Raw genomic sequence first — 57,671 nt, forward strand, 5'->3', positions numbered from 1 at the left:
ACGGTGGTATCGACCGCCGGCTGAGTACCCGAAGAAACCGGAACGATGCCATGTACCGAAATGTGCGACATGCGGCCAACGTGCCACAGTTGCGCGAAAATTTTCCCGCCCTTGGCATGCACTGCGTCAGTTACTGGGCGCCAGCCTGCCAGGTGTTCCTCGGTATAAATCCCGGGGGTGTACAGGTAGCCACGGGCCTCGTCGGAAATCGGCAGGCCTTCGGTGATGAGCAAGCCAGCGGACGCGCGTTGTGCGTAGTACTGCGCGGTGAACGCGTTCGCGATGTTGTTCAGGGTACGGGTACGGGTCATCGGCGCCATGACCACGCGGTTTTTCAGCGCGGTACCGGACAGATCGTAAGGGGTGAACAGCTTAGTCATGATTGATCTCGACAGTGTTAAAGGTTGAAAGTCAGCGTTTACTTACGACTTATCGAACGCGTCCAGCACGTGAGTGCTGTAGACGAGTGCGGCGCCGGCATTCATGTTGATTGCCACGCTCAAGGCTTCGGCCACTTCTTCACTGGTAACGCCAAGCTTCTTGGCTTCGGCAGCGTGAAAAGCGATACAACCGTCGCAACGAGTGGTCACGGCCACGGCCAGAGAGATCAGCTCGCGGGTCTTGGCGTCCAGGTGGTTGGTCTTGCCACCGGCGGCACCGAGTGCAGCCATGCCTTTCATGGTTTCTGGAGACAGAGCGTTGAGTTCTACCAGGCGAGCGTTGATGTCTTTGCGGGTTTGGGTCCAGTCTTTCATAGGATTCTCACAAAACAAGTAGGGTGGTGGATGGCGGGCTTCTTGGAATGTGGTAACAAGCTACCATCCAGTTGGTAGGCTTGCAACGTTTATTCTGAAGATATTTACTATCCGTATAATCGAAGGTGCTGAAAACGCGCTGAAAGACAGTGTAAGGCAGTGACATGACCGAAGCGTTAACCGTTTGCCCTGAGCCGTCGAGAGCGTTTTCGGCAGGTTATTGATTTGTTTTAACCCGCAGTTTTTTGAGCAGCCGCTGGTATCACTGCACGTTTAAACCTTGAAACCGCCTACCAGTTTGTTCACGTTTATCGCCAGGCTCGATAGCTCGCTGCAAGCGATGGCCGCCTGGCTGGCTCCCGCTGCACTTTGGGTCGAAAGCATCGGTGATGCTGACCCGATTGCGGTACACCTTTCTGGCAGGCCTGCGCCACCGCAATCGAGTTTGTCGCCATGTCGGTACTCAGTTGCATCGCACTCACAGTGAGGATCGACTTGCTTTGGATCGCTTTGTCATCGCTGCGGTTTCTTCGGTCGAAAGTTGAGTGCTATGGGCAAGTGCCCTGACTTCAACGGCCGCGACTGCAAATTTGCCCATTGATCAGCCGCCGATCGCTTCTATGGTCGACTGTTTTGGTCGTGGATTTGTGGGGCCGCGCGAACTTGCCAGGCGCAGAGGGCCGGTGTTGATCCAGCCAGCCAGCCACTCCCCATCCATTTGGATTCGATCGCATGTTCAGCCTCGCGCAGTGCAGGTCTGGAGCCCAATGCTGAAGGCCGAAGTGATGAGGCTGCGGCCTATCGTCTTGGCCAAGTTTACCTGCATCATCGGCCTGTGCCGTTGATGCTGTTCGCGGGCAGGGATGGCGATCACCCTCATGGGCGGGCTTTCGTTGGGTCCACTGGTGATGTTCGGGCGGATTCCGGTGCCGTATGAAGTGCTGTTCGCAACCTTGCCTGCGCTGGTCAGGCGCAGCCAAAGAAGTGTATGAAAAACCAGCAGCCTGTCAGCTGTTTAACCTGTTGAAGCGCTCAAAGCCTTGTTCCAGGTCGGCGATAAGGTCTTCCGGGTCTTCCAGGCCAATGTGCAGTCGCACAAGATGGCCATCATGCTCCCAGGTTGTCGCGCTTCTGACTGCTTTAGGGTCTGTAAGCATCGCCAGGCTTTCATAGCCGCCCCACGAGTAACCGATTGAAAACAGCGACAAGTTGTCCAGCAGTGCATCGGCCGCTGCTTGGGTCGCGGGCTTGGTCAGAAAAGACAACAGTCCGGAGGCGCCCTTGAAATCTCTTTTCCATAGTTCATGCTGAGGGTGGGATTCGAGGGCCGGGTAGTAAACCGCCGTAACGTCGCCATGGCTTTCCAGCCAGCGGGCCACGATCATCGCGTTTTTGTAATGTCGTTCAAGTCTTACATCCAGGGTTCGCATGCCGCGAAGCGCCAGTGACACGTCGTCAGGGCTGACGAACAAGCCCATATTGAAGTGGTATTTTTTCAGGCGGTCCCAGGCTCTCTCTGAGGCCGAGACCGTTCCCAGCACCGCGTCAGAGTGGCCGACGATGTACTTTGTGGCGGCCATGATCGAAAGATCCACACCCAGTTCCAGCGCAGGATGGTAGAGCGGGGTACCCCAGGTGTTGTCTGCGATCACCAATACGTCATGTGCATGGGCGACCTTGGCGATGGCGGGGATGTCCTGTATTTCCAGGGTCAAGGACCCAGGCGACTCGAGGTAAATGGCCTTGGTGTTAGGTTTGATGAGCGCCGCGATCTCGGAGCCGATCGTCGGGTCGTAGAACGATACTTCGATGCCAAGGCGCCGCCCCACGTCATCGGCAAAAGCCCTTATCGGCGAATACACATTGTCGGCAACCAGCAGGTGATCCCCCGTACCGACCACAGACAATATGGCTGTCGTACATGCGTTGAGACCTGAAGGGCAAAGCACAGTGCCTTGCGCACCTTCAAGTTGGGTCAGGGCCTGGGTCAGCGCCTGCGTCGAGGGGTTGTTCCATCGGCCGTAGATATATTTCTGACGGCCTTCACGCATGTCCTCGCAGGTAGGAAATACGACGGTCGAACCTCGATAAACCGGCGTGTTCACGAAACCATGATGCTGGTCGGGCTCGATTGATGCGTGGGCGAGCAGCGTTTGTACGTTTTTATAAGGCTTCATACGACCGTCCAATGTTTGTCCTAGTGGGGGGGGCTGGTCGCGGCTAAGGCGACGATATCAGAGTAATTCACACGATATTTAAATGTCTACCATTTGGTTGGCAAATTATTTTTCGCCATAAAAAACAATAACATGGTCGCACATGTTAAATATTTATTGCATGGCTATCATGTGGATGGTAGTTTTTTTGTTGTCCGGCGTTTCTAGTGGTTGTTTGGCCAGGCGAGAGTCGGAGTTATACAAGAGGCGTGCGGGAGAGGCATGGCGCCTGACAAAGTGATGATGAGGAACGTTTATCTGAACTTTTTAAGGTACACAAAAAGTAGGCGTTTCGATAAATAAAAAAAGCACATTAATCGCTCGGGTGGATTATGAAAAAAAATAATACCTTTCCAAAAGACCGTGGTTTCAAAGGCAGGCCCGCGAACCGGGCAGATTGGCTGGACGCCCACGAAAGTGGCTACTCAAAAAATTTGAAAAAACGCCATGTACAGATGATGGCATTGGGCGGTGCTATTGGCACCGGTTTGTTCTTGGGCGCAGGGGCCAGGCTACAAATTGCTGGTCCGTCGCTGGCCGTTGTTTATTTGGTCTGTGGCATCTTTGCGTTCTTCATCTTGCGAGCCTTGGGCGAGTTGGTAATGCACCGCCCGAGTTGTGGCAGTTTTGTCTCATACACTCGAGAGTTCATGGGAGAAGGCGCTTCTTTCGTGGCGGGATGGATGTATTTTCTGGTGTGGGCATTAACGGGCGTCGTTGATATAACTGCCATCGCTATTTACATGAAGTACTGGAGTATATTTTCTGACGTTCCACAGTGGGTGTTTGCATTGAGTGCCCTGGGTGTGGTGACCGTGATGAATATGGTCGGAGTGAAATGGTTCGGCGAAATGGAATTCTGGTTTGCGGTCATAAAGGTTGCGGCGATCAGTGTCTTCCTGGTTATAGGTTCGTTTTTCTTTGCCACCGGCCATGCGGTGGGAGGCACTATCCCAGGCTTGCACTTGATTACCGAGAATGGCGGGATATTCCCCCATGGGCTATTGCCGGCAATTATCATCGTGCAAGGCGTGATATTTGCGTATGCGAGCATCGAACTGGTGGGTACCGCTGCAGGTGAGACGGCGGATGCACGGCGCGTAATTCCTAAGGCGATCAATGGCGTGATCTGGCGTATCGGCCTGTTTTACGTGGGCTCGGTATTTTTGCTGGTGACCGTTTTGCCGTGGACTGCCTACAGCGCTAACGTCAGCCCCTTTGTCACCTTTTTCGAGGCGCTCGGCATTCCTGGCATCGGTTCCGTCATGAACATTGTCGTGATGACTGCCGCGCTCTCAAGCCTAAACTCCGGTTTGTATGCAACAGGGCGGGTGTTGCGATCATTGGCCATGGGCGGGTCTGCGCCGAAAATGTTCAAACGCATGAGCACCCAGGGCGTTCCTTATATGGGGATTCTGGTCACCATGGTCATTAACGTCATTGGAGTGGGGTTGAACTTTCTCATGCCTGCTCAACTCTTCGAGTTGTTATTGAACTTGGTGTCGCTGGGGATATTGTCGACGTGGGCGTTTATTGTTTTGTCACAAATAAACTACCGTCGAGCAGTTAAAAGAGGGGAGGTAGAAATGGTGACTTTTAAAATGCCTGGCGCGCCATTTACGTCATGGCTGACGCTTATTTTCCTCGGTGTGGTGTTGGTGCTGTTGGGACTCGATTATCCAAACGGGACTTATACTGTCTTGTCTATTCCCTTGGTGGCGATCGCGCTGTCGTTGGGATGGTGGAAGGTGGTCCGCTCCAGAACAAACGAATCATTAGATGTCAATGCTCATCCTAATCAAGCAGGCGTATAAGAAATGAACGATAAGAGGCCGAAGTCGTGGTGGCCTCTTATCGTGATGAGTTGAACCAGTGCGCCGGCGCAGTGAGTATTATCGCACTAATAAATATAGGTAAGCGCCATGAGCACACGAACTGATCTTTTAGTTACTGCCGAGTTATTGTTACGAACAAAAGGCTATGCAGCATTCAGCTATGCCGATTTAGCCGATGAAGTTGGTATTAAAAAAGCCAGTATTCATCATCATTTTCCAACTAAAGAACATTTGGGGGCCGCGGTCATCGAGAGTTATCTTTTTAGGTTTAAAAAAAAGCTGACATTAATTAACGAAGACAGCGCTGATGTGCTGGCGCGCTTGAAAAATTTTTCTGAGTTTTTCATTGACAGCTCCAACAGTGGCGCATTACCGCTGTGTGGCGCACTTGCCGCTGAGCTGTCGGTACTGCCGGAGGCCCTTAAACAATTGACCCGACAATTTTTTGAAGTGCACCTTGCTTGGTTAAAAAACAATTTGGCGCTCGGGCAGTCGTTAAACGTCATCAAAGCAGAACTAGATCCCGAGGCGCTGGCAAGGGCGTTATTGAGCGTGCTGGAAGGCGGTAGTTTTGTTGCATGGGCGCTCAGTGAGAAGGTGACGGATCTGGTTGGGTTTAATTTGATTTTGAATAGTAGTGTCGTGCCAGGCCGGACCTGAAGGCCATCGTTAAGCATTCCCGCGATGTAGCCGCCCAGTTGCATCGCGGGGCAACGGGTTGATGAGTAAGCACCGCGTCTAGGTGTTCAACGGGCTTGCGGCTGTAGCTTTCGTTGAGCTGGCGTTGGGATTCAGTCGCGATCATGTCGAACACCAACGAGGAATGTCCTGAACCGGACACGCCGGTGACCACTGTGATGCAGTGCTTGAGGACCTTCAAAGTGAAGCTGCGCAGATTATTGTGCAGGCGCCAATGATATCCATGCCCTAGTACGGGGCAGGTTCCGGACCCGCAGCTTTGGCTCGTTGGAGCGGACCGCAGTGAAGACGATCCAGAATCGCGAGCACTCGCTTTGGCGATTGCCCGTCTGAGCGAGTGGAAGATTCGGCTCGACTCTGCGCGCACTTGTCTCCATGGAATTACGGGTAGTAGAGGCGCAGCACAAGCGATCACTGATATGAGCCGCTGCAATAGTGGGAAGCGGATGTTGCAGATATGCGCACTGAGGTTCCTCGTGCGATTTCAGATCTGACGGGGCCGCGCGACGCTTCCAAGTACCGGGATGGGAGGAGGGACTCGACCCTCAAAGTGGTCAGGGAACAAATTGACAATATTTTTTTTTGGCATAAGTATATTCACAAAAATCATAACAGCGCGGTATGTCGCTATTTAGCTCTTTCACCTAGGGCACAAATAGTTGGATCGCACTGTGAATGAGCCAATAAAAAAGGAGTCAAAAAATCGTGAGTCTTTCAACAAAATTCTGTCTCAAGACCAGCATTAGTGCCTGCGTAGTTGTGCTGGCGACCGGAGCAAACGCCGAGTCCCTAGGTCAGAAAATCTACACTCAAGGAGGCGAGTCACCTGCAGCAGTGGCTTGCGCTACCTGTCATTCTACCAATGGGATGGGCAACAACAGCGCAGGATTTCCTCGTCTTGCGGGCTTGCCGCAGGGTTATTTGGCCAAGCAACTTGAAGATTTTCGCTCTGGAAAGCGGGCCAATGCCGTGATGCAACCCATCGCATTGGCGCTTAAAAATACTGAAGGTGAGGCTGTTGCCCGCTACTTAAATGCATTAGTTGTCGATGCTCCGAGTGTCGGGTTGAATTCCACAGGTAGTCTGGGCAGTGTCGCTGAAAAACTGGTGAAGCAAGGAGACTGGAGTCGCAATATTCCTGCATGTGTGGCTTGTCACGGGGTGAGTAACACTGGCGTGGGAGAAAGCTTTCCCCCGCTTGTTGGCCAGTCCAGTGCCTACATCGCGGCGCAGCTAAATGCTTGGCGCAGTGGAACGCGAGAGAATGACCCAAATGAACTAATGAGCCATATCGCACGTTCGTTGAGCGACACCGAAGTTCAAGATTTGTCAGTCTATTTGGCCAGTTTGGGCAGTGAGGTTAAGCAATGAAATTTCCAGCGAAAATACTGCTCACTATTGCCATAGCTGTGCCACTTCTGGTTGCGAAAACGTTGTATGAAGAACGCGACATGGCTTCGACGATCAAGGATTCGGTCGGACCACAACGTGATGCGAATGCTCAAAACCACGCCATCGTGGCGGTTGATGCGGTTTCGCCTTCTGTATTTACCCCGCCGCAAGAAATGGACCTACCAGACAATGCCTTCGGGGTGCTGGTAAGGGAGGGCCGTGATATTTTTGTCAATACTCAAAAAAATGCTGCTGAATATGTTGGCAATGGTCTTAACTGCAGTAATTGTCACCTCGATCAAGGTCGTAAGGCGGAATCTGCCCCTCTGTGGGGAGCTTATGGCATGTACCCCGCCTATCGAAAAAAGAATAACAAAGTGAATACGTTTACCGAACGGATGCAGGGTTGCTTCGAATTCAGCATGAACGGCAAGGCTCCCTCCAGTGATAGTCATGTAATGAAAGCGCTCGGCACCTATGCCTATTGGCTGGCGACCAAGGCGCCGGTGGGCGAGAACCTTCCAGGGCGCCTCTATCCTGTTATCTCCGCACCTGAAAAAGGCTTTGATCTGGCTAAGGGGAAACAGATATATGTTGAACAATGTTCAATCTGCCATGGAGTGGAGGGACAGGGCCAGAAGTCCTTGGGAACGTTCGTATTTCCGCCGCTTTGGGGACGGGACTCTTACAACTGGGGGGCTGGGATGCACCGCATCAATACTGCGGCCGGTTTTATCAAGCAAAATATGCCTCTAGGTAAGGGCGGCTCTCTGACGGATGAGGAAGCTTGGCATGTGGCTGCATACATCAATAGTCATGAGCGGCCTCAGGATCCTCGTCTGGTCGATGGATCCATTGAAAAGACCCGAAAAAAGTATCACGAAGGTGACGGTGTAAATTTATATGGAGAGTCTGTTAATGGTGTGATACTGGGGCAAGGTATCAACTAGCCGGATTAGCGCTAGCCGCGGCGCCGTGGGTAAGCAAAGCCTTGTGCAATGTACCAGTCAGCAGCTTCAATTGCATACCGCAGATGCGTGCCCACAGCGCCAACGTTGAAAGAGTGTTTTTTTGGGGGGGCAGAAGATAGGGGCGATGAAAACGAAGGACAACATCACACTATGCATTTTTAACTATGCGCTTTACGATTGCAATGTCAGTAATTTGTTGATTTGTACCGACGATTATATACCTGCCCGCGTGAAATGATCTGCCAAACAAAACTGCAGAAGATGGTTTGAGGGGGGGAGTGGTTGGCATGATCTGATGTAGTCGGAAAATATTCGTCTACGTTAGAAAAACCATGGCGAGATCAAGTAACCTCATTCAGCTACTTAATCTATTGTGGGCCATGGCTAGGGGTGACTCTGTGGGAGTTTGTCTAGCGATCTTGGTGAAGTTTATATAACACTTACCAAGATCGCTGCTCCCTTATTTACATTGCCCGCTTTGGGAGGCCGGGGTTAATACCGCGCATCCACAGGCTTACCACCCTTCGGCCAATCCTTCTGTTTGTCTGGGAAATCCGGCCTTGGCTGCTGGGTAAAGTACGCCGCTACATCCACCGCCTCTTGGTCAGACAACCCTCCCTGCCCCAATGGAAATTTCTCGTGGAACCCGATCGGCATGTTGCGTTTAACAAACGCCGCGGCCGTGTATGCGCGCGCCATCCCCGCCCCAATATTGAACGACTGTTCGCCCCACAACGGTGGGTACACCAGTTCGCCGTCCGCTCGCGTTAAACCTTGGCCATTGTCGCCATGGCACACCGCACATTGCTTGGCATAAACCGGCTTGCCATTGTTCAGATCAGGCTTGATCGCCGTGTCGACCTTGCCCACCCCGCGCCCTGCCACTCTATCTTCCGGCTTAGTGTTGTTTTTCATCCAGTCGAAGTACGCCACCATCGCCTGCATATCCGCCGATTCCGGCGGCAGTGGCTTGCCATTCATCGAGCGACGGAAGCAGCCGTTGATCCGCTCCTCCAGGCTCACCACCTTGCCGGCCCGTGGCGCATAGCTCGGGAAAAACGCCGAGATACCCACAAACGGCGAACCGTCCGCCACGGTGCCGGCGTTGAGATGGCAACTGGTGCAGTTCAAGGCATTGCCAACGTTGTTCGGCAGCAGCTCCTTGGTCTGCAGGTGCAGGCGCATGCCACGCACCACTTGATCGGCATTCGGCGCGGCCAGTAACTCAGCCAGGCGCGGGGTTTCGAACGCTGACGAATCGGTGGTGACCGGGTTGAGCTGGCCGCGCATTTTCTTCACTTGGGCAGCGCTGATGGGCGTGCCTTCGTTGCCCCAGCTGCTGCGCACAAAGCTGAGGATTTCAGCGATTTCCTGATCCGCCAACCGGGCAAACCCGGGCATGGTGTAGACCCGTGGATGAGTCGCCGTTTCAGCGGTCTCCCAACCCGTGAGGGTGATGTGCAGCAGTGAAGTCGGGTTGTTGGATACCACGCCCGGGTTGCCGGCCAACTGCGGAAACAGCCCTTTCACCCCGCCGCCGTCGCTGCGGTGGCAGTCACTGCAAAACTGCATGTAGCCCAGGCCACCCCGGCTGGTGAACAGGTCCTTGGGCGGCGCAACAGGTTCGTGCGCCACGGCAGGCATCGGCAGATCATCCTTGCCCGGCGGCAGGGATTTCAAATAGGTCGCGATGGCCCTCAAGTCAGCGTCAGTGAAATGTTGGGTACTGTGATGAATCACATCGGCCATGTTGCCCGAGACCGTGGCAAAGCGGTTCTGCCCGGTCTTGAGCAATTGCACGGTGTCTTCCACTGTCCACAGGTTGCGCAGGCTTAACGCGCGCCAGTGTTCGACAGTCTCCCCGGCCAGATAATGCTGGCCGCTGCGGCCCGTATCGCTCATGGCTTTTTCCTGGAAGGCAATGCCGCGCGGGGTGTGGCAGGAGCCGCAGTGGCCAAGCCCCTGGACCAGGTAGGCGCCACGGTTAAGCACTTCATCCTTCGTCGCGTCAGGCACGAACGGCTGCTTGTCGAGAAACACGAAATTCCACAACGCCAGGCCCCAACGTTGGTTGAACGGGAAGCCCATCTCCGCTTCCAGATTGGGTTTGTTCACCGCTTCCACGCCCTGCATCAGGTAGGTGAACAAGGCGCGCATATCGCCTTCGCTCATCTTCGCGTACGACGGATAGGGCATCGCCGGGTACACGTTCTGCCCGGCCGGCGTCACGCCTTCACGCATCAACCGGTCGAACTGCTCGAATGTGTACTCGCCGATGCCAGTGTCGCGGTCAGGGGTGATGTTGCTCGAATAAATCGTGCCCATCGGAGTGCTCAGCTCTAGCCCGCCGGCCATTGGCGCGCCTTGTTTGGCGGTGTGACAGGCGATGCAGTCGCCCAGTTGGGCAACGTACTTACCCTGTTCGATCAGCGAGGGGGGAGCTTCGTTGGCGTGCAGGGGAGGAGACAGACACAGCATCCCCCCCACAAGGCAAAGACGTAACAGGGGAAAAATCATCGCACTATTCCTTTAATAACCCGGCCTGGGGCGGTCCCCTCGGCGCAGGTCTGCAATCGTTTTTATTGGGTCATCAGGCAGACAACCGGGGCGTGGTCAGCCCCAGTATCGTTGTAGCGAATTTTTTGCGGGCGTCCCTTGATGTGGGTCAGCGTCAGCCACTTACATCAAGGGATTTTATTAAGTGACTCGGACTTCGGCACTGACAACGCGATTTGAAAAAAGCGGTCGACGCAGTGCCCGCCGGTGACACCCACTACACCCACACCCTCAGCCGACCAAAGCTGGGGGCAAGTCACAAGCTATAGGCGAGGCTTGGGCAGTCCTGGAAGTGGAGGGCTCATGTACATCACTAAATTGCCTTCACCAGCAAAGCCACCGAAACCGCCATAGAAACAGCGGCGAACCCTTTTTGTAGGTGTGGACCTGCTAGCCGGGCCGCGATCAGGCTCCCGCAGGCCATTCCAAACAATGCACCTATGGAGAACGGCAGGGCAATCGCCCACTGCAGATGCCCGGCCGCAGAGCTGGCGGCAACGCCGGACATCGACACCAGTGCAATCACCGCCAGCGAAGTTGCCAGCACCGACTGTGCTGTCAAATTGGTGTATCGCTGCAGCGCCGGCACCATCACAAAGCCGCCGCCCACGCCGAGCAAACCCGAAAGCCCGCCCGCAACCACGCCCGACACCGTGAGCGCCCAGGCGCACGGCGCCGTCCAGTTCAGCTTGCCTCGTTGGGCGTCCAATACGCAGGGCGGCGGTTTGGTCGCGACAGCAGCCTTTGACGCCGGGGACGGCGGCAACGACCGTTTGAATACCCGGAACGCCACATACATCAGCACGCAGGCAAATATGATCGTCAATGGACGATTCGGCGTGCGCTGCGCCAACCAAAGGCCCAGGGGCGAACAAATGATCCCGGCGGCGGCAATTAACAGCGCTGCCTTGTAGCGGACGGTGCCGTTTTTCAGGCCCATCACGGCGCCCAGGGCCGCGGCCAGGCCGACGGCCAGCAAGCCAATGGGCCCGGCCTCGGCCATGCTCAGGCCCGCTCCGAACACCAGCAACGGCACCGCGAGTATTCCACCGCCGGCGCCGGTCAGCGCCAGAATCACGCCCACTGTCAGTCCGAGCAGTAAGACCATGATCATTTCAGTCTCCTTGCGTTCAGCCCTGATTTCATTGGTCGGTCAACTCGGGTTTCGCCAGCCATTCGCGGCCCTTGAGCATGCCCTTCCAATACAGCGGTGGAAGAATCCGCTCTTTGAGCAGCCAGGCCAGCCGGGAGGGGCGGGTGCCGTCGATCAGCCATGACGGGAAGCTGGGGGCGACCTTGCCGCCATAGGTGAACTCCGCCAGGACGATCTTGCCGCGTTCCACCGTCAGCGGGCAGGAGCCGTAACCGTCGTACTGCGCGCAACCGTTCGCCTTACCCATGGCCGCCAACACGTTATGGGCCACCACCGGCGCCTGCTTGCGGGCGGCGGCAGCGGTCTTGGCGTTGCTCGAATTGGCCGCGTCGCCCAGCGCATGAATGTTTGCCCAGGTTTTATGCCGCAGCGTGGCGGGGTCGACATCAATCCAGCCGGCCGCGTCAGCCAGCGGGCTGACCCGAATGAAATCCGGCGCGACCTGCGGTGGCACCACATGCAGCAAATCAAACTCGCGGGTCACCACACGGGGGCTGCCATCCGGATTCACGCCGCTGAACGTGGCCGTCCGTGCCGGGCCATCGACGCGGGTGAGGGTGTTGCCGAAATTCAGGTCAATACCGTAAGCCGTGACGTATTCCATCAGCGCCGGCACATAGTCGGGAACCCCGAACAGCACCGCACCGGCGCTGTAGAACTCGATCTCGATGGCATCCAGTACGCCGCTGCGTTTCCAATGATCGGCCGATAGGTACATGGCTTTTTGAGGCGCCCCGGCACATTTGATCGGCATCGGCGGCTGCGTGAAAATCGCCCGGCCACCCCGCAGTTGCTGCACCCTTTCCCAGGTATAAGGCGCCAGGTGATACAGGTAATTGGAGGTCACGCCGTTGCGGCCCAGGGTCTCCGACAACCCCTCGATGGCATGCCAATCGAGCTTCAGGCCGGGGCACACGATCAGTTGCTCGTATTTGACGACCCGGCAGCCATCCAGAATAACCGCATTTCGCTCGGGCTCGAAAGCCGCCACCGCCGCCTTGATCCAATGCACGCCGCGGGGCAGGGTGGTGCCCATCGTGTGAGCCGTTTGGCGCGCGTCGAACACACCGCCGCCCACCAGCGTCCAGCCAGGCTGGTAGTAATGCACATCGGCCGGGTCGACGATCGCAATGTCGAGCCCCGGCGCGCGGGCCAGCAGGCTGGAGGCGGTGGCGATACCCGCCGCGCCGGCGCCAATGATGACTACGGTGTGCTGCGCCTCAGCCACTTCGACCGGCGTGCGACCCTGGTTCGCAATTCGCCGAATCACGCCCTTCATATCGAACCCGGCTTTTTTGGCGCTCTCGACGATGTGCGGCAGGTCGCGTTGACCCGCTTGTGACAGCGCCCACATCGTTGTCGAGCGCATACCGGAGCGGCAATAGGCCAATACCGGCTTGGGCAGCGTTTCCAACAGCTTGCCGAAGGCAGCCCCTTGCTCGTCGGTGACTTTGCCCGATTCGGCGGGAAGGTAGTGCGCCTCGATGCCGACTGTGTCGGCGGCGCGTTTGATTTCGGCAAACAACGGTTGGTCGCTGCCTTCGCCATCGGGGCGGTTACAGATGATGGCACGAAAGCCGGCGGCTTTCAGTTCAGCCAATTGGCTGGGGAGAATCTGTTCTGATACCGATAAAGCAGGTGCAAGGCGGCGGATATCCATAAGTGTCTCCGTTATGGGTATTTTTTCTTATATGTTTTTTGGGGGTGGGTGAGTGTCAGGCGACGTTGAGCGGGATTTTCAGATAGCGGGTCCCGTTCGATTCAGGCTCGGGCAAATGTCCGGCTCGCATGTTGACCTGGACCGAGGGCAGGATCAGTGTCGGCATGTCCATCGAGGCATCCCGCTTGGTACGCATCGCCACGAACTCCTCCTCACTGATGCCATTGCGCACATGCACGTTGTGCTCGCGCTGTTCGGCAACGGTGCTGACGAACTGCACTTCACGGCCCCCCGGTTGGTAGTCGTGGCACATATACAGCAACGTTTCTGCGGGCAGACTCAACACTTTGTTGATTGACTGGAACAGCGTGCGTGCGTCTCCGCCGGGGAAGTCACAGCGGGCAGTGCCGTAGTCGGGCATGAACAAGGTGTCGCCGACGAAGGCTGCCGTTTCGCCGCCGTTGCGGATCACATAAGTCATACAGGCTGGCGTATGGCCGGGTGTGTGCAGTGCGGTGCAGTGCAGCGTGCCGATGCTGAACGACTCGTCGCCGACGAACAGGTGATCGAACTGACTGCCGTCGCGGGGCATATCGCTACCGGTATTGAACAGCGTGCCGAAGACCTTCTGCACCGTCGAAATCTGACTGCCGATGCCTATTTTTCCGCCGACTTTCTCTTTCAGGTAGGGCGCGGCGGTCAGGTGGTCGGCGTGGACGTGGGTCTCCAGAATCCACTCGACCTGCGCATTCAGCTCGTTCACCCGGGCTATCAGGCGGTCGGCGGATGTGGTGGCGGTGTGGCCTGATTTGGGGTCGTAATTCAAAACGCTGTCGATGATCGCGCAGTGGCTGCTGGCTTCATCCAGTACCAGATAGCTGACAGTGTTGGTGGCAGAGTCGAAGAAGCCTTCGACGTGAAGATTGACGCGCATGAACGGTCTCCTTGAGGGGGCTTTTTTTACCGAGCCACTTAGACTAAGGACTGACATTGCAATAAGTTTGCCAGGCGATGGCACTCACCAAATATTTCTAATATCTAATTGATTTTATTTGTTTTTTTGTTGTTGTATGCGCGTGTTAGGGCCTCTGTCGGGTGGGTTTTTCTGCCATTGGCAGTGCCTGTTGACAGAGGTGGCAGTGCCACAACAGGATAGAAGAATGGATTCCAGGAGCCATGATGAAGACTTTTCAGCCGACCCCCACCAACGCCGTCCCCCCTCCGGATCAAGTGCAGTCGCTTGTTTCGTTTTTGGAACACGAACCCAACCCCATGATCGTGCTTGATCCGGACTACAACATCCTGGCGGCCAACACGGCCTATCAGCGTCAGTTCGGCAGGGCTGACAAGCCCTTCATCGGGCATAAGTGCTATCAGATCTCCCACCATTACGACGTCCCTTGTGATCAGGCGGGTGAGAATTGCCCGATGAAAAAAGCCCAGGAAATGCGTGGGTCGGATCGTGTCTTGCACATCCACCACACGCCTCGGGGGCCGGAGCATGTCGACGTGGAATTGCGCCCGATCCTCGACGAGCACGGGGTGATTACCGCCTATGTGGAGCGCCTGACACTGGTACGCAGCGCCTCGGCGCGCCCCAGCGACGAAGGGTTGGTCGGCTGTTCAGCGGCTTTCAACCTCGCCCTGTCGGAGTTGCAACGGGTGGCGCCCTCCATGCTGCCGGTGCTGCTGCTGGGGGAATCGGGCACCGGTAAAGAGCTGTTCGCGCGCGCCGTCCATGAAACCAGCGAGCGGGCCGCCGGGCCGTTTGTCGTGGTGGATTGCTCGGGCTTGACCGAAACGTTGTTCGAGAGCGAGTTGTTCGGCCATGAAAAAGGCGCCTTTACCGGCGCCATCACGCGCAAGCCCGGCTTGGTCGAAACCGCCCAGGGCGGCACATTATTCCTGGATGAAATTGGCGATGTGCCGTTGGCCATGCAGGTGAAACTGTTGCGCCTGATCGAATCCTCGACTTATCGCCGGGTCGGCAGTGTCGAGACCTGTCACGCCAATTTCAGATTGATTGCCGCCACCCACAAACCGCTGGAAAAGATGATGGAAACAGGCGAGTTCAGGCAGGACCTGTACTATCGCATCAGCGCCTTCCCGATTCACTTGCCACCCTTGCGTAACCGGGTCGAAGACATCGGCTTGCTGGCCAATTCCTTTCTACAGCGTGGCGGTGCCGGCAAGCGCCGCCTGACCCTCGACCCTGAAGCCTTGGCAAGGCTCCAGCAATACCCCTGGCCTGGCAATATCCGTGAGTTACGCAATGCTCTGGAAAGAGCCAGCCTGTTCGCTGACGACGGCGTCATCCGTGCCGTCCATTTACCCCAGGCATGCGCGGCACTGCCGCCTCAGGCTGTGGCTTCGACGCCGTTAGACAGCAACACGCTGGCGCAGGTGTTGGCGACATTCAAAGGCACCCGCAGCGAGTTGGCCAAGCACCTGGGGATCAGCGACAGGACCTTGTACCGACGCCTGAAAGAACAGGGCCTGGCCTAGGCAGTCTACGACTGCCAATGACTGCCAACCTGGCAGATTGGCGTGCTGGCCTGCCAATTCCCGCTGAATTCAACCCGATAACATCGTAACTGTCTGTTTTGTAACGATATAAATACGGACTCTGGCCTTGGCATGCCCTGTGCTAATTGCCTGGCATGACCATTTCCGACAAACGACTGCTGCGCCATCTTGCTCACCGCGGTGCTGATCAAGCTCGTGCTGCTGAGCGTGCTGTGGTGGCTGTTCGTCCGGGATTCGCACGTCACTGTCGACCCGAACACTGTCGGCAACCGATTCGGTGTACCCACCTCGACTCAAGGGGCAAGCAAGTGATCTCAGAACAACTGGTGGATTTGTCACGGCTGCAGTTCGCAGCTACTGCGCTATACCACTTTCTTTTCGTACCGCTGACGGTGGGCATGGTGTGGCTGCTGGTCATCATGGAGAGCGTCTATGTGATGACCGGAAATGTCATCTGGAAAGATATGACGCGCTTTTGGGGCAAGTTATTCGGCATCAACTTCGCATTGGGGGTGACCACCGGCATCACCTTGGAATTTCAGTTCGGCACTAACTGGGCGTACTACTCGCACTACGTGGGCGACATCTTCGGCGCCCCGCTGGCGATTGAGGGGTTGATGGCGTTTTTTCTCGAATCGACCATGATCGGGCTGTTCTTTTTTGGCTGGGATCGCCTGAAGAAAGAGCACCACTTGCTGGTCACGCTGCTGATGGCCATCGGTACCAACCTGTCGGCGCTGTGGATTCTGATCGCCAATGGCTGGATGCAGAACCCGGTGGGCTCGGAATTCAGCTACATCACCATGCGCATGGAGATGGTGGATTTCTGGGCGGTGGTGTTCAACCCGGTCGCACAGGCCAAGTTTGTGCACACGGTGTCGGCCGGTTATGTCACCGGTTCGATGTTCGTGTTGTCAATCTCCAGTTGGTACTTGCTCAAGAATCGAGATGTCGAGTTCGCCAAGCGCAGTTTTCGGGTAGCGGCCGCCTTCGGCCTGGCCTCGGTGTTGAGCGTCATCGTGCTGGGGGATGAGTCGGGTTACACGGTGGGCGAGGCGCAGCAAACCAAGCTCGCGGCCATGGAGGCTATGTGGGAAACCAAGCCGGCGCCGGCGGGGCTAACCTTGCTGGCCAGCATCAATGAAGCCGAATCCCGGAACAACTGGGAAGTCGACGTGCCGTGGGTGATGGGCTTGATCGGCACGCGCTCGGTCAGCAAGCAGATCCCGGGCATTCATGATATCAAAGCGAAAAACCGCGTGCGCATTTTGCGTGGCATTACCGCCGTCAATGCGCTTGAAGCCCTGCGGGCCGATCGTACCGATAAGGCGGCGTTCGATACCTTTGAAGAGTACAAAGCGGACCTCGGCTTTGGCCTACTGCTTAAAAAGTACGTTGAGGATGTGAACCAGGCCACGCCGGCCATCATCGACAAGGCGATGAACGATACCGTACCGCACGTGACCCCGATGTTCTGGGCGTTCCGGCTCATGGTCGCGCTGGGTTTCGCCATGCTGTTGCTGTTCGGGCTGGCCTTCTGGAGCACCTTGAAGTCGGTCTGCACACGCCGCCGCTGGTTGCTGCGTTGGGCGCTCTGCATGCTGCCTGCACCCTGGTTGGCCTGCGAGCTGGGCTGGTTCGTCGCTGAATATGGCCGTCAGCCCTGGACCATCTACGGCGTGCTGCCCACCCACATGAGCGTATCGACCCTCAGCATCAATAACCTCTATGGCTCGCTGGCAGGCTTCTTGGCGTTTTACACCGTGCTGCTGGTGGTTGAAATGTTCCTGATGGTCAAGTTTGCCCGCCAAGGGCCCGGCAGTCTCGGAACCGGTCGTTACGCTTACGATGCCAACCTGAAGGAACTCCACCATGCTTGATTACTTCACCCTGAAACTTATCTGGTGGGCACTGGTCGGCGTACTGCTGATCGGCTTCGCCATCATGGACGGCCACGACATGGGGGTCGGCACCTTGCTGCCCTTTGTGGGCCGCACGGACCTGGAACGCCGCGTCGCAATCAACACCGTCGGGCCGCACTGGGACGGCAACCAGGTGTGGTTCATCACGGCGGGTGGCGCACTGTTCGCGGCGTGGCCGGTGGTGTATGCCACCGCGTTCAGCGGGTTTTACTGGGCGATGATTCTGGTCCTATGGGCGCTGTTCTTCCGCCCGGTGGGGTTTGACTATCGCAGCAAGATTCACAACGCCAAATGGCGCAGCACCTGGGACTGGGGGCTGTTTGTCGGCGGGGCCGTGCCGCCGCTGGTGTTCGGCATCGCGTTCGGCAACCTGTTGCAAGGCGTACCGTTCCACTTCAATAACATGCTGGTATCGACTTACACCGGGAGTTTCTGGCAACTGCTGAACCCCTTCGCGCTGCTGACCGGCGTGGTGAGCAGTGCAATGATCACCCTGCAAGGCGGTACCTATCTGGCGCACCGCACTGAAGGCGTGATCCAGGCCCGTGCCATCAAGAGCGGGGTTGGCGCGGCGCTGGTGCTGCTGTGTACATTCGTCATTGCCGGTGTGTGGTTGCAATCGATCGACGGCTATCGCATTACCTCGGTAGTGGATACCGCCGGGCTGCCGGACATTCTCAACAAGACCGTGGTACGCGAAGCGGGGGCCTGGATGACCAACTATGGCCATTATCCTGTGTTGTGGCTGCTGCCCGCGCTGGGCTTGGGTGGCGCAGCCGGTGCCGCATTGTTGATGATGATGCGCCGCACACTGGCCGCGTTTGTCGCCTCGTCACTCGCGGTGATCGGGGTGATCAGCACGGCCGGCGTGTCGATGTTCCCCTTCGTCATGCCGTCGTCGACCGTGCCTGCGGCGAGCCTGACCGTGTGGGACAGCGTGTCCAGTTATCTCAGCCTGTCCATCATGTTCTGGGCTACGTTGATCTTCATGCCGCTGATCGTGATTTATACCTCGTGGGCCTATCGCGTCATGCGCGGCAAGGTCACCGTGGCACAGATCGAAGCCAACGAACATTCGGCCTACTAACGCCATCAGAGGAGTAAAGACTATGTGGTATTTCGCCTGGATGCTGGGAGTCGGTTTTGCCTTGCTGCTGGCCATATTGAATGCGATGTGGGGCGAGAACGAAGCCGGTCGCGCCCTGAGCGACCGTGAGGAGCCGCGGCCATGATGCCGCGTGTCGCCGACGCCCCGGCACCCTCACGCCTTCACCCGCTAAGCTTGCTTATCGCAGTAGCGATCATGCTCGTGTGTACGCTCTATCCGCCCCTGATGGCCGCCCCGGACGGCAAAGCTGATCATGGGCTGGCAATGGCCTTGTTCACGGCGATGAGTGTGGCCTTTGTGCGGGGCGTGGGGTTTGTGCCACGCGCGCGCGCGCGGCGCTGGCTGTTCTCGGGCTGGACTTGCTTTGCGTCACTTGCAGTTGCTGGCTGGGTCAAGTTTCTACATTGAGCACTGACAACACGATTGACCTCTTGAGTGCTCGACCTAGTGAAATGTGCCAGTATTTTTCTTTGGTCCAGTAGAACGTTAGACATCTGCAAACTCGTCGGCGGCTTTAATACCTGATTTAGACGTTATTTGAAACGCGAGTGGTGCGCCTGTAGGATTCAAGGAATGCACCACTGAAACCCTGAAGTGTCTGCGCGGCGAGGCAGTTCAGTTGAATAAACTCTAGTTCCCGCTCATTGAGTGCTGCTGCCGTGCTCGTCTAAATTTATTCTCACCGTCGTATATGCAAGCGTCATACAGGTGCCCAAACGGTGAGCAACCTACATCGGTCTTGGAACCAGCGATTTCAGCAGCAACCGAATCAATAGTCTCCAGCAGGAAGCGCTGACGGTTTTCAACGGAGCCACTGTATTGGTCCGTTCGAATGTTCGGCGTGCTGCTTAGGAACTAATCGAACAGAAAGTCATTGGCAGCCATGATTTCGATATCACCCAAACCTGCGTCCATTACCATCCGCGCAGATTTCACAGAGTCTGCGATGCCCGGTATTCCATCCTCATTTTCCACACCACATGGGACACTTGGTTGAACCGGGCCTGATTTGTAGGGCGACCAAAGCTATGCCATGCCCTTCACGTCTCGGGGTGGCAGGCTACTCACCTGCGCCAAGCAAGCATTGAGGGCTTCACGAGTTTGCTTACCGTCTTGCATAGCATCCTACGTGGAATTAACAGCCCGGATGCTCACCGGCAAGGGGTTTGAATATTGTTATATGCCGCCACCTAATTGGTTGACTATTAACGGTGGATTAAATATTCGATTTTATCATGTCGCTTTGAACGCGTCGGCGGTTGACCGTCGTCTGCCACACGACGGTGTTGGGGGAGGGGGAATCTGGTGTTGATGACCTACCTATTGACTGGTAGTGTTCCTGCTAAGGGTATTTTTTTACGCTTGGAACTCTCCTTCAATAGTGTGGCCAGCCTCCATTCAGCTACTAGGAATCACTATGAACTACCTTGCACACCTCCACTTAGGCGGACAGGAGCCGCAACAGCTGCTGGGGAGTCTTTATGGAGATTTTGTGAAGGGTGCGCTTTTAGGAAAATTTTCTACTCAGACTGAGGAGGCAATCAGGCTGCATCGTCGAATTGATGCCTTCACGGATTCCCATCCACTGGTTAGAAGGGCGCTTGATCGATTCCCGGCAACAAGACGTCGCTATGCAGGAATCGCGCTCGACATGTTTTTTGATCACTGCTTAGCGCGAGATTGGGAGCGATACGCCGATCTACCCCTGGACGTTTTCTCTCAAAAAATCTATCGACTTTTAGAGGGTGAGCCCGCGTTGCCGGAACGATTGGCTCAAATCGCGCCGTTGATCATCACGGAAGATTGGCTTGGAGCGTATAGGGATTTTTCGATGATCGGCCATGGGCTGGAAGTCATCTCCCTACGCCTATCCCAACCAGACGGCTTGCTTGGTGCATACGAAGAGCTGACTGCGCTGTATGAGCCGCTGAGTGCGGATTTCTTAGAGTTCTATCCATTGCTGTGGCAATACGCCCAACCCGGTTCGGAATTCGGAAAAACATTGCCAATTTCGATGGTTAGCGTTTAGACCAGGCAGCTCGTCTGGATACAACGAGCTGCCTCAGAAGCCGATTTAATCTGGAATAAAATCAAGCGGTACTTCGCTTGTCGACTTGATTTCTTCCATTGCAAACATGGAAGTCATATTCGCAACCGGTAGCTGACTAATGATCTTTTTATAGAGTGCATCGTACGCTTGGATATCAGGCAGGAAAGCCCGAATTAAATAGTCAACCTCACCGCTCATCCGATAAATGTCGACAATTTCGGTCATGTCACGGGTGGCTTTATGGAAGCGATCTATCCATTCAATGGAGTGTTCCCTTGTTTTGATCATTATGAACACTGTCACTTTTGCGTTCAGCGTCGTTCTGTCAAGGATGGCGACACGTTTCTTGATGAAACCTTGTTGTTCCAGGCGCTGAATTCTGCGCCAGCAGGGAGTCATGGAGAGCCCGACTTGCTCGGCGAGCTCGGTGACGGGCTGAGTAGAGTCTCGCTGGAGACCTGCCAGTATTCGACGATCAATACGGTCTAGGCGGGATGAGCGATCCGGCAGCTTTGAAGAAGTGGACATTTACACAGCCTCGAAAAAATATTGCACAGATACAGAAAACATTGGAAGTTGCTTCTGTGTCAAGAGGTTGAGGTGTGGAAATTTTGCAATAGTTTACCTATTGTCAAATGGTAGTCTTTTTTCATCAGCTAAACGGATCGAGCAAAGTGCTTCATCAGGGAGAAAAAAAGAGGTGCGTTCTAGCCCCAAAGCGGGCGCGCTGAAAATAACAAGAGGCTCAGAGGGCCATCCCCTCGAATCTGCGCTTGGCCGGCGCATCACTGGGAGATACCGATATGATTTTCAAACGTATGGGCATGCGTCTGTTACCGGCATTGGTTCTAGTAGGAGTGGTTTCCGGATCGACAGGCGTTTACGCCGAGGGTGAGGGGGATGGCGTATGGGCTACTGCTCAGAAATCTGGTTCTATTCGATGTGGCACGGCTGAGGCTCCGCCCTACATCATGAAAGACCCGGCCACTGGAGAGTATTCGGGTTTCTTCGTGGATGCATGCCGAGAATTTGCTGAGATCTTAAAGGTCAAGCCGGTATTTGTGGATACCAGTTGGGATAACATGATTGCTGGCTTGCAATCCAGAAAATGGGATTTGGCCCCGGCGCTTACGGCTACGCCACAACGTGCTCTCTCTATCGTTTTCTCAAAAAATCTCTCAGCTACTGAATCGACCTTTATCTACAACCAGAAAAACCCAAAGACGAATCAGCCAAAAAGCCTTGCTGATATTGACCAGCCTGGCGTGACTATCGCTGTCTCGTCTGGGACTGCTCAAGATAAGTCACTGACGGCCATCATCAAAAACGCATCTATTATGCGGTTGCCCGGCCCGGACGAAATCCGTTTGGCTGTAATGTCTAAACGAGCTGATGTGATTTTTGATACGTCAGCAGCTAACGACTTATTCGCTGCTTCGCATACCGACTGGGCCGTGGTACTTAAGCCCGTACCGGCAATCGATAAAAAAGGCGTTTCGTTCGGCTTACGACGTGATACCTCATACGCAGATCTTCAAGTATTAGACCTTTATATCAATGACGCTGTTACGACCGGTCATATGGATGAGCTAATTAAAAAAGCAATCGCACACGAGACTAAGTGATTTGTCTTGGTAGGTGTTAGAGGTTGTCTGAACTTGGAGTAGAAGCTAATGGCAAATGCAAACTATCTCGTGGAAATGAAGGGGCTGCACAAGAGCTATGCTGGCGGCGTAAAGCCTGTGCTGCAAGGCTTGGATATTAGCATGTGTCCTGGTGATCGTGTCGTCGTGATTGGGCCGAGTGGTGGTGGGAAAAGTACGTTGCTACGAGTGTTGATGGGCCTAGAGGATATTGATAAAGGCCAATTACTGTTTCAAGGTAAAAATTATATTACGACTGATAAGTATGGAAGGACGGTAATTGATAAGGAGATTCGTCGTAACATTGGTATGGTTTTCCAGCATTACACATTGTTCCCACATCTCAATATTCTTCAGAATTTGACACTCGCACCGATCAAAGTGAGAGGTGAGTCTAAGCAATCAGCAGAACTACGAGCACGCGGATTGTTGACGAGATTCGGGTTGGAGGCAAAGGAAAAAGCTTACCCTGCCCATCTTTCCGGCGGGCAGAAGCAACGCGTCGCCATCGCTAGAGCCTTGATGCTCGATCCAAAACTAATGTTGTTTGATGAAGTGACTTCTGCTCTCGATCCCGAGCTGGTGGCTGAAGTCGAGCAAGTCATCATGCATTTGGCTGAACAATCCATGCCCATGGTGATAGTGACTCACGATATGCACTTCGCCAAAAACATCGCTTCGCGTGTGATTTTCTGCGCTGGCGGCGTTGTAGTCGAAGATGGGCCTCCCGAGCAGGTACTCGGTAGGCCGAAGGAAGCTCGAACGAGAGAGTTCATACAGCGAGTCTTTCATATTGGCGAGACGGTAGGAGTCGGACGTGAACTATCAATTTGATTTGTTCTTCATCGCGAACGGTCTCTGGCCGCTGCTCAAAGGGTTAGTCGTAACCCTGGAACTCACTGTCGCAGCGAATATCATCGGATTGACTCTGGGTTTCATCATTGCACTATTGGTTATGAGCCCAAATCCGATACTCCGTTGGCCTTTTACCTTGTTCATCGAATTTTTCCGCTGTACCCCTGCGCTTGTCCAGATCGTATGGTTTTTCTACTGCATACCAATCATCTTCGATGTTTACATCGATGCAATGACGATGGGTATTTTGGCGATTGGACTCAACCTTGCTGCATTCAACGCGGAAGCGTACAGGGCCGCCATCCAGGGAGTTCAAAGCAATCAGTACGATGCAACTGTTGCTCTGGGACTTTCTCCGTTTCAACGAACGGTGTATGTGGTGCTCCCACAAGCATTCCGCTCGGCGCTACCAGTATTGGTTGCAAACGGCATTGGTGCATTCCAACAAACTGCGCTGGTTGCGATAGTCGCTTTGCAAGACCTTATGTATATGGGGAAAATACTGGCCACCGACACTTATCGACCTATCGAGGTGTTTACCGTTATTGCTCTTATATATTTTGCAATATCGTTCCCTGTATCACAGCTCGTAGAATACATAGAGCGACGCCGTAAAGCGGAAAACTCATGAGGACGCGGCCATGGAACTAGATTTTTCAGTAATCTTCGATTACAAGGCTGCGTTGCTTTTTGGCCTTTTGTTAACTCTAAAGCTCACAGCGATCTGCGTTGTGTTGGGGTGTGCTTTAGGTTTTTTGGTGGCGATTGCAAGGAGCTCAAAAAATAAGATTATCTATGGGGTCAGCACTGTCTATGTAGCGCTGTTTCGCGGTACTCCAGTGCTCATTCAGTTGTTTTGGATGTTTTTCTGCTTGCCTCTGGTCTTGGGTATGGAGCTATCGAATCTGACTTGCGGAATAATCGCGCTTACGTTGTATATGGCGGCGATTACGAGTGAGACGTTCCGTGCATCGTTCAGTTTCGTCAGTAAAGAACAGCATGATGCGGGGGTCGCTTTAGGGCTCACTTACCGTGTTCATACTTTGTACGTTCTTCTACCGCAGGCGCTACTCAGGGCGGCTCCCACGCTTCTTTCCAACTGCACCAGCTTGTTTAAAGAGAGCGCTCTCGTCTCCGCTGTGGGCATGGCTGACTTGATGTTTGTTAGTCAAAATATATCTAACCGAACGGGCCATCCGGTGGAGCTCTTGACCGCCGCTGCTGTAATTTATTTTGTGATTGCGTTCCCTATTACTCGTGCCGTCACGGCGTTGGAACGGAAAATTTTGCATACTATGGCTATTTAGTTAAGCAAAAAACCAACCCTTTGTAGCGATTGAAAACAGTTAATAAATTAAGCGCTCGTAGCGAAGTAGGATGACTATGTTTAATGGCGATAGACCTTTCATTAGCGGACAAGAATCTGGAATCGACCATTCAATGTGGTCTGCGACGGGTGGGGAAAGACCGGAAAGTGTGATTCTTGCGCAGCAAGAGTCCTGCGATGTTTTGATCATTGGCGGCGGATTCAATGGTGTGACCGCTGGGCTTCACTGTGCTGAGCGCGGTGCGAAGACTATATTGGTCGAAGCACAGGAAATTGGCTCGGGTGCAAGCGGTCGTAATGCTGGGCAAGTGAACCCTGGCCAGTTTCTATCCCCCGAACAAATCCTCCGCGCTTTGGGCCCGGATTACGGTCAGCTCTTTTTGAAGGAGTTGGGCAGCGCGCCTGACGTAGTCCGTCAACTGATACGCGATTACGGTATTGACTGTGCCGCTGACGAAAGGCCTATCATCCGCTGTTCAACGTCTCCTCAGAAAACACGAGAACTTGAAACCCAAGCTTCGGATTGGCAAGCCTTGGGAGCGAATGTTCAGATGGTCTATGGCTCTGAACTCGAAGAGATGAACGGATCAACCCGATATAAAGCTGCACTGATCGATCATCGCGGATTTACGCTTCAACCGCTTGCCTACGTGCGCGGGTTAGCGCGAGCCGCAATCGACAGAGGTCTTAGAATTTCTACCGGGTCTAAAGTGACATCCCTGGAACCTTCAGGTACCGGATGGGTTGCTACCACCGGCACTACGACAATAAAAGCCGACAAAGTCATTCTCTCAACCAACGCATACAGCAATGATCTGGTACCAGGTTTCAAAGAGGAAATAATGCCTCTTGGTGCTTTTGGTATCGCCACAGCAGACCCGTTACCTCCTGAGTGGAGAGAGCGAATTTTGCCTCACTACATAGCCATGTGGGACACCCATAAGATACCGCTGTGGTTCAGATATGACCCGGTTGGGCGTCTTCATGTTGGATCGATTGGGTTCCTTCCCATTCATTCGGAAGGGGATAACTGGGTAAATCGCGCAATGAAGTTTGTCTACCCGTTCGCGCCTACATTCAAATGGGGCTATCGGTGGTCAGGCACGCTCGGCCAAACGGTCGACAGATTGCCGCATCTCGTTGAACCGCGCCCGGGCATCTTTGCGACCATCGGATGTAACGGACGAGGCATTGCGCCGAATGCTTATTTCGGAAAAATGCTAGCTAGCATCGCACTTGGCGATGATGTAATAACTCCGTTGCCACTTAGAAATTCTACGAAATATCCAATGCGTGAGATCGCGTTAGAAGCATATGACGCTGGAATTCGCTTCTATCGCAATACGTTACTTTTTACGTAATAAAAACGAAAAAAATGCGGGTTTTGCATTGCTATTGGAGGTCTTCGTTCGCATTTTTGCTAGCCTTGGAAAAATAATTCCAAGGGTTTTGATTTTTTTAGAAGTTTATTCATTTTTGCTTGGTTTTAGCGGTGAAGATTGGAAGCAGCTTCTGATGAAGGAAGAATACACTGACTTTATCGAGCCCAATTAGCGAAATGGCAATATGAGTGGACTCTGGGCTGTTTGCGACGAGATGACCTATATTTCGGATCTCTGTAGATAGGTGAAGAAAAATGAGTGTTAAATCAACAGAATATAGTGCTCTAGATGAATTGGCGTCCAGGGTACAGGCAGATCTCCACGTCCTACGCTTTCCTCATGACCCTTGGGTACTGCCTAAGGCGCACCCTAGCGGTAACCATGTCTACGACGTTGCTATCATCGGGGGCGGCCAAGGCGGGTTGGCAGTCGCGGCAGGTCTCTTGCGCGAACGAGTTGATAACATCGTTGTTTTTGATCAGCAGCCCAAGGGACTGGAAGGCCCATGGAACAATACGGCGCGGATGCGCACTTTGCGTACCGTAAAGCATTTGCCAGGTATTGATGCGTCCTTAACCAGTCTTGCACCTCAAGCCTGGTACACAGCCAAATACGGTGAAGAGGCCTGGGAAGAGCTGATCAAGATTCCGAAAGGCGATTGGCAAGAGTATCTTACATGGTGTCGCGATACGCTGAAGATTCCAGTCGAGAATCTTACTGGTGTCTCCAACGTCATTCCAGAAGATAAACTCTTTCGACTAGAGCTGAACAGATTCGACGGTCGAGGGGGAATATCGTCTCGCGACGTTGTTTATGCTCGCAGAGTGGTTGTTGCGACGGGCGTGGATGGCAGTGGGGCGTGGCATGTACCCAAATTCATCTCATCGGCATTGCCCAGAGATCGATATGCTTCTTCAGGAGAGCATATTGATTTTTCCAAGCTTGTAGGGAAGAAGATTGCTGTTCTCGGTGCAGGCGCATCTGCATTCGATAACGCTTCGACCGCGCTTGAGGCGGGAGCGTTAGAAGCGACTGTTTGTATTCGTCGCAAGGATATCCAGCGTATTAATCCTCAGGTCTGGATGGCAAAAGCAGGGTTTCTTAATCATTACGCTGATATGGATAATTCCCTGAAGTGGAAATACATGCGGCATATGTTCAGGTACAACATTCCAGCTCCGCAGGACGCCTACAATCGATTGTCAGGTTTAGAAGGTGCGAGCGTTCGTACCAATGCGGCCTGGGAAGGGGTGAAACTCGTCATTGATGACGGAAAAGAACAAGTTGAGGTCACCCTTGCATCTGGAGACAAGCTCAAGGTCGACTACTTGATAGTTGCTGTTGGGTTTGTGAACGATTTTTCACTACGCGCAGAGCTTTCAAGTATTTCCAATGACATAGCGCTATGGCGAGACAAATATAGTCCTGCCCATGGGGAGGAAGATTCTCAAATATCCAGCCATCCCTACCTGGGTGAGAATTTTGAGTTTGTCGAAAAAAAGCCTGGGGAAGCCCCCTATATTAAGAATATATTCAACTTTACCTATAGCGCCCTTGTAAGTATGGGGCTTTCCGGTTCGGCTATCAGCGGGTTTAGATACTCGGTTCCTCGTGCGGTACGTGGTATCACCAAATCGCTTTATCTTGAGGATGCTGAAGAGATCTATAATAAATTCACCGATTATGCAGAGCTTGAGATGGTAGGCGTTGTTCCGTTCAGTAATTCAATTCAAACAAGAAAAATGTTCGCTGATTGAATTACTTATCTTTACTTGGCCCATGAAAGGTATCGGTAATAGATACCTTTGCTGACATAAAATCATAAATTGTTAATATCCATTAATAATGGGTAGGGATCCTTTTATGCGAAATATTTCAACTTTTTTAGCCCCTGCTGCCGTTGGCCCTTATTCCCAAGCAGTCTGCCATGGCGAATATCTATTTGTTTCGGGGCAGCTAGGCATTGACCCGGCCAAAGGAGAGTTGGTGGCGGACGATGCCTTGCTTCAAATGAAACAGTGCCTCAGCAATATCTCGGCGATTGCTGAAGCAGCGGGTACAGGTATTTCAAAGACTATCAAAACAACAATAATGGTCACGGATTTAAGTGATTTTGCGAAGTTGAATGACGTATATGCTACCTATTTCTCTTCTCCGTTCCCTGCTCGCGCCACATTCGAGGTTTCCGCACTACCAAAAGGCGCCCTCGTTGCAGTAGATGCCATTGTCGCGCTGGACTGAATGTTGAATCAGTAGCCAAATACAGGATATTTATGAATCTTAATCTCGGTAATCAGGATAAAGAGTGGACTCGCTGGGCGATCGGCGTGTTGCAGGGGGATGCCAATCGCTCTGCCGATACACATCTGATTCCTTTAGACTTTAACGGGCTGCCTGGGATATCGATTTATCTGAAGGATGAGTCTACTCACCCTACAGGCAGTTTGAAGCACCGCTTGGCACGATCGCTTTTCCTGTATGGCATCTGCAATGGCTGGATAAAGAAAGGTACTTTGTTAGTCGAGGCATCTTCTGGCTCAACAGCTGTCAGTGAGGCGTATTTCGCTAAGCTTCTAAATCTACCCTTTACTGCAGTCATGCAGCGTTCCACCAGTTGCCAGAAAATCGATGCAATCAATCGATTAGGGGGAACATGTCACTTTGTTGACAATCCTGGGGCTATCTATACGGTGGCCGAGCAACTTGCTCGTGAAACGGGGGGGCATTATTTAGACCAGTTTACAAATGCAGAACGCGCTACGGACTGGCGTGGCAACAATAACATCGCCGAAAGTATATTTTCACAAATGGCGATGGAGAAAGACCCTGAACCAGCTTGGGTGGTTATGAGTGCCGGCACTGGAGGAACGTCAGCTACAATCGGAAGGTATATCAAGTATAAGCATCTGAATACTCGACTTTGTGTGGTTGATGTTGAACATTCTGCTTTCTACGAATCCTACGATACTGGGGATAAGGCGAGCACTTGTGCTACTCCCTCTCGGATTGAAGGTATTGGTCGGCCTAGGGTGGAGCCTTCGTTCATCCCTGATGTCATCGATCACATGATAAAGATTCCAGATGCAGCTTCACTTGCTGCCATGCACGTGCTTTCAGAGCGGCTATCGCGTCGTGTTGGTGGTTCTACGGGAACGAATTTCTTTGGCGTTTGTTGTATCGCGGAGCAAATGCGCTCACAGAAGCAGACAGGGTCGATAGTCTCGGTAATTTGCGACTCGGGAGATCGTTATGCCTCTACATATTACGATGCTGACTGGCTTAAAGAAGCCAAAATTGACATAGGGCCTTATGAGAAATATTTGAATTTATTTCTCGATGGAGGAGCTTCAGATGTTTCACTGATCAACCTCTGTGAAAATGTACGAGGTCATTAGTCAGTCTTTACTCATAATTAATTATTAATAAGCTGACGGTTCTTATGCAAGCTTTAAATAAATCGGCACTTGGTTCTTGAAAACCAGGTGCCTTGCGGTTCGCGCCAATCAGTTTCTTGGTGATCAGCCTACTAACACATCGCTGATCTGAATGATGGGCTTGAGGTTGGTGTAATTGGCGATGTCTGCCCCGATGGCCTTGGCATGCGGCCCGAATGCTGCGGTGAATGCGTCGAGCGATTCGAAGAAGAGATGGCCTATCGCAAGGTAGGTCGGATCGCTTCCGGGCGTTGGGCCTTGAAGGCCTTTTTCAATAGTGAAGTGACTGCAGGCCCCGGCCATCTTCTGCTGAATCATCGTCATATGCTGCTCACGATAGTAATCGAAGTCGAAGGTTGCGCCAGCTTCATTCGGGTACAGAATGCTTACGTCAATCATTGGGTGTATTTCCCTAGTTTATTGATTAAACGGCGGCAACACCAACAGGGCGTTCGCCTGAGATGGTTGTTCGATGCATGAGGCGTAGGTGGCCGTCGTAGCCACCCTCTGCATTGTGAAGCGTGCAGCGGTTATCCCACAGAGTAAGCATGTTCGGCGCCCACCGATGACGGTAGACATATGTGTCCTGCACCATGTGCTGATACAAATAAGTCAGCAGCGCCGTTGATTCTCCATGAGTCAAACCCTGAATACCCTGCGTGTAGACAGGGCTCACGTAGAGAGATTTGCGACCCGTTACGGGATGTACACGTACCAGCGGGTGTGGCCAGGTTTTGTCGGCGTCTTCACTGACCACTATCTTCATTGAGCGTGCTTCAGTCTCTTTTGCGAATAGGCCATTTTTGCCATAGGGCATGCTCGCAGAATGTATCGCGACGAGATGATTCATGAGTCCTTTCATCGTCTCAGAAAGGTCATCGTAGGCACGATAGCCGTCGGCAAATAACGTATCGCCACCCACGGGCGGAGTGATCTTGGAATGTAGGATGGTTCCCGCCGGCGGCTGTTCCTGAAAGCTCCAGTCTGAGTGCCACTGGGCACCGAAGTTAACTGCCTTTTCATCAGCCTCGCGTCTGAGTTCGAGAATGTGCGGATGAGCCTCTATCGGGACGATATAAGGGTCTATTCCGAACTCACCAAACTGAAGCGTGAACGCCTCCAGTTGTGTGTGGGAGAGTGGCTGATCCGGAAAGTAAATGACTGAGTGCCTGGCCCACGCTTTCTTTACCTCTTCAAGCACAGCTGTCGCTAATGGCTGATCAATCGAAATACCAGTAACCCTAGCTCCGAAACCGTGAGCCTCGGGTTCCACATGAATATGCCTGAAGTCGCTCTCCATCATCGCAGTCCCTTCTCTCGTTTTTACTAAAAAATCACAGGATGACCGTGAAGCGATTCTCCGATGTCAGTCCGCTACTGTCGTTGCTCCCTTGCGACAGAGAATTGATCTGAGATGCCAATACCTTCGGCGGCTGTTTCCCCGCTTTTGAATTGTCGTGTCGTAACAAATCTTTGGCGTGTGGTGCCATTCACGCCGATTACCTACGTACCCACACTGAGCCGACCTGCGTAGCGACTGCGCCGCAATGATCAATAAAAATCCCGGAAAGGGTATGGAAGGGGACGAACGATGGGCGGTTACGATATGAGTTTTAAGCGTGCGTTGGCCCGTGGCGAGCTAGACGGCGGGTTCGACACGATCGTTATCGGTTCCGGTGCAGGCGGCCTAAGCACAGCCGCATTGTTGGCTCTCGAAGGACAGCGCGTTTTGGTGCTCGAACGCCACGCGGTGTTGGGCGGCTGTTTGCAGTCCTTCAAACGCCAAGGCTTCGAGTGGGACGTAGGCCTGCACTATATGGGGGAGGTACACCGCAAAACGAGTGGACTCTATCGCCTTTTCGACAAAGTCTCAGGCGGTCAGCTTGAATGGGCGCCCATGCCCGAAAACTACAATCGCATTATCGTAGGTGCCAATAGCTACGATCATATGGCCGGTGCACAAGCCTACAAGGATCGACTCAAGGACTACTTTCCGAAGGAGGCGCGCGCGATCGATCGTTACGTGGAGTTAGTGGGTGAGGCAAGCCGGGCGGCGAAATGCTTTTTCGGAGAGCGGGCGTTGCCACGTTCAGCGTCTGAGGCAGCGTTCACCAAGGCTCAGATTTCATTCATGCCACTTGCACAGCGCACAGTGCAGGATGTTTTGGACGAATTGACCGACAACGCTGACCTTAAGGCAGTCTGGTGTGGGAACTACGGCGACTACTGCAACTCCCCTGCCGAGGCCTCTTTTGCGATCCATGCCATGGTTTTCAGCCATTACATCGATGGTGCTAGCTACCCCGTTGGCGGTTCGCAACGAATAGCCACAGCAATGGCCGACACTGTTCGCGCTGCAGGAGGAGCTTGCCTGGTGGCGGCTGAGGTTGTGAGCATCGAGATGTGTGATGGTTGCGTGGTAGGTGTGCAAACCGCTGACGGAAGCCAGATTCGCGCGGACAGAGTCGTCAGCGCGATTGGTATTTCTCAGACTGTACCGCTGCTGGCTCATGCAGATCCTGAACTGGCTCAGCCATTGGGCGAGCTAACTAAGAGCATTGGTACAACTCAATGTTTTGCTGTGCTGAACCTGGGCATCGACGTCGCAAACGCTGATCTGAATATTCATCCAGCCAATCTGTGGGTGCACCCAAGCAATGATCTCCCGGCGAACCTTGCGCGGTACAAAGCTGATCCAGAGGGACAGCCCATGCCCCTGCATTTCATCGCCCACCCATCACTGCGGGATCCGAGTTGGCCTGACCGTCACCCAAAGCAGAGCACGATGGATATATGCGGCCTGACTGATTGGTCGGTGTTCGAGCGTTTCACTGACACGAAGTGGAAGCACAGAGGTGCAGAGTACGAGGACATGACGGCAAGGCTGAGCGAAGACCTCATGGCTGTGGCCTTAAAACATTACCCTCAAATCTGCGGAAGCATTGCTCATGCCGAGTTGGCTACACCTCTGACCTTCAATCACTTTCTAAACCGTAGCCACGGCAATTTCATGGGATATGAACAAACGCCGCTTCGTTTTGCACAGCGCTGGATGCGCGCGCACGGCCCTGTTAAAGGTCTATTCTTCGGTGGACAGGATGTGACCGCTGCTGGAGTCAGTGGTGCGATGGTCAGTGGGCTGGTCGCGGCGAGTGCCGTTCTCGAACGTGACCTTTTTCGTGAACTTTAGACCTTAAGTTCGCACCGGGTCGAATCGGCTTTACAAGGCGCCCTCTGGTGGTCAGAACCCTCAGTATTGTTGATTGCAAGGGCCTTTCCTCCTGCAGAGAAGCTGCTTACTAATTCAAGGCGCAGCGCACTAGGTGCTTTACCGAAATGACCTCGCACAGCATGCGAAAAAGCGCTGGGCTCTGCATAGCCCAGCCGTTCTGCCAGCATCATAAGCGGCAGATCGGGATCAGCCAGGCCTTCCAATGCTTCGCTCATACGCACCGCTTCCAGTAATTGGCGGAAGGATGAACCGCGCTCAGCCAATCGACGCTGAAGAGTACGCCTGCTGAGATCCAGCGAACTCGCAACGCTGTCGCAATTCGCTTCCGAAAATCCCTGCGCGGCAATGGCTGCTGTCACGTAATCAACGAGCGTGTCGGAGCGACCCTGGGTTTTAAGCATCGTCTCCGCGCGACCGAGTACGATGCGAAGCAGTGTTGGATCAGCAGCCTGCCAGGGTGAGTCCAGCAGTTCAGCGCCAAATACGACACGAGCGTGCTCGACTCCGAGAATGACCGGACATTCAAAATAGACTTGATAGCGGTCGGCTAAACACGCGTCAGTACCAGGTAGCTCAATTCTGGATGGCCTACGATCAGCCGCCATACAGTTATAGAGAAGGCGTATGTACGCGGCAAACAGCGAATCTATCTGGGCCGGATGCATGGCGACTGGGCTGGGTGTTACGTGGTAAACCAGCTGAACACCATTGTTGGACGCAGGTTCAATTAAAAAACGACCAGAGTTGCTGACCAATTGCTGCAGCCTGACCGTATGGGCGAGCGCCTGGCGTAAGGAGCTACTGTGCATTAACACCAGTGCTACGACGTTCATCGATTGCAGTGGCAGTGCTACGCCAACCTTCAAGCCGAGTAGCGGGTCCTGGGAGAGTTGCATCGCGCGCTGCCAAAGCCTCCTCACTTGCACGAGTTGCAGCTGACGTGTAGGCGCCACATCTTCCCACTGTTGAGTCCAGGGAGCGCCCAAACGGGAAGGCTCGATACCTTGCCGAGTCAGTTCCTCGATGACGCCTACAAGCCAAGTGGCACTGACGGTGAGAGGTCGGGTCATTCTATATCCGTTAGCCGCAGTGCATTGCTTGGTTGGAACGGGACGAGACCCAATTATGCGCTGTATTGCAAATCGTTTGCTCAGGGTCAGCGAAGTGTTACGACAAACTGTGTAGCACGTCTGATAGGGATATTCCAAGGCCTGGCCGGCAGCGTCGATTTCGCTTCGAGATACGCGTGGTGGGTTGGGAGTCAGAGAAAAGGAAGGGGGGTAAATCGTAGTTTGGAGCTGCAGCTATCGAACTCATTCATTTTGACAAGCGGGCAGTTTGGGGCTGTCCGCTATTTTGATATCACCTCAATGCAACGTCTGATCAGATTTTTACGGGTTCACCTAAAACATGCATCAGGCGGTTTGCCCAACCGAAGATGGCTGTGGCCAGCACGAGGTCGACAACCCCAAGCGTGTCAAAGCCGAGTTCTTTCAAGGCATCGGCATGCCGTGTATTCAGCACTGGGGGTGACTTGGCCAACTCAACCGCAAAGTCAAACAACGCCTGAGAGCGATCATCCAATTGTGCTTCGGTTTCGTCTGCAAAGATTTTTGCGACCAGCTCTGTACTTTTGGTCAGCTGATTGTATCGGGCGCCGTGTACTGCAGCGCAGTAGACGCATTGATTAACAATTGAAGAACCAATCGCCCCAAGTTCACGCTCAGCTGGGGGCAAGCCGGCGCGGCCATACATAATGGCGTTGAATAAAGGGGATCGCACCGCTAGCGATTCGGGGTCATGGGCGAGAGTAAGCACGTACTCCGAGATCTTTTTGCTCGATGGAGTCACTTTCATCGCATCAAGCTGCTCTTGGCTCGCACTTTCTAACTCGACAGGCTTGATGTACGGCGACCAGTGAGGCACCGATACGGTGAAATTATGCACGACCTGGCTCATTTCATTTCTCCTGCGATTTTGAATCCTGCTACGACCCGGAGTTGGTAGTTCACGAAGGCGAGGACTTCCGTGAGCCTTACGATGTCCGGTTCTGAAATCCCAGCGGCCTTTAAGGTATCGATATCTTGCTTTGTAGCTTCTCGCGGCTTTTGAGTGACCAGATCCGTGAATCGGATAATCGCCATAAAGCGTTCATCCCCGTACGCGGACTGCTGAGGATTGGCAGCAACATAAAGGCCTTCTTCGCCACCTGCTGTCTCAAGACAAGCATGGTAGTGATCAGCCAATTCTTCAGAGTTGCTCAACCGAGCGATTCGTTCAGCAAGAGCTGCACGTTCTGCATGTGACAGACCACCGGGATCTTTGGGAATGATCACGGCATCATGGCTCGATTGGCTCAGCGCCATAATTTCTGCCCGCTCAGCAATGGCCATCGCGAGCGGAGAGTTTTCGTTTGCGCCGACAAGACGCTCGATAATGTTCGGAGTAAGCATATGAGTTCCAATAGTTAGCGACACGTTATTTCCTGAATGCAGCCGTGCTCGATAGCGACTAAAAAACACGTTCGCCGAACGTTAAAGAACGCTCGCAAGCGAAACGAACTTCGTGGTCATGAAAGCATCCAGTGCGCCAGGGCCTCCTTCGGTTCCGTATCCGGAATCTTTTACGCCGCCAAACGGGTGCTCGGGTAGGGCAACGCTGTGATGGTTGATCGAGATGGCGCCAGACTCGATGCCGTTAAACAGCTTATTGGCCGAGGTAAGCGATCGCGTATAGGCGTATGCAGAAAGACCATATGGCAGTCTGTTCGCTTCTTTGATGGCTTCGTCGATGTCGTCGAATGGGTTGATTATTGCAATCGGCCCGAAGGGTTCATCAACCATGGCGAGGGCGGTCACCGGTACATTCGTGAGAACGGTGGGTTCGAAGAAATAACCCTTGTCGCCCACGCGGTTGCCGCCAATCTCCAGCTTTGCTCCATGGGATACAGCATCTGCCACGAGTTCTTCTGTTGCCTTAAGCCGGCCCAAATGAGCCATCGGGCCCATTGTTACCGTCGGATCAAGACCGTCGCCTACCTTGATTGCGCGTGCGCCTTCCACGAAACGGGAAACAAACTCGTCGAACACTTTATAGTGAACAAGAAAGCGAGTTGGGGAGACACAAACCTGGCCCGCATTTCGATATTTAGCGGCGACAGAAATCTTAACTGCGGTGGCGATGTCCGCGTCGTCCATAACGATTACCGGCGCATGGCCACCCAGCTCCATTGTGGATCGCTTCATATGCAGCCCGGCGAGGCTTGCAAGCTTTTTGCCCACTGGCGTTGACCCGGTGAAGGTCACTTTCCGGATGGAGGGATGAGCAATCAAATACTCAGAAATCTGGCTCGAGTCGCCAAACAGTAGGTTGACGGCTCCCGGAGAAACGCCCGCGTCAGCGAATGCTTTCACAAGCTCGACAGCACACGTAGGTGCCTCGGTGGCGCCTTTTAAGATGATCGAACAGCCGGCGGCCAGTGCACCAGCGACCTTTTTCACCGCTTGAATGAGCGGGAAATTCCATGGGGCAAAACCCACTACAGGCCCGATAGGCTCCATCAGAGTAAATTGATGAATCCCTAGTGCGCGGGAAGGTATAACACGCCCATACGCGCGTCTTCCTTCTTCAGCATGCCAATCGATAGTGTCAGCAGTTGCTGCGACTTCACCCATAGCCTCGGCCAGAGGTTTTCCGTGCTCAGTCGTGAGAATCAGAGCAATATTTTCTGCACGCTCACGAATTAGGTTTGCCGCTTTGTGCATAATCGTTGCGCGCTCAAGCGCAGAAACCTGCTTCCAGGCGGCAAAGCCTTTTTCCGCAGCGATCGCCGCATCTTCAATGTCAGCCAAGCTCGCTTTCGCGATGAGTCCGATCTGATCTTCTGTTGCCGGATTTATTACAGGGATCGATTCAGTGGGATGCGTGTTACGCCATACACCGCCAATAAACAATGGTATTTGTTCCATGATCACCTCTCATAGTTGCTATGGTTTTGACATCCCACGACTTGGCTAAAAACTCATTGTGGTGCTTAGCTACAAGCTATCTACGACACATGGGCTTCAATAAAATATAGGGCATTTCCCAACGGAAAATTTTCTGTTCTTTTTCAAAAAACACATCGAATTTAGAATTTTCTTCTAAAAAATATGACGCTAGTAAAAGTATTATCCAATTTGATTGCAGGGAGCAATTTTGCCTCTACTACATGGAAGTTTCTGTCCCTAGTCGAACGCAAGGATCGTTTCAACCAGCCTCAAGACCCCGCTGCTGATACGAGTCGCTTACTCTGATGAAGGGCGCGTGAGCTCTATTGGCTGTATTTGGCAAAGCAGGGATTCATTAACCCGAAAATCCTTTCCGGTGATCACTTTTGTTTTTTTGAGTTTTGGAAATTGCTCGGTGCCACCCCATGCCATCGCTTGAATGCTTGAGAGAAGCTCGATAAATCACTGAAGCCTAGTCGCTCGGCGATCTCGGTCAGGCTCAGGCGGGAGTCGTTGATCATTTCGATGGCGCTGCTGCTGCGGGCTTCTGCCAGCAGTGTTCGAAACGTGGTGCCTTCATCGCTCAGTCGGCGCTTCAGGGTGCGCGTGCTGATATGGGTCAGACGGGCAATTTCGGAAAGATCCCTTGGTGTGTTTTCGGAGCTAGTTAGGTAATGCTGCACCAGGGCAGTCATGCCCGAGCGGGCGACTCTGTTTTGCATCAACTTTGTGCACATCTGTTCGCACATGCTTACCGTGACGGTATTGGCCTGGGGCAAGGGGTGAGACAGGAACGCGCGATTGAAGGATAGGCTATTGCAGCTGGCCGAGTAGGTCGGAGTGGTGCCCAAAAGATGATCGATGCCAGGTAGCGTTGGTGCAGTAGCTCTGAGGGTAAAACGCGACAGTGCGAAGTGTTCACCAGCCAACTCGTTCAGGAGCACTGCTGCTGCAGCCATATCCCGAGCCAGCACAAAATCACGCAAGTCCGACGCTAGCCCAGGTGCTTGAAAGGTCAACACGCCGTCATTGCCTTGCGCTTCATACAAAATGACGGTGAAAGCGTAGGTGAGCGGCAAAAAGCGCAACGCCAGTGCCAAGGCATCACCTGTAGTCGCACTGCTAATCAAGCCGTAACCGAACAGGCCATAAGTGGAGAAGTGATAGCGTGTACCAACTTCAAATCCCAAGCCGGATGGATTCCCCAGAAGTGTCAGCAAATTGCTGATCACGCGTAGCTCCTGGTCGGCGGTCAACTCGACGTTCGGATCGCCCAATTGCGCCTGAGTCAGTCCAGAGCCCGCAAGAACTTTAGTGACCGACAGGCCTTTCTCACGACCGAATTCGAGCTGTAACAAGGCGCTGGCGGGGCCGCGCGTAAAATCCCGAAAGCTCATGACTCTTTGCCTATTGCAAAATATTGGCCCAAATAATAAAGCGGTTGGCCCTTTCCAGCATTGGTCTCTTCCCTGATGGGCGTCAACATCATCCGTGTTCGGCTAGCCGTTTCAACAACAATAAAGGCTGTCGCGGTGCTTGGCGCGAATCAGAAATCGCTTTTAAACGTTTCTGATTAGACGTTTGGGACCTCGCACTGCCCTGTGCGTGAGAAAACAATAATGAAAAAGACCTTCGATTACATCGTTGTGGGTGGTGGTTCCGGTGGGTGTGTGGTTGCGAGCAGGTTGACCGAAGATCTGAACGTCAGCGTTTGTGTGCTGGAGGCGGGGGGAGGTGGTCAATCAAGTCTGATAAATATCCCCGCCGCCGTGGTGTCCATGGTGCCGACTTCGGTGAACAACTGGTCGTTCGAAACCGTTCCGCAAATATCTCTAGCTGGCCGCAAAGGCTACCAGCCTCGCGGTAAGACATTGGGCGGTTCATCAGCGATCAACGCCATGATTTATGTACGGGGACATCAATGGGATTACGACCATTGGGCTTCGTTGGGTAATACCGGCTGGGCGTTCAGAGACGTGCTGCCTTACTTCCGCCTCAGCGAACACAACGAGCGAATCGATAACGAATGGCACGGTCGAGGCGGGCCTTTGTGGGTAAGCGATCTGCGTTCCGACAACCCGTTTCAGCAGCGATTCCTGGACGCGGCCCGTCAGACCGGGTTGTCGCTCAACGACGATTTCAACGGTGTCGAGCAGGAAGGCGTAGGTATTTACCAAGTGACGCAAAAGCATGGTGAGCGTTGTAGTGCAGCGCGAGCCTATCTTCTTCCTCATATCGGTGTACGCAACAATCTAACGGTGGAAACCCGGGCACAGGTTCAACGCATCCTGTTCGAAGGTACCCGCGCCGTAGGTGTGGAAGTTCTTCAACGCGGCCAGATTCACGTGTTACGGGCACATCGGGAAGTAATCCTTGCTGCCGGAGCCTTTCAGACGCCACAACTGTTGATGCTTTCTGGTGTGGGGCCGGAGGCAGAACTGGAACGCCACGGCATCAAAGTCCTGCTGAATCTTCCAGGGGTAGGCCAGAACCTGCAGGATCACCCGGATTTTGTCTTCGTTTACAAAACACCCAGCCTCGACGCAATGGGCGTCTCCATGGGCGGCGGCGTCAAGCTGCTGAAAGAGGCAGTCCGTTTTCGAAATGAACGTCGGGGTATGTTGACCTCGAACTTTGCCGAAGGCGGGGCGTTTCTTAAAACTCGCGAGGCTTTGGACAAACCGGATATTCAACTGCACTTCGTCGTTGCGCCGGTCGAGGATCATGCCCGCAAATTGCGACTCGGCCATGGACTTTCCTGCCATTTTTGCCTTCTGCGACCACGCAGTCGCGGTGCGGTGTCGCTGGCCAGTAATGACCCGCAAACGGCGCCATTGATTGATCCGGCCTTTCTTCAGGATCCACAAGATCTTGAAGACATGGTCGCGGCGTTCAAAATCACCCGTCAGTTGATGCAGGCTCCCGCTCTTGCCAGTTGGATCACTCAAGATCTGTATACCGCAGAAATCGGCACCGATGAGCAGATCCGCGCCATCCTGCAACGTCGCACCGACAGCGTTTATCACCCAGTGGGTACCTGCCGGATGGGCGTTGACGCACTTGCTGTGGTGGACTCGAAGCTGCGCGTACATGGGTTGCAGGGCTTACGGATTGTCGATGCTTCCATTATGCCAACCCTCATCGGCGGCAATACTAACGCGCCGACAATCATGATCGCTGAGAAAGCCGCTGATCTTATTAGGGGAATTCAACGGGTGAAATTGTCCGTGGAGCCGGAAGACTCGACCATTGCCAATAACAAGAATGAGGCACCTTATGTCGTTGCATGAATTTGATGTGGACCTTCAGTCCGCAATGCCTCTGACCGCGATCATCATTGGAACCGGCTTCGCTGGCATCGGCATGGCCGTTGCGTTGCAAAAGGCCGGCGTCGAGGACTTCGTCATCCTGGAAAAAAAACATGACGTAGGCGGTGTCTGGCGGGACAACACATATCCCGGCGCAGCGTGCGACGTACCTTCGCACTTATATTCGTTTTCGTTTGAGCCCAATCCGGGCTGGAGCCGAGTGTTCGCTCCGCAGGGTGAAATTCATAACTACCTGCAACGCTGTACCGACAAATATGGGTTGAGTAAATACATCCGTTTTGGCGTCGAAGTCGCCTCCGCTGAATTCGATGAAGCGACCTCGCTGTGGCAGGTCATTCAGAGGGACGGAACTGTACTGAGTGCTTCGTTGCTGATTAGCGGCACCGGACAGCTGAGCCGCCCGGCATTTCCAAAATTGGCGGGCATGGATAATTTCAAGGGCCACATCTTTCACTCGGCCACTTGGGATCACAGCTACTCGTTAGCTGGTAAGCGGGTAGCGGTAGTCGGCACCGGGGCCTCTGCGATCCAGTTTGTCCCGGCCATTGCCGGACAGGTGGAACACTTGAAGGTTTTCCAGCGCTCCCCCGCGCACGTGATGCCACGTCCCGACCGCGCTTACTCCGAACGAGAAAAAGCCCTGCTACGCAATGTTCCCTGGTTGATGAAGGCTTACCGTGCATCAATATATCTTCGGTATGAATCACGAGCTCTGGCGTTTACCCGGTTCAAGTCTTTGATGAAATGGGCGGTCGGTATTCCATTTCGCAAGCTGCTGACCGAGCAAGTGACTGATCCCGTATTACGGCAGAAACTTACTCCTGATTATCCGTTCGGCTGCAAACGCATTTTGCTGTCTAGCGAATACCTCAAGACCATGAGTCGGCCCAACGTGGAATTGGTCACCGACGGTATTGTCCGTATTACGGAGAACGGAATTGAAACCGCTGACGGCAGACAGCATGAGGTCGATGCGATCGTCTACGGTACCGGGTTTGCGGCCACTGAATTTTTGTCTCCGATGCGCATTGTCGGGCGTGACGGAATAAACCTTAATCAGGCTTGGCGCGACGGTACCCGGGCTTATCTTGGACTAGCGGTTCCGAACTTCCCCAATTTCTTCATACTCTACGGCCCAAACACCAACCTTGGCCACAACTCGATCGTGTATATGCTTGAAAGCCAGATTGCCCACATCATGCGATGCTTGCGCACTTTGAATGCAACGGAGACGAACACAGTTGAGATCGATCAAAGCGCGTATGACCGTTTCCACCAACAGACCCAGAACCGCCTGGCCAACACGGTGTGGAACGGATGCAAGAGCTGGTACGTCGATGAAGCCGGCAACAACAGCACAAATTGGCCAGGCTTCACCCTAAGCTATCGCTGGCTAACGCGATTCTCGGCTTTGCACGCCTACCGCTTTAGCCGTCAGTTCGAAGGAGGCACCACGATAGCGGAATCACCAGATTGGCTTGAGGTGATGAAAACTCGTTTTTTGCGAGGCTTCTTGCGCACCACATTTCGGTCGTTGATCGGGCCGGGATTGGGTGTCGTCGCGCAGAGAAGGGTGGTCAGGGGACTTTCCCGGCTGATGCCCGGCACCACTGGCGTGATCCGTTATTGCCAGCAGGTCAATGGTGTTCCCGTACAGGTGGTTGCTCCCAAGCAAGGTGAGAGCGGCGGTGTCATTTTGTACCTGCACGGCGGAGCGTTTTGCCTCGGCTCCCCGGACACGCACTGGAGCATCACCAGTCGCTTGGCCAAGGCATCCAGGATGTCGGTATGGGTTGCGAATTACCGATTGGCTCCAGAGCATCCCTGTCCAGCAGCACTGCAAGATGCGCTGGCATGCTATGAAGCCTTGCGCGCTCAAGGTTATGCCGCCAACCGGATTTTTCTCGCAGGCGATTCGGCGGGCGCTGCGTTGGTATTGGCCTTGGCCCTCAAGCTTCGAGATCGTTACAAGCTTTTTGCCGCTGGGCTGCTGCTGATGTCACCGGTAACCGACGAGCACTTGACCGGCGCCTCAATGATCTCGCGACTTAAGGAAGACCCCATGATTCGTCGCGGTTGGCTTGAGCAGGGATTGGGTTGGTATGCCTCCGATGAGGCGACGCCCAGTCCATTGCGAGTGGATCTGCAAGGACTGCCTCCGATGCTGGTTCAGGTTGGCGACCATGAACTGCTGTTATCCGATTCCATACGTTTGGCCGAACACGCAGTCAACAGTGGGGTGAATTGCTGGCTGGAGGTGTACGCAGCACGATGGCACGTTTTTCAGCTTCAAGCCTTTTACCTGCGCTCAGCGGCCAAAGCGCTGAACACAGTGGCTGAGTTTGCCCGTGTGCAACTTTCACAGGCAGAGCCAACAAGTTCGTGATGATGGTGAAAGCGTGCGTCTAGCTGCTGTCGTTGCGACAGGGCTAGACGCATCAGATAACCGAAGAGCGGTTAACCCGCGACCGGTGTGCGCATGGTGACGAACTCTTCAGCGGACGTCGGATGCACGGCGATGGTGTCGTCGAAATCGCGCTTGGTCGCGCCCGACTTCAGCGCAATCGCCAAACCCTGCACGATCTCGCCGGCCTCCGGGCCGACCATGTGGCAGCCCAAGACCTTGTCGGTCTTGGCGTCCACCACCAACTTCATCAAAGTGCGCTCCTGGCATTCAGTCAGCGACAATTTCATCGGCCGGAAACGGCTTTCAAAAATCACCACTTCGTGCCCGGCCTCTCGCGCCTCTTCTTCGGTCAACCCGACAGTGCCGATGTCGGGCTGGCTGAACACCGCCGTCGGGATCATCTTGTAATCCACAGGGCGATACTGCTCGGGCTTGAACAAGCGCCGCGCTACGGCCATGCCTTCTGCCAGCGCGACCGGTGTAAGTTGCACTCGACCAATCACATCGCCCAGAGCCAGGATCGACGGTTCAGCGGTTTGATACAGTTCATCGACCTCGACAAAACCTTTCTTGTCGAGTTTGACGCCAGTGTTTTCCAAGCCCAGGTTGTCGAGCATCGGACGCCGACCGGTAGCGTAGAACACGCAGTCCGCCTCAAGCTGACGACCATCCTTGAGGGTTGCTTTCAGGCTGCCATCGGCTTGCTTGTCGATGCGCTCGATGTTGGCATTGAATTGCAGGTTCATGCCGCGCTTGCTCAGCTCTTCCTGCAAATGTTTGCGCACCGTACCGTCAAAGCCGCGCAGGAACAAATCGCCGCGATACAGCAATGTGGTCTCGGCGCCCAACCCGTGGAAGATACCGGCGAATTCAACAGCGATGTAACCACCACCCACCACCAGAACACGCTTTGGCAGTTCTTTGAGGAAGAATGCCTGATTGGAACTGATCGCATGCTCATGACCCGGAATCTCCGGAGTCTGCGGCCAGCCACCGGTAGTGATCAAAATGTTCCTGGCGGTGTGACGCTCACCATTAATCTCGACCGTATGCGGGTCGACGATCTTGGCGTGGCCTTCATGCAAGGTCACGCCGCTGTTGACCAGCAGATCGCGATAGATACCGTTCAGTCGATTGATCTCGCGATCCTTGTTGGCGATCAGTGTTGCCCACTCGAACTTGGCGTCCCCTGGAGTCCATCCGAACCCTTTCGAGTGCTCGAATTCGTCGCAGAAGTGCGCTCCGTAAACCAGCAGTTTTTTCGGGACACAGCCAACGTTTACACAGGTACCACCTAAATATCGGCTCTCGGCCACCGCCACTTTGGCGCCGAAACCGGCGGAGAAGCGCGCAGCCCGAACACCTCCGGAACCTGCACCGATCACATAAAGGTCAAAATCGTAAGTCATTTTCAATTTCCTCGTAATCCAACATGGCAGCGCGCTGTTAAGGGATCGAATGTGTTCTGGGTTGGGTGGAGGTGGACTTAGGTCAGAGGTATCTGGAGCTCCAAGCAGTAATGCAGGAAGCGACATAGTCTGCATCCTGACTGTTAGTAAGGAGGTGATCTGCTGAGTCGAGCGAAATAAAGCTTTTGGGGTGCTTAGCTGCCAGATAAATTTTTTGGGCTTGTTCTATGGATACGGTGGTGTCTATTGGGGAATGAAAAACAAGCAGTGCGCGTCGAAGGTTAGCGATATTCGCATCCTGTTTTTGGGCCTCAATGTCATCCAGAAACTGTTTTTTTATCGTGAACTCTCTGCCGGCGAGCATCACGTTGTATTCGCCAATGTCTCTGATTGCCTCAACATGACCTCTGAACTGCTTCATGACATGGGCGGCTTCAGCGGGTGCACCGATTGTGACCACGCCCTTGGCCTCAGGAATGTGCTTCGCCGCCGCTATGACTGCGGCTCCACCCAAGCTATGGCCAATCAAGATGGAGGGAGCCTGGTACATTTCACGCAGATATTCCGAAGCCGCTACTAGGTCGGCAACGTTGGAGGAGAAATTGCTATTGGAAAAGTCGCCTTCACTACTGCCCAGGCCCGTGAAATCAAATCTGAGCACCGCGATATTGTTGTTGACTAACGCTTTAGCAATTCTTGCGGCAGCTTTGATATCTTTACCGCACGTGAAACAGTGGGCGAACAATGCATAGGCTTTAGGAGATTCTGGCGTCTCGAGCAAACCAGACAGGCTCATACCTTGAGGGTTTTGGAAAGTTATCTTCTTTTTGCTCATCGTGAATCTCTCTCAAATGGCTCTGCTCCTTGCCCGGTACGAACCGGATGAGTGAGCAGTGAATTTAACAAAGCTACCATCCAGAAGGTAGATTATCAAAGATTTACTAGAATACACTCGATTGTGAGCGTCTTAATTCGGTTTGGAGAGAGGAGGGGCCGGGCGTAGCCCCTCTGTTGCGAGCGATCTGCAATTCATCGTATTTGATTATTTCCTCCCTGGCGTTCTCGTGGTATCGCGCTCATCGCTGCCCCGTCCATCTTGATTCCGGGAGCGAGGCTGAACGCCACCCAGTTTCGGAGCAGATACATGAGGAGTCAACGATCGTCCGTCGGTCATGCTGTCATCTTTGTAATTGTTAAATTATGAAAGTTGGCTACATTATTCGCGGCAACGCTAACGCCTATGTCGAGCGTCCGTAGCGTCATTGCCGAGCTTAGACTAAGTGAGCGTTAGGCGAGTAAGGGGGGGCCAAGCAATGCCTTTAGATGTCTACGACGTAGGGTCATTGCGGTAGCTGCCACATCGCTTGGGCGCTCAACAAAACAGTAATTGATGAGTCTGGGTTTGGGCTGATTTTGAAATCTACGGCTGGGTCATAACTTGGTTTTGCGCCGTATCGTTGCTCGCGGTCAGTATCTCTGGTCGGTAACGGCTTCAAGGTTGCGCAACGATAGTATATCCAATTACCGGACCTGCTGCAGGTTCAACACGATATGATAAATTTCGGCTTGGCGGCACCTATCCATATCGATTACTCAAAAAGCAGCTTCAACGCCAAGCCAATCACCACGATATTGAATACCCACTCCATCCATTCATCGCCTTTGCTTAACGCAAATCGTGCCCCGGCGTTTGCGCCAAGCACTGTGCCGGCCAATAGGCATCCGCCGTATTGCCAGTTGATAATGCCGTTGATGCCGAAGACCATCAGCGATCCGATTGACAGCACCAACCCTCCGACCTTTCGAGTGCCAATGGATTCGCTGATCGTTTTGCGAAAAAAAATAATGTAGATGTACGTCGACAGTTTTGCCTGCCCGCCAAATAAACCCCCAACTGCGCCTACTGGGATGAACAGCAAATAACCTGCGAGTCGCCTTGTCCAGGAAGGGTGTGACTCTCCGGCAAGCGGCTTTTTGATTAGCGAAAGCGCTACAAGTAATAACGTCAGTGCTCCAATTATTTTGTGCAGCAGCAGAGGATCGATTTCAATCAGCAGACTCGCCCCCGCCAGCGCCCCAAGCAGACCTAGGAGCGCCGCAGGGAAAGCAGCGGCATAATCGATTTTTCCGTGCTTGTGGAAATGACGTAGTCCAGCCAGCATCGTGCCCAGTGACGCTAAGCGGGCAGTGGCTACGGCCGACTGCGGTGCAATGCCTAGCCCAATCATGACCGGTACTGTGAAAAACACGCTTCCTCCCGTATTGGTGCCGACAAAGCCGGTTACGATACCTAGAATGACCAGGCCGGCCCCTGTCAGCCACTCGCTAGCTATCATTTCGGCGTGCTTGCCGATGGTGAGTGGGCCGATCGGGTCCCAGTGATCATTACTGCACCCACTGCACGCTATCGAACACAATGCCTGGGCTTAGAAAGCCTTTCCCCGTTTTACCTGATGCCACGCCGATCTCCACTGTGTTAACGCCTACCTGCAGCGCTGTGGCCGGAACACTGACCTCGAACACGGTGTTGTTGCCGCGATAAGTGCCCCGGGTGATGCCACGGCTGTCGGGCTGCTTCGAAGCGGGTGGCACTGGCGCGGTCCAGTGCTGATTGACCCTCACTGCTGGGCGCCCTCCGGCTTGGGCCAGCGAAATAAACAGGCGTAGCCGGTAAGCGCTCAGCTCGTTGGCGGCCAATACGAACTGGATGCGCGTGGGGCTGTTAACGTCGCGCCATTGCACCGCCGGGAATTCATCAGCAGTGCTGGTGCCTACGGTGTAAGTGACGGGGCCCCATGACGCCATGCGTGAATCGCTGGGGTGTGCCGATAGCACCAAGTGCGCGTTGCGAAAGCCAGCCGGAGTGCCATCGGGCACACCGATTTGCCATTTCACCTGGCCTGGAAGCGGTTGCGCCTGCAAGCTCGCCTGGGTGGTCGTGCCGGCTTTGACATCAACCGTGCTCTGTGCCACTTCCAGTTCATTCTGATAGAGCGTCATCCGGTATTGCCCCGGGCGTACCGCAGTCAACTGGAACCTCCCGCTGCCATCGGCGCGCGCCCAATATTCGGCGTTGGCATTACTCAAACCCACCACCGCCGGCAGTGCGCTGGTCACGCCGCAAACGTGACCGGCTACCGCGCCGCGCCCAGCGCTGTCCACGAACCCGGCAAGGCCCAGGCTGCTATTGACGAAACCCACGTCGATCAAGGCAGCGTCAGGGGTACCACCGTCGGTAAACAACAGCCCGTAAACCCCATGCAAGCCGCCGCGATAGGGCTCGGTCTGGGTGTGATTGGAGAACATGTAGTTGTACAGCTCATGGGTGGTCGGCGTTTTCTGAGTGGCAATATCTTTGAAAAACGCACCTCCAGAGCTGAGTTCACGACTGCCCATCAGCATGTAAACCGCCACACCGGGGCCTTTGACCGCGTGCAGTGGGTCGTCGATCATCGGTTGTGCCGAATAGAACTTGGAGCTGGTGCGCCCGTCGGGTAGCAAAAACACATCTTTGCCTTCGATCGCTGTGCCGACGTTGGAGTCGGTACCACGGTCGGCTTTGGGCAGCTTGTTGACGTTGAGCCGCGCCACAAAGCGCAGCTCGCCCACGGGTAGCAGGGTTGGGGCGTAGGTCGCCATGTAGATAGCAGCGCGACCTTTTTTCGCCAGGTAGTAGTGGATCAACTCTCCCGCCCGCGCACTGATCACAATCACGTCACCTACCGTGTGCACGTCTACCTGTGCGCTGCCAAGGCCGGAAGCGATCTGCGAGGCTTTGGGTTCGGTGGTCTGCAACTCGCTGTCGCGATAGCGCATGGAAGTCAAATCGCCATTGCGCGTGTCCACGCTGAACAGCAAGTTTGCACCGGTGTCGACGACGATCCGGGAGTCGGTGCGGGTGAAGCCGAAGCCGGCGGCGTGTGCATGGGCCGCAAGCGTGCAAAACATGATCAGCAGGAGGCGTCGCATCAGTGGCTCCCCAGATTGACGTGACCAGCACCGGCGTCGCTGGGGACTTCAATTCGCGCCGTTTCGGCTGGCTGCGGTGCAATAAGGTATTGACGGTATTCCTTGAACGCCTCCAGCACAGGAGCATCCTGGGGACGATAGTCATCACCACTCAGGTGTTGCTGGTTGGCAACACAGGGCCTGCCTAGCGCGGACTGGCAGGTGTCGTTGGCCGACTGCGGGATTGGGGCGAAGAGGGCGAATGCCGTGCCGGGTTGCCGGGTATCGTTGAACAGCGGGTGCGATACGTCTTCGAAGTCATTGCCCTCCACCAGCAGATGGGAACTGACGGTGCGGGACATGATCGCGCCCTGGTACGTGAGATGGGCAAATACGTTATTGACCAGTTGCGCGCGAATCTCGGCGTTGCCCATTCCGCCGGCATGGGGGGCGCGCCCCGAGGTGTCATGCACGTAGTTTCTGAGCAGCGTCAGGGTGTCGTGATGGCCTAGAAACAACCATACCCAATAATGGTGACCATCGCAGGTCGCCGAGTAGGGCGTGCGGCCGTCGAACTCGTTGTTAGAGATCGTCACATGGGTCGCGCTGCCCCAACCGGTCACGATCATCTGCCGGCCGATACGCGCGAAGGTGTCATGGTCGATCCACACGCCATCTGCATCGTCCAGGGTGAGTGCATCACCGCCCCAGACCACACGGGGGTTGATGTCCGACAGGGTCAGGTTACGCACGATGACATTGTATGCGCCGCTCCCGATAAACAGCCCCATGCCCTGAATACCGGCATGAGCGCTTACTCCCACTAGCGTTTTGTTCGAGCCAATCTTCAGGCGCTGCAGCCCTGCCTTGTCGTAGGTCACTGTGGCTGGCGGTTTCGATTGGCAGAAATGGTTGGCGCCGTCGATCGCCCATTGCCCACCGCCATGGGCACAGGCGTTGGCCATGCATCCGGCCTCTGTTGCTTGGGCGCTGCCGTCGGAAACAACCGAACCGCGAAAATCGAAGGTACGGTCCAAGGCGATAACGCGTGGCGTGTCATCGGTGCAATTGCCGCGCGTGTCAAAGCGCGCGCACAAGGCATTTTTCAGTTCAGTGGGTGTGGCGGGGTGCACAGCCACAGCCTCGCCACCACCGGTCACGCCCTTGGCAAAACCTTCGGGATGGTTTGCCGCCTGGGACAACTGCGGTATCAGCACAAAGGCATATAGCACGGACGCTGACAGGCACTGCACAAATGGATTCCGGAGCGTCAACGGTGTGGTCCTGAGTATTTCATTACAGGCGGCCAAGCCTTGTTAAACAGGCTGGTCATGATCTGAATACCCATCGGTATTAATCAAACGGTTTAATCGCGATAGCGATTGTCTTCAGCTGAGGTTCAGTTGGGCGCTGGCAAATAGCCGTATTTGACCGGTTTTCGTCCGTCTCAACCCTGCTTCAAAGGCCTGCGGCCAGTTACCTTGGAGATTGGCCGATGATCCCGAGGAACGTTGAATGAACACTCCCGATGAATTCAAACCCTGCCCGCGCGACAACGTGCTGCCGTGTGAGGCTGAGGTTGCCCGGATGGCATTCACAAACGCCCGCACGGCTTTGCGCGCTCACTCTCTGCTGTCCACCAAGGAGCGCCTGGCCGAACTGTCCAAGCTTAAACAAACGATTCTGGCCCATCGCTCAATGATCATCGCGCGGGTCATGGAGGAGGTGGGCAAGTGTCGAACGGATGCACTGGTTGCGGAGATTCTCGGCACCATTGATTGGCTCAACTGGCTGGAGAAAAATGCCGAGCGGCTGCTGAAGCCTGAAAAGGTCAAAACGCCGATTACGTTGTTGGGCAAGCAGTCGTTGCTGCTGCATGAGCCCCTGGGCGTCGTCCTGATCATATGCCCCTGGAATTACCCCTTCCACAACGCAATCACCGGCATCGCGGCCGCGATCGTTACGGGCAATGCCGTGGTGTATAAACCCTCCGAACACGCTCCCTGCAAGGGATTGATCGAACAGGTCCTGGCGTGTTCATCGGTACTCCAGAGCCTGGTCCGGGTGGTGTACGGCGCCGGCAGCCTGGGTTCGGCGTTGATCGAGCAGCAGCCGGCGAAGATCTTTTTTACCGGCAGTGGCCCCACCGGCAGCAAGATCATGGCTCAGGCCAGTCGTGAATTGATTCCGGTGGAGCTGGAGCTGGGTGGCAAAGATCCGATGATCGTGTTTGCCGATGCACCCATGGCGCGCTCGGTGGCTGGCGCGCTGTGGGGCGGCTTCACCAACGCCGGGCAATCCTGCAGCGGTGTGGAGCGCCTGTTGGTAGAGCACAGCGTGCAGGATCGTTTCGTCGATAGCCTGGTCAAGGAGGCGCAAAAGCTCGTCGTGCGCGTTGGCGATAAAGGCGACGCCGACGTCGGGCGCATGACCGTCGGCTTTCAGCGTGACAAGGTCATTGAGCATGTGCAAGACGCCCTGAGTCTTGGCGCGCGCCTGAGATTCGGTGCCGTACCCAGCGCGAACTCCCTGACTGTGCAGCCGATCATTCTGGACCGTGTCACGCCGGCGATGCGGGTGTGGAACGAGGAAACCTTCGGTCCGGTATTGCCGGTCATGGCCTTCACCAGCGAAGCGCACGCCATTGAGCTGGCCAATGACACTGACTATGGCCTATGTGCCAGTGTGTTTACCGCCGACACGCAGCGCGCGTTGCGGGTGGCCGGCGCACTGGAGGTCGGCGGAGTGTCGATCAACAACGTCAACATGAGCGAAGGCAACCCAGGCTTGCCATTTGGCGGCGCGAAGAAAAGTGGCTTCGGCAAACTGCGTGGGCCGGAAGGGCTGCTTGGGTTCACCCGTAGCAAGGCCGTACTGATTGACAAGGCCGGGAGCAAGATCGAGGCCAATTGGTACCCCTACACATCACGCAAATTCAAGTTGTTCGAACGCTTCATTCAGGCGCTGTATGGGCCGCGTCGTTTACGCCTGCTGGCGATCGCATGGCATGGCTTGCGGTTGGAAGCGTTCAGTCAAAAGCCACGAAAGTGACGGCAGTCAAGCGCGCGTTTGTCGCGGGCCGTGCCCGGTCCAGCGCTTGAACGCCTTGCGGAAGTTCTGCGCGTCGCTGAAGCCCACTTCAAAAGCCACCTCATCCAGCGTCATGCGTACATTGCCCAATAAAGAAAGGGCACGCTTCTTGCGCAGATCATCCAGAATGGCTTGATAGGACATCTCGTTCTGCGCCAGACGCCGGCGCAAGGTGCGTTCGCTCATGCACAACTGAGAAGCGACCGCTGACAAACTGAGGGGTGTGCGCAGATCGCGACGCAGAATGCGCTCGACGGATTCGACGAACTCAATTTCGCCGCCCCGGCCGTCACTCATTTCCAACAACTCCATGACTTGTCGATTACTCAACGCGTTGTGGGTGCCGATGGGGGTATTGGCCCAGTGCTTGGCGCAGACAAACAGATTGTCCTTGCGGTCAAAGTGCACCGGGCATCTGAACAGGTTTTCATAATGGGCGGCGTAGGCGGGCCGTGGGTAACTCAGTTCGATCGACGACGGGCTGAACGCCGGGCCTGCCAGGGTACGCGCAACGTTCAAGAACACGCCGAAGGCTTCCTCCACCAGAAAGATCAGGATCTCGGGCTCATGAAACGGGCAGGTGACCTGGAGCGTAATATGCCCTGGGGATTCGAGGTTCTCGAAGCTCAATAGCGCGCCGGTCTGTTTCTGCATGTCGATGCCCAGGGCTATCGCGCTACCGAGGGTAGCGCTGGTCAACATGGCATAACCCACCAGGCCCATGGAGGCGATGGACTCGGTCGTGCTCATGTCCAGGCCCAGTCCTCTGTCGCGCCCCTTGGTCATGTCCAGAGCGCGCTTGATCATCAGGCAGGCCTGACGAATCGAGACGCGACTTTGCGGGTTGGCCAGGTCAGCGATGTTGAAGCCTAAACCCAGGCACAGTCGATTCGGGTCCAGGCCCAGTTGCACAATTAGATCCGCCAGACTGCGCAGCAGATTGACCGGTAAATCGGCGGTGTGCCGTGTAGCACCGAGCATGGTCGGCTCCCTGTGATGCGGTTATTTGCCCAGCATCAGGCGGGTCACCAGGCGGGTAAACCGCCCATACGGCGCCGCGACTTTGTCGGACATATTGAAGGGACTGAGTTTGAACACGCCACGGGCATGGGACAGGCGCACAAACCCTTCGTAGCCATGGTAGGCCCCCGTGCCACTTTCACCGACGCCGCCGAAGGGCAGGTCGTCCTGGGTGGCATGCAGCATGGTGCCATTGATCGTTACACCGCCTGAGCGGGTTTGCTGCACCACCTGCTCAATACAGCTCCGATCATTGGAGAAGCAATACAGCGCCAACGGTTTAGGCCGCGCATTGATAAACGCCAGCGCCTCATCAAGCGTGTCGTAGGCGACAACCGGCAACAGTGGGCCAAAAATTTCCTCGCGCATGATATCGGTGCTCAATGGCACGTCGGTCAGCAGGGTCGGTGGGACTTTGCGCTCGGTGGTCTGATCGAATTCAATGTTCTGCCACACCTTGGCGCCGGCAACGATCGCCTGATCCACGAGGTTCAGCAGACGCTCATAATGACGCCGCGAAATAATCGAGGTGTAGTCTTTATTGCCATCAATGCTGGGGTACAGCTGCTTGGCTGCCGCCAGCCATTCAGTGGCAAAGCGCTCGACCAAAGGCCGCGGCACCAGCACATAATCGGGTGCGACGCAGGTTTGGCCGGCGTTGAACAGCTTGCCGATGGCGATCATCCGCGCCGCTTTCTTCAGTGGAAAATCCGCAGCGAGCACCACCGGTGACTTGCCTCCCAACTCCAAGGTCACCGGGGTCAGGTTGCGCGCTGCGGCCGCCATCACCAGACGCCCGACCTGGGTAGAACCGGTAAATAGCAAGTGATCGAACGGCAATTCGCTGAAGCGGCTGGCCAATTGCGCGTCGCCGATGACCACGGTGACCTGGTCGGCGGGAAACGTCTTGGCCAGCAAGTATTGCAGCAACGCGGCGGTGCGCGGGGTCAGCTCCGACGGTTTGATCATCACCCGATTGCCTGCTGCCAGCGCTTCCACCAGCGGCGCCAGGGTCAGCGTCAACGGGTAGTTCCAGGGCGCCAGAATGCCCACCACGCCCAACGGTTGATAGATCACCTTGGCCGATGCGGGCTTGAAGGCGATGCCCACCTTGCGTTTGCTGGGGCGCATCCAGCCTTTGAGATGCGCGCGGATATGCTTGATGCCGTTGACGATAGGCATCAGCTCACTGAGTTGGGTCTCGGCGAACGAGCGGTTGCCGAAATCCGCGCATACTGCTTCCAGCAGTGAGTCATGATGATCGGTGACCAGGCGCAACACCGCGTTCAAGGCGGCGATGCGCTGCGCGTAGGTCGGGGCGCCCTGGGCATGCACGGCGGCTTGTTGGGCCGTGAACAGTTCATTGAGTAACGGCACAGGCTCAAGCGAATTGGGCATGCTGCTGACAGGCTGATTCATGACGGTAATCCTTGGGCAAGATGCCAGAGAGGGGATGTGAGCGTGCGCGAGTCGTCAGAAGAAATTTTTGCCCTCGCCGCGGTAAGTCGGCACGCGATCCACCACGCGCCCATTGCTGATCACCAGCAGTTCATCGAAACGCTCACACAGCTCGCCCGCCTTGGCGTGACGAAACAGCACCGGGTCGCCGAGGTTCAATGCTTGGCTCAGGGTGTGTTGCAGTGGGGTCTGGACTTCGCCGGCGGCCTCGTTGTCGATCAAGCGACAGCCGCTGGGTAGCCAGGGCTGGGGCAATCGGTCCTTGCCCGCGGGCCCAGAGGCGATGTAACCACCGCCTGAGCACACCATCACGCCGGGGGCCTGGGTGCGTGTCACGGGCAAGGCAAACCCGGCGGCAGGCTTCAGTTCAAAGGCTTGGTAGTGGTCAAACAAGGTCGGTGCGTACAGGCCGGAGCCGGCTGCCAACTCGGTGACCGAAGGATCCTGGCGGGTGCTTTCAAAACTGCCCGTGCCGCCGCCGTTTACAAACTGCAGGGTGTGGCCGGCTTTGCGCAACGCTTGCACAACCTGCTCCCGGCGTTTATTAACTTCGGCTATGGAGCGGCTTTTGAGAAACCGGATGATTCTATTCTTGACGGCTTGGCCTGGCACCGCATCCATCAGTCCGGCAATTTGCCCTTCATAACCCATCAGCCCTTTCAGCATGACGCCTTGGTTCGAGGCGATATCGGCGGCCAGTCCGAGTGCACTTGCCACGTCGTTGATCGGGGAGCGGTGTACGCCAAAGTACAGCCCAGGAAAATCAGACGACATATCCAGATCGATCGCCAACGGCATGACCACACCCTCGGTCATGGCTATCTCGTTGATCGCCAGCACCTGGGTCCGGTTGTCGACCATCAGCGTGATCGAGCGTCCTCGCCGCAATTGGCAGGCGACTTTGACCAGGCTGCGCTCATCGACCGTCGGGTAAGCCACCACGATATCGTCGAAACCCAGGCCAGCCAGCCAGGCGGCCTCTGCAGCGCTGTAGCACAGCAGGCCCTGCATGAACGACCCGGTTGCCATGATTGTGCGAATCATCTCCACCGAGCGTATGGATTTTGTCACTAGCCGCACGGGCAGGTGCCCGGCCCGTTTGCCCAGGCACTGAAGGTTGATCGTCAGTGCATCCAGGTCAATCAATGCTGCGGGTAACTGCACCCCGGCCAGTACCTGATGGTAATAGGCATAATCGCGAACAGGTGGCAGTGGGGCGGTTTCGACACGGCGCATGAAGGACCCAATGAGTTCAGCGGTAGGTAAGGAGGCGTGTGGTCTCGCTGTTAAGAGGGTAAAGCGCCCGCGGGTGTCGATGAAGGTGCGATCCGGCCGGGCAACAGGTTCTCACCGGCCATGCTCGCATTCCACTTCACACTCTCGTGACAGGGGCCAACCGATCCAGATGGCTGACAATCATCGACGCGACCATAGCGCAGACGCTCTTGGGGTCCATGGATTCGTCAAACAGCAGTTCGATCGTCGCGTGGATCATCTCCACCGCCACACGGGCAGCGGTGGCCAGTTCTTGAGGATCCGCCTGGGGAAACACGGCCGCGAGGATTTCGGCCTGTGCGCCGGAGACTTTTCGGTGTGAGTCAATCCTTACATGCTCCAGCGCCGGTACCGCGCGCAGCCCTTTGAGGATCCACATGCCGCCCAGTGTCGCCTCCGTGACCCGATAGGTCTCCAGGATCAGATCGGCGAGCGCTGACTCCAACGCCTCTGGCGGCCCGGACAACAGCTGCGGAGTGATCCAGTTATCGATCAGCCCGTTCTGTTTTTCCAGCAGGCGCTCCCCCAATACCGTCAGCAGCGCGTACTTGTTCGGAAAGTAGCGGTACAGCGCTGGCGGGGTCAGCCCGGCACATTCGCAGACCAGGTTGGTGGACAGACGTTCTATTCCCACATCACACAGGGTTTGCGCGGTCGCGACGAGAATCCGCTCGTAGGTCTCAGTGCTGCGCTGCTGTGCAGGCGGTTTCTTGTGTTCCTGTGTTTTCCCGGCGTTAGCGGCGCGGGCGCTGGCGGTGTTGGGCTTGGTCATAGGTACCTAGCAAAAAAAGGTTGAAGAATCAGCTTATCAAAATGAAAAAAAATGTTGCTGAGGTTGTTAATGGTAGTTATAACTATCGTGTAGCGATGACTATCATAACCGATGCGTCGTTAGTGTGACGGTCTCTTAAAACAAAAAATACAGGTGACGACTATGAACGCGCGGCAATGGCTGTTCCTTTCACTGGCACTGGTGTGCTGTTCCAGCGGTTATGCGGCGGCGGGCCCACAAGAGGCCAAGGGCCTGTGGCTCACGTCGGAAAAGGATGCGGTGGTCAAGGTAGACGAATGCGCCGACAAGCCCGGCGCGCTGTGTGGAAAGGTCGTCTGGGTCAAGGACGTGGCCTCCACCACCAGCGATTGCGGCGTACAGATCATGCAACTGGATCGTTTCGACCAGGAAGCGTGGCGCGATGGCTGGGTGTTTGATCCCCGCGATCATAAAAAATACAAAGGCGTCGTTCGGGTCAAAGAGGGGTACCTCAATGTCCGGGCTTTTGTCGGTACCGAGATCCTCGGTAAGACAGAGCAATTCGAGCGCATTGCCTCACTGCCTCCTACTCCGGTTTGCACTTTGTAAATCCGACCTTTCTTGTGGGAGAGCCTCATGCGTGCAACTACACACCATTATCTGATGGCTGCTTTGCTGTGGCCTGTCGTCAGCCCCTCCTTGGCGTTCGCCGACGAGATGGCCAGCTATGCAATCGATGTCACGGCCAAGGCCGTCTCCGATGTCAGGACCCGGGGCGTGTCGGATTCGTTGAATCGGCCGGGTGCCAGAGTCACCATTCAAGTCGCCCATGAATCAGGGTTGGTGGCACTGGCCGAATTCACCACCGTCAACAAAAAGCAGTTTCTTGAAGGGGATGGCCTTGGCGTCCTGCTCGCGGGCGGTTATCGCTTCGGCGATCCGGAGGCTTGGCATTACGGCGTGGGTTTGGCGGCCGAGATGTTCCCCGGTGCGCAGTTCAAGGCACCCAACAAATTTGACTTCGACACCTTCACGCCCACCGATGAGCGTACGACCAACTACAACAGCCAGTTCGCCGTGTTGGAAATCGGTTACGGCGCGCTTGAAGGTCGAGTCGCGCGGGTATTGTCCAAAACTTACCGTGGTGCCAACACCGGCGGTGTGTGCGGTGCCCAGTTGCAGTTCCGCGACGATCCCACCAAGGGCTTGGAATGCTACGCCAAGGGCGACCGCAACTCCCGTGGCAGCATGCTCTATGACCTGGACTACAAATACGCGCTTGGCATCAACACCACGCTGAAGCTGCATGCGGGTTATCAGCAAATCGTTAATTTTTCCGAAGCCAACGCGGCTGACTACGGCATTGGCCTGGTCCATCACTTGTGGGGCTTCGACTGGGGGCTCGACTGGGTGACCGCAAAGACACGGGCGCGTGAGTTGTATATGGCCGAGGACAATGGGCATGTACGCGCCACGGATGAAAACCGTTGGGTGGCCTCGATTTCGCGTACTTTCTGAGTAGACCTTTATGACTTCGCTTTTCTTATCCCGGACGCCTCAGGCGGCCACCGGTCTGGAGCAACTCGTCCTCGCGGTGGACCTCGGCACCTCCGGTTGCAAGTGCGCGCTGGTTTCACTGGAAGGCGATATTCGCGCATGGGCGTTTCACAGCGTGCCGCTGCATGTGAGCGGGTTGAGTGTCGAGCAGGAGCCGCAGGACTGGTGGGATGCCTTCCTGCGCGGCGCCAACGAACTGTTGAGCGCTGACCCGGTCAGGCGCCGCCAGGTGATCGCCGTGTGTTGTTCGACACAGAGCGAAGGCACAGTGTGCGTGGATCGGCATGGCGTGGCCATTGGACGTGCGATGTTGTGGTTGGATAAGCGCGGGGCCGGCGCCGTAAAAAAACGTATGGGAGGAGGGCGGTTCAGCCTGGCCGGGTACGGGCCGCTCAAGCTCTGGCGTTCACTGCGCCTGACCGGTGGCGTGGCCTCGTTATCCGGCATGGATTCGGCCGGGCACATGGCCTACATCCTCGATCACGAGCCGCAGCGCTACGAGCGCACGCACAAGTTTCTCAATGTGCTCGACTACATGAACCTGCGCCTGTCGGGTCGCTATTGCGCCACCAGCGACTCGATGCTGACAGCCTGGATCACCGACAACCGCGATCCCCACCGCATCCGCTACGACGACGGCCTGGTCAAGGCGCTGGGAATCGAGGCTGGCAAACTGCCTGAGCTGGTCCGCTCCACGGATGTTATCGGCACGTTACGCCCGG

General features: G+C 54.9%; 51 protein-coding genes (2 of these 51 cut by a window edge). 26 read left to right on the top strand and 25 right to left on the bottom strand.

What is annotated here, in order from left to right; genetic code table 11:
- The 3 genes from QK296_RS15425 to metC form a co-directional block, all read right to left on the bottom strand.
- On the bottom strand, positions 1-380 hold the start of the coding sequence (locus QK296_RS15425) for an alkene reductase (RefSeq protein ID WP_069787675.1). Its footprint begins 727 nt before the window's first position; the window shows 380 of its 1,107 coding nt (coding positions 1-380); it begins with the start codon at positions 378-380; the stop codon falls past the left edge of the window.
- Positions 381-422: 42 nt separating this feature from the next.
- Entirely contained in the window at positions 423-755 is a 333-nt protein-coding gene (locus QK296_RS15430; protein ID WP_069787674.1) for a carboxymuconolactone decarboxylase family protein, read from the bottom strand.
- 1,007 nt (positions 756-1,762) lie between these two features.
- Entirely contained in the window at positions 1,763-2,932 is a 1,170-nt protein-coding gene (gene metC / locus QK296_RS15435) for a cystathionine beta-lyase (protein WP_069787673.1), read from the bottom strand.
- A gap of 371 nt (positions 2,933-3,303) precedes the next feature.
- Here metC and QK296_RS15440 point away from each other — a divergent pair, with 371 nt between their 5' ends.
- The 4 genes from QK296_RS15440 (at position 3,304) to QK296_RS15455 (ending at position 7,847) form a co-directional block, all read left to right on the top strand.
- Positions 3,304-4,785 carry an amino acid permease gene (locus QK296_RS15440; protein WP_069787672.1) on the top strand — a complete coding sequence of 494 codons (1,482 nt, stop codon included), beginning with the start codon at positions 3,304-3,306 and terminating at the stop codon, positions 4,783-4,785.
- Between the two features lie 108 nt (positions 4,786-4,893).
- Positions 4,894-5,466, top strand: coding sequence for a TetR/AcrR family transcriptional regulator (locus QK296_RS15445; protein ID WP_069787671.1), 573 nt, complete (start codon positions 4,894-4,896; stop codon positions 5,464-5,466).
- A gap of 744 nt (positions 5,467-6,210) precedes the next feature.
- Complete coding sequence (locus QK296_RS15450) at positions 6,211-6,876, top strand: c-type cytochrome (RefSeq protein WP_074854418.1); 666 nt, start codon at positions 6,211-6,213, stop codon at positions 6,874-6,876.
- A complete protein-coding gene (locus QK296_RS15455) occupies positions 6,873-7,847 on the top strand; it encodes a c-type cytochrome (protein ID WP_069787670.1) in 975 nt (324 codons plus the stop codon). Before QK296_RS15450 ends, QK296_RS15455 begins: the two co-directional genes overlap by 4 nt.
- A gap of 513 nt (positions 7,848-8,360) precedes the next feature.
- On the opposite strand, the gene QK296_RS15460 is transcribed toward QK296_RS15455, so the two are convergent.
- From QK296_RS15460 to QK296_RS15475, 4 genes are all read right to left on the bottom strand, one after another.
- On the bottom strand, positions 8,361-10,385 hold the full coding sequence (locus tag QK296_RS15460) for a c-type cytochrome (RefSeq protein WP_069787669.1): 2,025 nt from the start codon (positions 10,383-10,385) through the stop codon (positions 8,361-8,363).
- Between the two features lie 352 nt (positions 10,386-10,737).
- On the bottom strand, positions 10,738-11,538 hold the full coding sequence (locus tag QK296_RS15465; RefSeq protein ID WP_069787668.1) for a sulfite exporter TauE/SafE family protein: 801 nt from the start codon (positions 11,536-11,538) through the stop codon (positions 10,738-10,740).
- Between the two features lie 28 nt (positions 11,539-11,566).
- Positions 11,567-13,237: a bifunctional protein tyrosine phosphatase family protein/NAD(P)/FAD-dependent oxidoreductase gene (locus QK296_RS15470; RefSeq protein WP_069787667.1), complete on the bottom strand. Its 1,671-nt coding sequence runs from the start codon at positions 13,235-13,237 to the stop codon at positions 11,567-11,569.
- A gap of 55 nt (positions 13,238-13,292) precedes the next feature.
- Positions 13,293-14,171, bottom strand: coding sequence for an MBL fold metallo-hydrolase (locus tag QK296_RS15475; RefSeq protein WP_150689095.1), 879 nt, complete (start codon positions 14,169-14,171; stop codon positions 13,293-13,295).
- A 245-nt stretch (positions 14,172-14,416) separates the two neighbouring features.
- On the opposite strand from QK296_RS15475, the gene QK296_RS15480 reads away from it, so the two are divergent.
- The 6 genes from QK296_RS15480 to QK296_RS15500 all read left to right on the top strand — a co-directional run bounded on the left by QK296_RS15480 (position 14,417) and on the right by QK296_RS15500 (position 19,201).
- Positions 14,417-15,742 carry a sigma 54-interacting transcriptional regulator gene (locus tag QK296_RS15480; RefSeq protein ID WP_154847271.1) on the top strand — a complete coding sequence of 442 codons (1,326 nt, stop codon included), beginning with the start codon at positions 14,417-14,419 and terminating at the stop codon, positions 15,740-15,742.
- A gap of 228 nt (positions 15,743-15,970) precedes the next feature.
- Positions 15,971-16,075: a hypothetical protein gene (locus tag QK296_RS29060; protein ID WP_348775208.1), complete on the top strand. Its 105-nt coding sequence runs from the start codon at positions 15,971-15,973 to the stop codon at positions 16,073-16,075.
- Positions 16,072-17,643: a cytochrome ubiquinol oxidase subunit I gene (locus QK296_RS15485; RefSeq protein ID WP_282391067.1), complete on the top strand. Its 1,572-nt coding sequence runs from the start codon at positions 16,072-16,074 to the stop codon at positions 17,641-17,643. Before QK296_RS29060 ends, QK296_RS15485 begins: the two co-directional genes overlap by 4 nt.
- A complete protein-coding gene (gene cydB, locus QK296_RS15490) occupies positions 17,636-18,772 on the top strand; it encodes a cytochrome d ubiquinol oxidase subunit II (protein ID WP_154847272.1) in 1,137 nt (378 codons plus the stop codon). Before QK296_RS15485 ends, cydB begins: the two co-directional genes overlap by 8 nt.
- A gap of 22 nt (positions 18,773-18,794) precedes the next feature.
- Positions 18,795-18,917, top strand: a complete 123-nt coding sequence (gene cydX / locus QK296_RS15495) for a cytochrome bd-I oxidase subunit CydX (protein WP_017847575.1) — start codon at positions 18,795-18,797, stop codon at positions 18,915-18,917.
- Entirely contained in the window at positions 18,914-19,201 is a 288-nt protein-coding gene (locus QK296_RS15500) for a cyd operon YbgE family protein (protein ID WP_154847273.1), read from the top strand. Before cydX ends, QK296_RS15500 begins: the two co-directional genes overlap by 4 nt.
- Positions 19,202-19,423: 222 nt before the next feature.
- Here the strand turns inward: QK296_RS15500 and QK296_RS15505 are convergent, their stop codons facing one another.
- The gene (locus tag QK296_RS15505) at positions 19,424-19,627 is read right to left on the bottom strand and encodes a hypothetical protein (RefSeq protein ID WP_224796979.1); all 204 of its coding nucleotides are present in this window, start codon (positions 19,625-19,627) and stop codon (positions 19,424-19,426) included.
- Positions 19,628-20,210: 583 nt separating this feature from the next.
- On the opposite strand from QK296_RS15505, the gene QK296_RS15510 reads away from it, so the two are divergent.
- The gene (locus QK296_RS15510) at positions 20,211-20,822 is read left to right on the top strand and encodes an ACP phosphodiesterase (protein WP_069787661.1); all 612 of its coding nucleotides are present in this window, start codon (positions 20,211-20,213) and stop codon (positions 20,820-20,822) included.
- A 45-nt stretch (positions 20,823-20,867) separates the two neighbouring features.
- Here QK296_RS15510 and QK296_RS15515 read toward each other — a convergent pair whose 3' ends face one another.
- Entirely contained in the window at positions 20,868-21,371 is a 504-nt protein-coding gene (locus tag QK296_RS15515; RefSeq protein WP_150689092.1) for an Lrp/AsnC family transcriptional regulator, read from the bottom strand.
- Positions 21,372-21,646: 275 nt separating this feature from the next.
- Between QK296_RS15515 and QK296_RS15520 the strand changes: the two genes are divergently transcribed.
- The 8 genes from QK296_RS15520 (at position 21,647) to QK296_RS15555 (ending at position 29,445) form a co-directional block, all read left to right on the top strand.
- Positions 21,647-22,468: a transporter substrate-binding domain-containing protein gene (locus tag QK296_RS15520; RefSeq protein WP_150689091.1), complete on the top strand. Its 822-nt coding sequence runs from the start codon at positions 21,647-21,649 to the stop codon at positions 22,466-22,468.
- A gap of 48 nt (positions 22,469-22,516) precedes the next feature.
- Positions 22,517-23,320: an amino acid ABC transporter ATP-binding protein gene (locus QK296_RS15525; protein WP_108538219.1), complete on the top strand. Its 804-nt coding sequence runs from the start codon at positions 22,517-22,519 to the stop codon at positions 23,318-23,320.
- Positions 23,304-23,972 carry an amino acid ABC transporter permease gene (locus QK296_RS15530; protein WP_069787657.1) on the top strand — a complete coding sequence of 223 codons (669 nt, stop codon included), beginning with the start codon at positions 23,304-23,306 and terminating at the stop codon, positions 23,970-23,972. The genes QK296_RS15525 and QK296_RS15530 overlap by 17 nt, the downstream gene beginning before the upstream one ends.
- A 10-nt stretch (positions 23,973-23,982) precedes the next feature.
- Positions 23,983-24,648 (top strand): amino acid ABC transporter permease, encoded by a 666-nt coding sequence (locus tag QK296_RS15535; RefSeq protein ID WP_150689090.1) that lies wholly within the window; start codon positions 23,983-23,985, stop codon positions 24,646-24,648.
- 70 nt (positions 24,649-24,718) lie between these two features.
- Positions 24,719-26,029, top strand: coding sequence for an FAD-binding oxidoreductase (locus tag QK296_RS15540; protein WP_224796972.1), 1,311 nt, complete (start codon positions 24,719-24,721; stop codon positions 26,027-26,029).
- Between the two features lie 275 nt (positions 26,030-26,304).
- Positions 26,305-27,807, top strand: coding sequence for an FAD-dependent oxidoreductase (locus QK296_RS15545; RefSeq protein WP_154847274.1), 1,503 nt, complete (start codon positions 26,305-26,307; stop codon positions 27,805-27,807).
- Between the two features lie 106 nt (positions 27,808-27,913).
- The gene (locus QK296_RS15550; RefSeq protein WP_150689086.1) at positions 27,914-28,291 is read left to right on the top strand and encodes a Rid family detoxifying hydrolase; all 378 of its coding nucleotides are present in this window, start codon (positions 27,914-27,916) and stop codon (positions 28,289-28,291) included.
- Between the two features lie 32 nt (positions 28,292-28,323).
- Positions 28,324-29,445, top strand: a complete 1,122-nt coding sequence (locus QK296_RS15555) for a PLP-dependent cysteine synthase family protein (RefSeq protein ID WP_108538213.1) — start codon at positions 28,324-28,326, stop codon at positions 29,443-29,445.
- A gap of 123 nt (positions 29,446-29,568) precedes the next feature.
- Here the strand turns inward: QK296_RS15555 and QK296_RS15560 are convergent, their stop codons facing one another.
- Complete coding sequence (locus QK296_RS15560) at positions 29,569-29,883, bottom strand: EthD family reductase (protein ID WP_150689085.1); 315 nt, start codon at positions 29,881-29,883, stop codon at positions 29,569-29,571.
- A 25-nt stretch (positions 29,884-29,908) separates the two neighbouring features.
- On the bottom strand, positions 29,909-30,784 hold the full coding sequence (locus QK296_RS15565; RefSeq protein WP_240055023.1) for a TauD/TfdA family dioxygenase: 876 nt from the start codon (positions 30,782-30,784) through the stop codon (positions 29,909-29,911).
- 291 nt (positions 30,785-31,075) lie between these two features.
- Here QK296_RS15565 and QK296_RS15570 point away from each other — a divergent pair, with 291 nt between their 5' ends.
- Positions 31,076-32,674 (top strand): NAD(P)/FAD-dependent oxidoreductase, encoded by a 1,599-nt coding sequence (locus QK296_RS15570; protein ID WP_150689083.1) that lies wholly within the window; start codon positions 31,076-31,078, stop codon positions 32,672-32,674.
- Here the strand turns inward: QK296_RS15570 and QK296_RS15575 are convergent.
- The 5 genes from QK296_RS15575 to QK296_RS15595 form a co-directional block, all read right to left on the bottom strand.
- Positions 32,671-33,786 (bottom strand): AraC family transcriptional regulator, encoded by a 1,116-nt coding sequence (locus QK296_RS15575; RefSeq protein WP_282391068.1) that lies wholly within the window; start codon positions 33,784-33,786, stop codon positions 32,671-32,673. The genes QK296_RS15570 and QK296_RS15575 overlap by 4 nt on opposite strands.
- Before the next feature lie 313 nt (positions 33,787-34,099).
- Positions 34,100-34,675, bottom strand: coding sequence for a peroxidase-related enzyme (locus QK296_RS15580; RefSeq protein ID WP_150689082.1), 576 nt, complete (start codon positions 34,673-34,675; stop codon positions 34,100-34,102).
- A complete protein-coding gene (locus QK296_RS15585) occupies positions 34,672-35,193 on the bottom strand; it encodes a hypothetical protein (protein WP_224796971.1) in 522 nt (173 codons plus the stop codon). The genes QK296_RS15580 and QK296_RS15585 overlap by 4 nt, the downstream gene beginning before the upstream one ends.
- A 57-nt stretch (positions 35,194-35,250) precedes the next feature.
- Positions 35,251-36,687 carry an NAD-dependent succinate-semialdehyde dehydrogenase gene (locus QK296_RS15590; protein ID WP_204950460.1) on the bottom strand — a complete coding sequence of 479 codons (1,437 nt, stop codon included), beginning with the start codon at positions 36,685-36,687 and terminating at the stop codon, positions 35,251-35,253.
- A 398-nt stretch (positions 36,688-37,085) separates the two neighbouring features.
- Positions 37,086-38,102: an AraC family transcriptional regulator gene (locus tag QK296_RS15595; RefSeq protein ID WP_150689081.1), complete on the bottom strand. Its 1,017-nt coding sequence runs from the start codon at positions 38,100-38,102 to the stop codon at positions 37,086-37,088.
- A 222-nt stretch (positions 38,103-38,324) separates the two neighbouring features.
- Here QK296_RS15595 and QK296_RS15600 point away from each other — a divergent pair, with 222 nt between their 5' ends.
- Together QK296_RS15600 and QK296_RS15605 are read left to right on the top strand one after the other, a co-directional pair.
- Positions 38,325-39,995, top strand: a complete 1,671-nt coding sequence (locus tag QK296_RS15600) for a GMC family oxidoreductase N-terminal domain-containing protein (protein WP_108538207.1) — start codon at positions 38,325-38,327, stop codon at positions 39,993-39,995.
- Positions 39,982-42,420, top strand: coding sequence for an alpha/beta hydrolase fold domain-containing protein (locus QK296_RS15605; RefSeq protein ID WP_150689080.1), 2,439 nt, complete (start codon positions 39,982-39,984; stop codon positions 42,418-42,420). The genes QK296_RS15600 and QK296_RS15605 overlap by 14 nt, the downstream gene beginning before the upstream one ends.
- Before the next feature lie 71 nt (positions 42,421-42,491).
- On the opposite strand, the gene gorA is transcribed toward QK296_RS15605, so the two are convergent.
- From gorA to QK296_RS15630, 5 genes are all read right to left on the bottom strand, one after another.
- A complete protein-coding gene (gene gorA, locus QK296_RS15610) occupies positions 42,492-43,850 on the bottom strand; it encodes a glutathione-disulfide reductase (RefSeq protein ID WP_069787642.1) in 1,359 nt (452 codons plus the stop codon).
- A gap of 82 nt (positions 43,851-43,932) precedes the next feature.
- Positions 43,933-44,685 carry an alpha/beta hydrolase gene (locus QK296_RS15615; RefSeq protein WP_069787641.1) on the bottom strand — a complete coding sequence of 251 codons (753 nt, stop codon included), beginning with the start codon at positions 44,683-44,685 and terminating at the stop codon, positions 43,933-43,935.
- A gap of 754 nt (positions 44,686-45,439) precedes the next feature.
- Positions 45,440-46,186: a sulfite exporter TauE/SafE family protein gene (locus QK296_RS15620; RefSeq protein WP_150689079.1), complete on the bottom strand. Its 747-nt coding sequence runs from the start codon at positions 46,184-46,186 to the stop codon at positions 45,440-45,442.
- A gap of 49 nt (positions 46,187-46,235) precedes the next feature.
- Positions 46,236-47,819, bottom strand: a complete 1,584-nt coding sequence (locus tag QK296_RS15625) for a rhamnogalacturonan lyase B N-terminal domain-containing protein (RefSeq protein ID WP_150689078.1) — start codon at positions 47,817-47,819, stop codon at positions 46,236-46,238.
- A complete protein-coding gene (locus tag QK296_RS15630; RefSeq protein WP_150689077.1) occupies positions 47,819-49,072 on the bottom strand; it encodes a pectate lyase in 1,254 nt (417 codons plus the stop codon). Before QK296_RS15630 ends, QK296_RS15625 begins: the two co-directional genes overlap by 1 nt.
- 241 nt (positions 49,073-49,313) lie before the next feature.
- Here QK296_RS15630 and QK296_RS15635 point away from each other — a divergent pair, with 241 nt between their 5' ends.
- Positions 49,314-50,849, top strand: coding sequence for an aldehyde dehydrogenase family protein (locus QK296_RS15635; protein ID WP_150689076.1), 1,536 nt, complete (start codon positions 49,314-49,316; stop codon positions 50,847-50,849).
- Between the two features lie 6 nt (positions 50,850-50,855).
- Here the strand turns inward: QK296_RS15635 and QK296_RS15640 are convergent, their stop codons facing one another.
- From QK296_RS15640 to QK296_RS15655, 4 genes are all read right to left on the bottom strand, one after another.
- Positions 50,856-51,869 carry an AraC family transcriptional regulator gene (locus QK296_RS15640; protein WP_150689075.1) on the bottom strand — a complete coding sequence of 338 codons (1,014 nt, stop codon included), beginning with the start codon at positions 51,867-51,869 and terminating at the stop codon, positions 50,856-50,858.
- Positions 51,870-51,890: 21 nt separating this feature from the next.
- Entirely contained in the window at positions 51,891-53,327 is a 1,437-nt protein-coding gene (locus QK296_RS15645; RefSeq protein WP_150689074.1) for a coniferyl aldehyde dehydrogenase, read from the bottom strand.
- A 54-nt stretch (positions 53,328-53,381) separates the two neighbouring features.
- Positions 53,382-54,602, bottom strand: a complete 1,221-nt coding sequence (locus tag QK296_RS15650) for an amino acid deaminase/aldolase (protein ID WP_069787634.1) — start codon at positions 54,600-54,602, stop codon at positions 53,382-53,384.
- Between the two features lie 136 nt (positions 54,603-54,738).
- Positions 54,739-55,413, bottom strand: a complete 675-nt coding sequence (locus QK296_RS15655; protein WP_150689073.1) for a TetR/AcrR family transcriptional regulator — start codon at positions 55,411-55,413, stop codon at positions 54,739-54,741.
- Positions 55,414-55,575: 162 nt separating this feature from the next.
- Here QK296_RS15655 and QK296_RS15660 point away from each other — a divergent pair, with 162 nt between their 5' ends.
- The 3 genes in view from QK296_RS15660 to QK296_RS15670 are tightly spaced (at most 27 nt apart) and all read left to right on the top strand, a layout consistent with a single transcriptional unit that may run on beyond the window.
- On the top strand, positions 55,576-56,001 hold the full coding sequence (locus tag QK296_RS15660) for a DUF2147 domain-containing protein (protein ID WP_150689072.1): 426 nt from the start codon (positions 55,576-55,578) through the stop codon (positions 55,999-56,001).
- A 27-nt stretch (positions 56,002-56,028) separates the two neighbouring features.
- Positions 56,029-56,910 carry a TorF family putative porin gene (locus QK296_RS15665; RefSeq protein WP_154847277.1) on the top strand — a complete coding sequence of 294 codons (882 nt, stop codon included), beginning with the start codon at positions 56,029-56,031 and terminating at the stop codon, positions 56,908-56,910.
- 10 nt (positions 56,911-56,920) lie between these two features.
- A protein-coding gene (locus QK296_RS15670; RefSeq protein ID WP_150689070.1) for an FGGY-family carbohydrate kinase crosses the window boundary here: on the top strand, positions 56,921-57,671 show its 5' end (the start). It continues 878 nt past the right edge of the window; the window shows 751 of its 1,629 coding nt (coding positions 1-751); the start codon lies at positions 56,921-56,923; the stop codon falls past the right edge of the window.

It is taken from the genome of Pseudomonas sp. AL10 (assembly GCF_029960685.1).
Classification (GTDB): Bacteria; Pseudomonadota; Gammaproteobacteria; order Pseudomonadales; family Pseudomonadaceae; genus Aquipseudomonas; species Aquipseudomonas lactis.

Excerpts from the sequence above, each read along its gene's own strand:
- QK296_RS15560 (WP_150689085.1), bottom strand. The coding sequence starts at position 29,883 with ATGATTGACGTAAGCATTCTGTACCCGAATGAAGCTGGCGCAACCTTC.
- QK296_RS15565 (WP_240055023.1), bottom strand. The coding sequence starts at position 30,784 with ATGGAGAGCGACTTCAGGCATATTCATGTGGAACCCGAGGCTCACGGT.
- QK296_RS15540 (WP_224796972.1), top strand. The coding sequence starts at position 24,719 with ATGACTATGTTTAATGGCGATAGACCTTTCATTAGCGGACAAGAATCT.
- QK296_RS15455 (WP_069787670.1), top strand. The coding sequence starts at position 6,873 with ATGAAATTTCCAGCGAAAATACTGCTCACTATTGCCATAGCTGTGCCA.
- QK296_RS15430 (WP_069787674.1), bottom strand. The coding sequence starts at position 755 with ATGAAAGACTGGACCCAAACCCGCAAAGACATCAACGCTCGCCTGGTA.
- QK296_RS15545 (WP_154847274.1), top strand. The coding sequence starts at position 26,305 with ATGAGTGTTAAATCAACAGAATATAGTGCTCTAGATGAATTGGCGTCC.
- QK296_RS15475 (WP_150689095.1), bottom strand. The coding sequence starts at position 14,171 with ATGCGCGTCAATCTTCACGTCGAAGGCTTCTTCGACTCTGCCACCAAC.
- QK296_RS15635 (WP_150689076.1), top strand. The coding sequence starts at position 49,314 with ATGAACACTCCCGATGAATTCAAACCCTGCCCGCGCGACAACGTGCTG.
- QK296_RS15665 (WP_154847277.1), top strand. The coding sequence starts at position 56,029 with ATGCGTGCAACTACACACCATTATCTGATGGCTGCTTTGCTGTGGCCT.
- cydB (WP_154847272.1), top strand. The coding sequence starts at position 17,636 with ATGCTTGATTACTTCACCCTGAAACTTATCTGGTGGGCACTGGTCGGC.
- QK296_RS15510 (WP_069787661.1), top strand. The coding sequence starts at position 20,211 with ATGAACTACCTTGCACACCTCCACTTAGGCGGACAGGAGCCGCAACAG.
- QK296_RS15655 (WP_150689073.1), bottom strand. The coding sequence starts at position 55,413 with ATGACCAAGCCCAACACCGCCAGCGCCCGCGCCGCTAACGCCGGGAAA.
- QK296_RS15440 (WP_069787672.1), top strand. The coding sequence starts at position 3,304 with ATGAAAAAAAATAATACCTTTCCAAAAGACCGTGGTTTCAAAGGCAGG.
- QK296_RS15625 (WP_150689078.1), bottom strand. The coding sequence starts at position 47,819 with ATGCGACGCCTCCTGCTGATCATGTTTTGCACGCTTGCGGCCCATGCA.
- QK296_RS15575 (WP_282391068.1), bottom strand. The coding sequence starts at position 33,786 with ATGACCCGACCTCTCACCGTCAGTGCCACTTGGCTTGTAGGCGTCATC.
- QK296_RS15525 (WP_108538219.1), top strand. The coding sequence starts at position 22,517 with ATGGCAAATGCAAACTATCTCGTGGAAATGAAGGGGCTGCACAAGAGC.
- QK296_RS15595 (WP_150689081.1), bottom strand. The coding sequence starts at position 38,102 with ATGAGCTTTCGGGATTTTACGCGCGGCCCCGCCAGCGCCTTGTTACAG.
- QK296_RS15460 (WP_069787669.1), bottom strand. The coding sequence starts at position 10,385 with ATGATTTTTCCCCTGTTACGTCTTTGCCTTGTGGGGGGGATGCTGTGT.
- QK296_RS15465 (WP_069787668.1), bottom strand. The coding sequence starts at position 11,538 with ATGATCATGGTCTTACTGCTCGGACTGACAGTGGGCGTGATTCTGGCG.
- QK296_RS15620 (WP_150689079.1), bottom strand. The coding sequence starts at position 46,186 with ATGATAGCTAGCGAGTGGCTGACAGGGGCCGGCCTGGTCATTCTAGGT.
- QK296_RS15605 (WP_150689080.1), top strand. The coding sequence starts at position 39,982 with ATGTCGTTGCATGAATTTGATGTGGACCTTCAGTCCGCAATGCCTCTG.
- QK296_RS15470 (WP_069787667.1), bottom strand. The coding sequence starts at position 13,237 with ATGGATATCCGCCGCCTTGCACCTGCTTTATCGGTATCAGAACAGATT.
- gorA (WP_069787642.1), bottom strand. The coding sequence starts at position 43,850 with ATGACTTACGATTTTGACCTTTATGTGATCGGTGCAGGTTCCGGAGGT.
- metC (WP_069787673.1), bottom strand. The coding sequence starts at position 2,932 with ATGAAGCCTTATAAAAACGTACAAACGCTGCTCGCCCACGCATCAATC.
- QK296_RS15555 (WP_108538213.1), top strand. The coding sequence starts at position 28,324 with ATGAATCTTAATCTCGGTAATCAGGATAAAGAGTGGACTCGCTGGGCG.
- QK296_RS15500 (WP_154847273.1), top strand. The coding sequence starts at position 18,914 with ATGATGCCGCGTGTCGCCGACGCCCCGGCACCCTCACGCCTTCACCCG.
- QK296_RS15550 (WP_150689086.1), top strand. The coding sequence starts at position 27,914 with ATGCGAAATATTTCAACTTTTTTAGCCCCTGCTGCCGTTGGCCCTTAT.
- QK296_RS15570 (WP_150689083.1), top strand. The coding sequence starts at position 31,076 with ATGGGCGGTTACGATATGAGTTTTAAGCGTGCGTTGGCCCGTGGCGAG.
- QK296_RS15480 (WP_154847271.1), top strand. The coding sequence starts at position 14,417 with ATGAAGACTTTTCAGCCGACCCCCACCAACGCCGTCCCCCCTCCGGAT.
- QK296_RS15515 (WP_150689092.1), bottom strand. The coding sequence starts at position 21,371 with ATGTCCACTTCTTCAAAGCTGCCGGATCGCTCATCCCGCCTAGACCGT.
- QK296_RS15650 (WP_069787634.1), bottom strand. The coding sequence starts at position 54,602 with ATGCGCCGTGTCGAAACCGCCCCACTGCCACCTGTTCGCGATTATGCC.
- QK296_RS15660 (WP_150689072.1), top strand. The coding sequence starts at position 55,576 with ATGAACGCGCGGCAATGGCTGTTCCTTTCACTGGCACTGGTGTGCTGT.
- cydX (WP_017847575.1), top strand. The coding sequence starts at position 18,795 with ATGTGGTATTTCGCCTGGATGCTGGGAGTCGGTTTTGCCTTGCTGCTG.
- QK296_RS15615 (WP_069787641.1), bottom strand. The coding sequence starts at position 44,685 with ATGAGCAAAAAGAAGATAACTTTCCAAAACCCTCAAGGTATGAGCCTG.
- QK296_RS15580 (WP_150689082.1), bottom strand. The coding sequence starts at position 34,675 with ATGAGCCAGGTCGTGCATAATTTCACCGTATCGGTGCCTCACTGGTCG.
- QK296_RS15445 (WP_069787671.1), top strand. The coding sequence starts at position 4,894 with ATGAGCACACGAACTGATCTTTTAGTTACTGCCGAGTTATTGTTACGA.
- QK296_RS15520 (WP_150689091.1), top strand. The coding sequence starts at position 21,647 with ATGATTTTCAAACGTATGGGCATGCGTCTGTTACCGGCATTGGTTCTA.
- QK296_RS15645 (WP_150689074.1), bottom strand. The coding sequence starts at position 53,327 with ATGAATCAGCCTGTCAGCAGCATGCCCAATTCGCTTGAGCCTGTGCCG.
- QK296_RS15600 (WP_108538207.1), top strand. The coding sequence starts at position 38,325 with ATGAAAAAGACCTTCGATTACATCGTTGTGGGTGGTGGTTCCGGTGGG.
- QK296_RS15640 (WP_150689075.1), bottom strand. The coding sequence starts at position 51,869 with ATGCTCGGTGCTACACGGCACACCGCCGATTTACCGGTCAATCTGCTG.
- QK296_RS15535 (WP_150689090.1), top strand. The coding sequence starts at position 23,983 with ATGGAACTAGATTTTTCAGTAATCTTCGATTACAAGGCTGCGTTGCTT.